This is a genomic window from Shewanella sp. AC91-MNA-CIBAN-0169, from assembly GCF_040310165.1.
In the GTDB taxonomy this organism is placed as follows: Bacteria; Pseudomonadota; Gammaproteobacteria; order Enterobacterales; family Shewanellaceae; genus Shewanella.
The window spans coordinates 1-57,671 of record NZ_JBEOPM010000015.1 but is presented as its reverse complement, the minus strand read 5'-3'; the positions used below and the strand labels follow the sequence as shown (position 1 = coordinate 57,671).

Annotated in this window: 48 protein-coding genes; 22 read left to right on the top strand and 26 right to left on the bottom strand. The window is 40.5% G+C overall.

The window, feature by feature from the left end:
- Nucleotides 1–318 precede the first annotated feature (318 nt).
- From AAEY98_RS13790 to betI, 6 genes are all read right to left on the bottom strand, one after another.
- Nucleotides 319–801: a MarR family winged helix-turn-helix transcriptional regulator gene (locus AAEY98_RS13790; protein WP_101088345.1), complete on the bottom strand. Its 483-nt coding sequence runs from the start codon at nucleotides 799–801 to the stop codon at nucleotides 319–321.
- Between the two features lie 124 nt (nucleotides 802–925).
- Nucleotides 926–1,633, bottom strand: coding sequence for a TorF family putative porin (locus AAEY98_RS13785; RefSeq protein ID WP_101088344.1), 708 nt, complete (start codon nucleotides 1,631–1,633; stop codon nucleotides 926–928).
- A gap of 27 nt (nucleotides 1,634–1,660) precedes the next feature.
- Nucleotides 1,661–2,878, bottom strand: coding sequence for a BCCT family transporter (locus AAEY98_RS13780; protein ID WP_101088343.1), 1,218 nt, complete (start codon nucleotides 2,876–2,878; stop codon nucleotides 1,661–1,663).
- A gap of 235 nt (nucleotides 2,879–3,113) precedes the next feature.
- On the bottom strand, nucleotides 3,114–4,808 hold the full coding sequence (gene betA / locus AAEY98_RS13775; RefSeq protein WP_351017630.1) for a choline dehydrogenase: 1,695 nt from the start codon (nucleotides 4,806–4,808) through the stop codon (nucleotides 3,114–3,116).
- Between the two features lie 13 nt (nucleotides 4,809–4,821).
- Complete coding sequence (betB, locus tag AAEY98_RS13770) at nucleotides 4,822–6,288, bottom strand: betaine-aldehyde dehydrogenase (RefSeq protein WP_351017627.1); 1,467 nt, start codon at nucleotides 6,286–6,288, stop codon at nucleotides 4,822–4,824.
- Nucleotides 6,288–6,884, bottom strand: coding sequence for a transcriptional regulator BetI (gene betI, locus AAEY98_RS13765; protein ID WP_101088340.1), 597 nt, complete (start codon nucleotides 6,882–6,884; stop codon nucleotides 6,288–6,290). The genes betB and betI overlap by 1 nt, the downstream gene beginning before the upstream one ends.
- A gap of 724 nt (nucleotides 6,885–7,608) precedes the next feature.
- Here betI and AAEY98_RS13760 point away from each other — a divergent pair.
- From AAEY98_RS13760 to AAEY98_RS13735, 6 genes are all read left to right on the top strand, one after another.
- Complete coding sequence (locus AAEY98_RS13760; protein ID WP_101088339.1) at nucleotides 7,609–7,815, top strand: hypothetical protein; 207 nt, start codon at nucleotides 7,609–7,611, stop codon at nucleotides 7,813–7,815.
- A gap of 1,057 nt (nucleotides 7,816–8,872) precedes the next feature.
- Nucleotides 8,873–9,748 carry a hypothetical protein gene (locus tag AAEY98_RS13755; protein ID WP_123884678.1) on the top strand — a complete coding sequence of 292 codons (876 nt, stop codon included), beginning with the start codon at nucleotides 8,873–8,875 and terminating at the stop codon, nucleotides 9,746–9,748.
- On the top strand, nucleotides 9,741–10,130 hold the full coding sequence (locus AAEY98_RS13750; RefSeq protein WP_123884677.1) for a hypothetical protein: 390 nt from the start codon (nucleotides 9,741–9,743) through the stop codon (nucleotides 10,128–10,130). The genes AAEY98_RS13755 and AAEY98_RS13750 overlap by 8 nt, the downstream gene beginning before the upstream one ends.
- 542 nt (nucleotides 10,131–10,672) lie before the next feature.
- Nucleotides 10,673–11,998, top strand: a complete 1,326-nt coding sequence (locus tag AAEY98_RS13745; protein WP_351017623.1) for a hypothetical protein — start codon at nucleotides 10,673–10,675, stop codon at nucleotides 11,996–11,998.
- 209 nt (nucleotides 11,999–12,207) lie between these two features.
- A complete protein-coding gene (locus AAEY98_RS13740) occupies nucleotides 12,208–12,786 on the top strand; it encodes a hypothetical protein (protein ID WP_351011899.1) in 579 nt (192 codons plus the stop codon).
- Between the two features lie 107 nt (nucleotides 12,787–12,893).
- Nucleotides 12,894–13,442 (top strand): HD domain-containing protein, encoded by a 549-nt coding sequence (locus AAEY98_RS13735; protein ID WP_182744453.1) that lies wholly within the window; start codon nucleotides 12,894–12,896, stop codon nucleotides 13,440–13,442.
- Between the two features lie 402 nt (nucleotides 13,443–13,844).
- On the opposite strand, the gene AAEY98_RS13730 is transcribed toward AAEY98_RS13735, so the two are convergent.
- The 5 genes from AAEY98_RS13730 to AAEY98_RS13710 form a co-directional block, all read right to left on the bottom strand.
- Nucleotides 13,845–15,914 (bottom strand): M13 family metallopeptidase, encoded by a 2,070-nt coding sequence (locus AAEY98_RS13730; RefSeq protein ID WP_335692340.1) that lies wholly within the window; start codon nucleotides 15,912–15,914, stop codon nucleotides 13,845–13,847.
- 530 nt (nucleotides 15,915–16,444) lie between these two features.
- The gene (locus tag AAEY98_RS13725; RefSeq protein WP_351017619.1) at nucleotides 16,445–17,044 is read right to left on the bottom strand and encodes a PqiC family protein; all 600 of its coding nucleotides are present in this window, start codon (nucleotides 17,042–17,044) and stop codon (nucleotides 16,445–16,447) included.
- A 4-nt stretch (nucleotides 17,045–17,048) separates the two neighbouring features.
- Nucleotides 17,049–18,032 carry an MlaD family protein gene (locus tag AAEY98_RS13720; protein WP_192114874.1) on the bottom strand — a complete coding sequence of 328 codons (984 nt, stop codon included), beginning with the start codon at nucleotides 18,030–18,032 and terminating at the stop codon, nucleotides 17,049–17,051.
- Nucleotides 18,029–18,793 (bottom strand): ABC transporter ATP-binding protein, encoded by a 765-nt coding sequence (locus AAEY98_RS13715; protein WP_351017616.1) that lies wholly within the window; start codon nucleotides 18,791–18,793, stop codon nucleotides 18,029–18,031. The genes AAEY98_RS13720 and AAEY98_RS13715 overlap by 4 nt, the downstream gene beginning before the upstream one ends.
- A gap of 2 nt (nucleotides 18,794–18,795) precedes the next feature.
- Nucleotides 18,796–19,908 (bottom strand): MlaE family ABC transporter permease, encoded by a 1,113-nt coding sequence (locus tag AAEY98_RS13710; protein WP_101088332.1) that lies wholly within the window; start codon nucleotides 19,906–19,908, stop codon nucleotides 18,796–18,798.
- A gap of 411 nt (nucleotides 19,909–20,319) precedes the next feature.
- Here AAEY98_RS13710 and AAEY98_RS13705 point away from each other — a divergent pair, with 411 nt between their 5' ends.
- The 5 genes from AAEY98_RS13705 (at nucleotide 20,320) to AAEY98_RS13685 (ending at nucleotide 23,954) form a co-directional block, all read left to right on the top strand.
- Entirely contained in the window at nucleotides 20,320–20,733 is a 414-nt protein-coding gene (locus tag AAEY98_RS13705; RefSeq protein WP_011637424.1) for a LexA family protein, read from the top strand.
- Nucleotides 20,734–20,739: 6 nt separating this feature from the next.
- Nucleotides 20,740–21,996: a Y-family DNA polymerase gene (locus AAEY98_RS13700; RefSeq protein ID WP_192114876.1), complete on the top strand. Its 1,257-nt coding sequence runs from the start codon at nucleotides 20,740–20,742 to the stop codon at nucleotides 21,994–21,996.
- Between the two features lie 178 nt (nucleotides 21,997–22,174).
- Nucleotides 22,175–22,513 (top strand): hypothetical protein, encoded by a 339-nt coding sequence (locus AAEY98_RS13695; RefSeq protein ID WP_350999970.1) that lies wholly within the window; start codon nucleotides 22,175–22,177, stop codon nucleotides 22,511–22,513.
- Between the two features lie 104 nt (nucleotides 22,514–22,617).
- Nucleotides 22,618–23,052 carry a DUF2057 family protein gene (locus AAEY98_RS13690; RefSeq protein WP_351017612.1) on the top strand — a complete coding sequence of 145 codons (435 nt, stop codon included), beginning with the start codon at nucleotides 22,618–22,620 and terminating at the stop codon, nucleotides 23,050–23,052.
- Nucleotides 23,053–23,390: 338 nt separating this feature from the next.
- Nucleotides 23,391–23,954, top strand: coding sequence for a NifB/NifX family molybdenum-iron cluster-binding protein (locus AAEY98_RS13685; RefSeq protein WP_351017609.1), 564 nt, complete (start codon nucleotides 23,391–23,393; stop codon nucleotides 23,952–23,954).
- A gap of 37 nt (nucleotides 23,955–23,991) precedes the next feature.
- On the opposite strand, the gene AAEY98_RS13680 is transcribed toward AAEY98_RS13685, so the two are convergent.
- Entirely contained in the window at nucleotides 23,992–25,308 is a 1,317-nt protein-coding gene (locus tag AAEY98_RS13680; RefSeq protein WP_182744446.1) for a sigma-54 interaction domain-containing protein, read from the bottom strand.
- Between the two features lie 322 nt (nucleotides 25,309–25,630).
- Here AAEY98_RS13680 and AAEY98_RS13675 point away from each other — a divergent pair, with 322 nt between their 5' ends.
- Both AAEY98_RS13675 and AAEY98_RS13670 read left to right on the top strand, forming a co-directional pair.
- Nucleotides 25,631–26,275, top strand: a complete 645-nt coding sequence (locus AAEY98_RS13675) for a Tll0287-like domain-containing protein (RefSeq protein ID WP_351017606.1) — start codon at nucleotides 25,631–25,633, stop codon at nucleotides 26,273–26,275.
- A 289-nt stretch (nucleotides 26,276–26,564) separates the two neighbouring features.
- Nucleotides 26,565–27,431 (top strand): MBL fold metallo-hydrolase, encoded by an 867-nt coding sequence (locus tag AAEY98_RS13670; protein ID WP_351017603.1) that lies wholly within the window; start codon nucleotides 26,565–26,567, stop codon nucleotides 27,429–27,431.
- A 121-nt stretch (nucleotides 27,432–27,552) separates the two neighbouring features.
- On the opposite strand, the gene AAEY98_RS13665 is transcribed toward AAEY98_RS13670, so the two are convergent.
- Genes AAEY98_RS13665 through AAEY98_RS13650 form a run of 4 tightly spaced genes read right to left on the bottom strand, consistent with a single transcriptional unit; the run spans nucleotide 27,553 to nucleotide 30,307 of the window.
- The gene (locus tag AAEY98_RS13665) at nucleotides 27,553–27,957 is read right to left on the bottom strand and encodes a rhodanese-like domain-containing protein (protein ID WP_101088325.1); all 405 of its coding nucleotides are present in this window, start codon (nucleotides 27,955–27,957) and stop codon (nucleotides 27,553–27,555) included.
- Between the two features lie 15 nt (nucleotides 27,958–27,972).
- Nucleotides 27,973–28,725 (bottom strand): sulfite exporter TauE/SafE family protein, encoded by a 753-nt coding sequence (locus AAEY98_RS13660; protein ID WP_351017600.1) that lies wholly within the window; start codon nucleotides 28,723–28,725, stop codon nucleotides 27,973–27,975.
- A 14-nt stretch (nucleotides 28,726–28,739) separates the two neighbouring features.
- Complete coding sequence (locus AAEY98_RS13655) at nucleotides 28,740–29,609, bottom strand: MBL fold metallo-hydrolase (RefSeq protein ID WP_351017597.1); 870 nt, start codon at nucleotides 29,607–29,609, stop codon at nucleotides 28,740–28,742.
- A gap of 56 nt (nucleotides 29,610–29,665) precedes the next feature.
- On the bottom strand, nucleotides 29,666–30,307 hold the full coding sequence (locus AAEY98_RS13650; RefSeq protein ID WP_351017594.1) for a peroxiredoxin: 642 nt from the start codon (nucleotides 30,305–30,307) through the stop codon (nucleotides 29,666–29,668).
- Nucleotides 30,308–30,813: 506 nt separating this feature from the next.
- On the opposite strand from AAEY98_RS13650, the gene AAEY98_RS13645 reads away from it, so the two are divergent.
- Complete coding sequence (locus AAEY98_RS13645; protein ID WP_192114887.1) at nucleotides 30,814–31,734, top strand: LysR family transcriptional regulator; 921 nt, start codon at nucleotides 30,814–30,816, stop codon at nucleotides 31,732–31,734.
- Nucleotides 31,735–31,929: 195 nt separating this feature from the next.
- Here AAEY98_RS13645 and AAEY98_RS13640 read toward each other — a convergent pair whose 3' ends face one another.
- From AAEY98_RS13640 to AAEY98_RS13625, 4 genes are all read right to left on the bottom strand, one after another.
- Nucleotides 31,930–32,892 carry a YjjW family glycine radical enzyme activase gene (locus AAEY98_RS13640; protein ID WP_351017591.1) on the bottom strand — a complete coding sequence of 321 codons (963 nt, stop codon included), beginning with the start codon at nucleotides 32,890–32,892 and terminating at the stop codon, nucleotides 31,930–31,932.
- Nucleotides 32,885–34,453: a YjjI family glycine radical enzyme gene (locus tag AAEY98_RS13635; protein ID WP_351017588.1), complete on the bottom strand. Its 1,569-nt coding sequence runs from the start codon at nucleotides 34,451–34,453 to the stop codon at nucleotides 32,885–32,887. Before AAEY98_RS13635 ends, AAEY98_RS13640 begins: the two co-directional genes overlap by 8 nt.
- Before the next feature lie 342 nt (nucleotides 34,454–34,795).
- A complete protein-coding gene (locus AAEY98_RS13630; protein ID WP_335692353.1) occupies nucleotides 34,796–35,719 on the bottom strand; it encodes a sensor domain-containing diguanylate cyclase in 924 nt (307 codons plus the stop codon).
- On the bottom strand, nucleotides 35,716–36,522 hold the full coding sequence (locus tag AAEY98_RS13625; RefSeq protein ID WP_351011207.1) for an alpha/beta fold hydrolase: 807 nt from the start codon (nucleotides 36,520–36,522) through the stop codon (nucleotides 35,716–35,718). Before AAEY98_RS13625 ends, AAEY98_RS13630 begins: the two co-directional genes overlap by 4 nt.
- 492 nt (nucleotides 36,523–37,014) lie before the next feature.
- Here AAEY98_RS13625 and AAEY98_RS13620 point away from each other — a divergent pair, with 492 nt between their 5' ends.
- The 3 genes from AAEY98_RS13620 to torR all read left to right on the top strand — a co-directional run bounded on the left by AAEY98_RS13620 (nucleotide 37,015) and on the right by torR (nucleotide 40,411).
- Nucleotides 37,015–38,439, top strand: a complete 1,425-nt coding sequence (locus AAEY98_RS13620) for a LysM peptidoglycan-binding domain-containing protein (RefSeq protein WP_351017584.1) — start codon at nucleotides 37,015–37,017, stop codon at nucleotides 38,437–38,439.
- 315 nt (nucleotides 38,440–38,754) lie between these two features.
- Nucleotides 38,755–39,504 carry a TorF family putative porin gene (locus AAEY98_RS13615; protein WP_162023087.1) on the top strand — a complete coding sequence of 250 codons (750 nt, stop codon included), beginning with the start codon at nucleotides 38,755–38,757 and terminating at the stop codon, nucleotides 39,502–39,504.
- A gap of 181 nt (nucleotides 39,505–39,685) precedes the next feature.
- A complete protein-coding gene (gene torR, locus AAEY98_RS13610; protein ID WP_162024337.1) occupies nucleotides 39,686–40,411 on the top strand; it encodes a two-component system response regulator TorR in 726 nt (241 codons plus the stop codon).
- Here torR and torT read toward each other — a convergent pair.
- The gene (torT, locus tag AAEY98_RS13605; RefSeq protein WP_162023088.1) at nucleotides 40,401–41,474 is read right to left on the bottom strand and encodes a TMAO reductase system periplasmic protein TorT; all 1,074 of its coding nucleotides are present in this window, start codon (nucleotides 41,472–41,474) and stop codon (nucleotides 40,401–40,403) included. The genes torR and torT overlap by 11 nt on opposite strands.
- A gap of 74 nt (nucleotides 41,475–41,548) precedes the next feature.
- On the opposite strand from torT, the gene torS reads away from it, so the two are divergent.
- Nucleotides 41,549–44,602 (top strand): TMAO reductase system sensor histidine kinase/response regulator TorS, encoded by a 3,054-nt coding sequence (gene torS, locus AAEY98_RS13600; RefSeq protein WP_351017581.1) that lies wholly within the window; start codon nucleotides 41,549–41,551, stop codon nucleotides 44,600–44,602.
- Between the two features lie 129 nt (nucleotides 44,603–44,731).
- Here torS and torD read toward each other — a convergent pair whose 3' ends face one another.
- The 5 genes from torD to AAEY98_RS13575 form a co-directional block, all read right to left on the bottom strand.
- The gene (gene torD, locus AAEY98_RS13595; protein WP_502959648.1) at nucleotides 44,732–45,373 is read right to left on the bottom strand and encodes a molecular chaperone TorD; all 642 of its coding nucleotides are present in this window, start codon (nucleotides 45,371–45,373) and stop codon (nucleotides 44,732–44,734) included.
- Nucleotides 45,374–45,473: 100 nt separating this feature from the next.
- Nucleotides 45,474–47,966: a trimethylamine-N-oxide reductase TorA gene (gene torA, locus AAEY98_RS13590; RefSeq protein WP_351017575.1), complete on the bottom strand. Its 2,493-nt coding sequence runs from the start codon at nucleotides 47,964–47,966 to the stop codon at nucleotides 45,474–45,476.
- A 12-nt stretch (nucleotides 47,967–47,978) separates the two neighbouring features.
- Entirely contained in the window at nucleotides 47,979–49,157 is a 1,179-nt protein-coding gene (gene torC / locus AAEY98_RS13585) for a pentaheme c-type cytochrome TorC (RefSeq protein ID WP_350979099.1), read from the bottom strand.
- A gap of 42 nt (nucleotides 49,158–49,199) precedes the next feature.
- Complete coding sequence (locus AAEY98_RS13580) at nucleotides 49,200–49,370, bottom strand: nitrate reductase (protein WP_101088486.1); 171 nt, start codon at nucleotides 49,368–49,370, stop codon at nucleotides 49,200–49,202.
- A 404-nt stretch (nucleotides 49,371–49,774) separates the two neighbouring features.
- On the bottom strand, nucleotides 49,775–50,362 hold the full coding sequence (locus AAEY98_RS13575) for a response regulator transcription factor (RefSeq protein ID WP_351017572.1): 588 nt from the start codon (nucleotides 50,360–50,362) through the stop codon (nucleotides 49,775–49,777).
- A gap of 248 nt (nucleotides 50,363–50,610) precedes the next feature.
- On the opposite strand from AAEY98_RS13575, the gene AAEY98_RS13570 reads away from it, so the two are divergent.
- The 4 genes from AAEY98_RS13570 (at nucleotide 50,611) to nrfD (ending at nucleotide 56,560) form a co-directional block, all read left to right on the top strand.
- Entirely contained in the window at nucleotides 50,611–52,488 is a 1,878-nt protein-coding gene (locus AAEY98_RS13570) for a sensor histidine kinase (protein ID WP_351017569.1), read from the top strand.
- A 250-nt stretch (nucleotides 52,489–52,738) separates the two neighbouring features.
- Nucleotides 52,739–55,021, top strand: coding sequence for a thiosulfate reductase PhsA (phsA, locus tag AAEY98_RS13565; RefSeq protein WP_351017566.1), 2,283 nt, complete (start codon nucleotides 52,739–52,741; stop codon nucleotides 55,019–55,021).
- 28 nt (nucleotides 55,022–55,049) lie between these two features.
- On the top strand, nucleotides 55,050–55,622 hold the full coding sequence (locus AAEY98_RS13560) for a 4Fe-4S dicluster domain-containing protein (protein ID WP_351017563.1): 573 nt from the start codon (nucleotides 55,050–55,052) through the stop codon (nucleotides 55,620–55,622).
- A complete protein-coding gene (gene nrfD, locus AAEY98_RS13555) occupies nucleotides 55,619–56,560 on the top strand; it encodes an NrfD/PsrC family molybdoenzyme membrane anchor subunit (RefSeq protein ID WP_351017560.1) in 942 nt (313 codons plus the stop codon). Before AAEY98_RS13560 ends, nrfD begins: the two co-directional genes overlap by 4 nt.
- The last annotated feature ends 1,111 nt before the right edge of the window (nucleotides 56,561–57,671 follow it).

Below are 57,671 nucleotides of genomic sequence, written 5' to 3'. Positions count from 1 at the left end.
CAACATTAATTGGGGCTTTTTTACGTCTAAAATTTGTGAATTAGATCGAAAGAATAAAATCCCTCGCGCTCTGGTTGATCATCAGGCGTGCCGCTCTTTATTAATAACAATCGTCAGAAAATTTAGCTGAATATTAAGTGTTATTGAATTGGTGGGGAGACTTTACAATAGAGGAGGATGCTGATGATAAGATCTTTGGGTTAGTCACACTTTGGAATCAAATGTTAGCTTGAAGCTAGGCTTGTCTAGGAATGAAACATAACGTGAGAGGCCTGTAACTCTATGAACCATCACGTTATGAATAGAAAAGGGTGGTGACTAAGACTGATCGTCTAGTTGAATTTGGCCTACATATAAAACAGGGGCAGCATCAATTTCATTGGCATCCATCATGGTAGCTATCCGCTCAACGGCAGACAATAATTGACTTTGTTCCCATTCTTCAAGGTTTTGATAACGCATAATAAAATGTTCTTGCAGTGGTTTAGGTGCGCTATTTAATAACGTTTTACCTGCGTCACTTAACGATAAATGAACTTTCCGTTTGTCGGTTTCGCTGCGCGTTCTAATCACCATGCCACGATTTTCTAATCGATCAATAATGGTCGTCACTGTCGCTGCACTCAAATTAATTTCTTGAGCTATTTGTTTGGCCAGTGGAGCGTCAAGTTGATCAATTTTCTGTATGACCATTAATTGTGGTCCAGTTAGACCCGATAGTTTATTTAATTGACGTGAGTGTATATCAATAGCTCTGATCACCCGGCGCAATGAAATTAATAGTTGTTCGTATTTTTCCATAATCCCCTCATAATTCACCATGCACCTTAGCAGAATTCGGCTTATTACTCATGTCCAATATCAAAAAAAGCAGAATAATGTCATAGACATTATTCTGCTTAGCTATTTTATCAGCAATTACAACTTATAGACTGAAAGTACGTGATACCGATAATACTGCGCGGGTATCGCTTAAGTCTGTGTCCATGCTCGTGTCTTCAACGGCAACGTTGAAGTCAAAACCTTCCCAGCTGGTTAAGTACTCTGCGCGATAATGGTTGTAAGACTTGTCACCGTCCCATGCCCATTTGTCTTCGTCTTGCGAAGTAGAGCGGTCAAAACTAACACGGATGTCATGACCTTCTGCAATGGTAAAGGTATGAGCAACCATCATGATGTAATGGTCAGCATCAACACCAAAGTAATCCCATGAATACCAAAAGTTTAATTCACTTTGACCAAGCGATGAAGCATAGCCAAACTTAGTGTAAATCTCTGGGTAGTAATACTCATCAGAGGCATCATCACCATGGTAAGTGTAATATGCAATACCCGCATCTACAGACACTCTGTCTGTTAGTTCAAAATATTTACCTGCGTAAAAATCAAGTTCTAGCCAAGTGTCATCAGCACTGCCAAAGTCAACATTCGATGCCCAAGCTCCAACGTACCAACCGTCATCGGCAGCATAGTCTAGGCTAGCTTGTAAGGCAGGATCATTGTCTGTTTGGCTAACACCATTAAAGGTATAGTCAGAGGTTGCATTAACGGTTGTGCTTAACTCACCAGCCATTACTGAAGTCGGTAAAGCAAATAAGCTTAATAAGGCTAATTTTTTCATTGTGGTGTTCATCATTATTCCTTGGATCATTATTATTGTTTAGTCTGCTAATTCGATTTTAGTAAAATCGATTTTATTTTCTTTTGGAGAACGTTCTATATCAGTCACTTTACGGTAGTGCGATTTTAAAATGTATCCGAAACAACTTAATATCAAGGCAATAGCGAGAGCGCCAACCCATTGAATTTGTAAAAAGTCTAGTTTGAATAACAAGGTTAAGCCACTCAGTACCACTACATTACCGATGATATAAGGTACTTTACCAAAACGTTCAACGGTAAGGTTTAAGTTATCTGTATATAAACGAACCAGTGAATCGAGTGAGTTAATAACAAACATTACCCCTACAATCACCATTGCTAGATTATAAAAACCTGACGTATCAATACCATTCGCGCTGTAGTAGTACAGAACCGTGAACCAAATCGCGATTGGGATTGAAGGGAATACCATCATGGCTATTAATACTTGATAGGTTTTCATTCCACCCACAAAACGAGCGGTAAATTGACCAATCATAATGCTCCATGCAAACCACCAGAATAGGTAAAATTCGTGGTAATCGTTTATTGGAAGTACAAAGTTATGAATGTTGCCAAAATAGTCACCAATTAATGCAAATGTAGTAAAGAACTCACCCACACTAGAATCGTCTGATAAAAATGCGCCCGCCCACATGATGGCGATTAAACCAAAGAACAACCAGGTACTGCCTAAACTAAGATAACGAACATAGCGAATACTGGTGCTTGAATACACTGCGGCGGCAATAACCATAAACACGATTAAGTAGAAGCTGCTGACAACGGTTTCTCCATCACCTAATTGCGGTAAATACCACGGTAAGTTAGTTAATAATAAATAAGCGGTAAAGGCACATGTACCAATGATCACTACGTTATTAATAAACTTTATCAATGGAATTTCAAAATACTTAACTCTTGGTTCAATAACACAAAAGTAGAAGCAGGTTAAAAAGTAAAACGCCCAAATTAAGCAGGCCCAAAAACCAAACTCTATGGCTAACGGATTACTAAATCCATATTCTGGACTGGTTGCCAAATCTGCATAACCAGCAAATTCAGTTAACGGAAACATGATTAAGCCAACATCAAGCCCTGAAGTGAACAAAATGGCAATAAAGGTAAATTTACGCACCGGTGTCACACCAATGCACTGCATGTTACCCCAACGATAAATAACAAATGCGATAGCGGCAAAAGTGAATAAAATGCCTATTGATAACCAGGTCGTCATTATTTAACTCCCGGGTGAATAGTGTGTGCGAACATAATGTTGGCTCCTTGTTGTATGTTTTTTATGCCATAGAACAATTTTTAAAGGCAAAACGCCCTCAAGCCTTAAGTATCGTGATGACGATAGTTAAACCCTGATAGATTGAACTTGGCTAAATAGGCCATTTACAAAAATGTAGGTTGGCCATCAACCTGTTGTCGATGTCTATAAATGAATACACATCGACGAATGGGTGTTAATCAATTTGTCGTTTAGGCGCTTGTAATCGTTGTGATGTTTGCCATTGCTCAGCAATAGTCACTTTTGCCAAACTTGGCGCAAGAGGTTTGTTGCCTAAAATGATGTCGGCAGCGCGCTCGGCGACCATAATAGTCGGGGAGTTTAAGTTACCATTTGGAATGGTCGGGAAAATTGACGAGTCAACCACTCGTAAACCATGAATACCATGAACTTTTGTTTCAGAGTCGACAACAGCCATCTCATCTTCACCCATTTTGCATGAGCAAGAAGGGTGATAAGCGCTTTCTACTGAGCTTCTAACAAAACGATCAATTTCTTCATCTGTCTGTATTGATAAGCCTGGTTGAATTTCTTCACCACGATACTCATCTAAACCCGGTTGATTAATAATTTCACGGGTTAAGCGCACACACGCTCTAAAGCCTTCAATATCATCTTGATGCGATAAATAATTGAACTGAATTTGTGGCGCAACCTTGGCATCATTTGATACAACCGTTACGGCGCCACGGCTTTTAGGTTTATTGTGGCCAATATGAACTTGGAAACCATGGCCAGCAAATGCTTCTTTACCGTCGTAACGCATAGCAGCAGGTAAAAAATGGTACTGTAGATCCGGCCACTCTAAACCCGCTTTTGAGCGGATAAATCCACACGATTCGAAATGGTTAGTTGCGCCCAAACCTGATTTATTAAAAATCCAGCGAGCACCAATAAACAATTTGTTTAACGGGTCAATTTTGCCATTGAGCGAAATAGGCTTTAAGCACTTAAATTGGAAGTAAAACTCTAAGTGGTCTTGCAGATTCTGACCAACACCGGGTAATTGATGTACTTGTTCAATGCCTGCGCTAGCTAACGTGCTTGAATCACCAATACCCGACAGTTGTAAAATATGCGGTGAACCAATAGAACCTGCAGATAAAATCACTTCTTTATTGCAGTTAACATCTATTAGCTCGCCTTTACGTTCGTAACGAACGCCGACAGCCGTTTTGCCTTGCATAATCACTTTATGTACAAGCGCATGAGTGACCACGGTTAAATTCGGACGTTTCATCGCCGGGCGAAGGTACGCATTTGCCGTAGACCAACGCACACCATTTTTAACGGTCATGTGCATTGGGCCAAAGCCTTCTTGCTGACTAGCGTTGTAATCATCAGTGGCTAGATAGCCGGCATCGACACCTGCATCCACAAACGCTTGATATAACGGGTTTTTCATTTCATTACCGTTATTAACCGCTAATGGACCTTTATCACCGCGATAAACATTACCGCCAAAAGACCATGTTTCAGCTTTTTTAAAGTAAGGCAGACAGTGAGCGTAATCCCAGTCTTTTGCACCTTGTTGCTGCCACTCGTCAAAATCACGCGCATGACCACGTACGTAGACCATGCCATTGATTGATGATGAACCGCCTAACACTTTGCCACGCGGGCAATGCATACGGCGATTGTCCAAATGTGGTTCGGCTTCGGTTTCAAACTGCCATGCATACTTTTTAGTATTCATAGGGATAGATAGCGCCGTAGGCATTTGAATAAAAATGCTCTTGTCGCTGCCACCGGTTTCAAGTATCAGGACTTTATTGTCTCGATTTTCCGTTAAGCGGTTGGCTAATACACAACCTGCGCTACCGGCACCAACAATAATATAATCGTATTCATGAGATATTTGCGTAGACATTAATGGGTCACTCCTAAAATGGGCTTTCAAGTGACTGCATACCAACGTAAACAGCTTTTATTTGGGTGTATGCTTTTAATGTTTCAGAGCCATTCTCACGACCAATACCAGACATCTTGTAACCACCAACCGGCATTTCTGCAGGAGAGGCACCATAAGCATTTATCCAACAAATACCGGCTTGCATTTGATGAATAACGCGATGTGCACGGGTAATGTCTTGCGTAAATACACCTGCCGCTAAGCCTAGGTGAGTACTATTGGCACGCTTAACAACTTCATCTTCATCAGTAAAGGTAAATACTGACATCACAGGGCCAAATATTTCTTCTTTCGAAATCGTCATCTCATCAGTGCAATCTGTAAATACCGTCGGTGCAACAAAGAAACCATTCGGTGCATTGTCAGGCGTTAATGCTGTTCCGCCTGTTAATAAGGTGGCACCTTCTTTTTTACCGATTTCAATGTAGTAGAGTACTTTTTGCTGATGGTCGCGTGAAATCAATGCACCAAAATTGGTGTCAGGGTGCATTGGGTCTCCGCAAACGATGTTTTGTTCGGTACGCTCTTTTAAACGTTGGATAAAGCGCGGATAAATATCTTGCTGCACAAACACGCGAGTACCGTTGGTACACACTTCACCTTGAGTATAGAAATTCGCTAACATTGCTGCTGATACCGCATTTTCAACATCGGCATCGTTAAAGATAATCAATGGCGACTTTCCGCCTAGCTCCATAGTCACGTCTTTTAATGAACCCGCAGCAGCGGCCATCACTTTTTTACCGGTTCCGACTTCGCCCGTAAATGACACTTTAGCGATATCTTCATTGGTGGTTAGCCATGCGCCAACTCTACCGTCACCTTGAACAACGTTAAACACGCCATCTGGTACACCTGCTTGAGTGAATATTTCTGCTAAACGCATTGCGCCGCGAGGTGTTTCTTCTGAAGGTTTAAAAATCATTACGTTGCCGCAAGCAAGTGCAGGGGCTGCTTTCCAACAAGCAATTTGTAACGGGTAGTTCCATGCGCCAATACCAGCACAAATACCTAATGGCTCACGGCGAGTATAATAAAAGTCAGCGCCAACAGGCTGTTGATTGCCTTCAATACTTGGGGCGAGTCCGGCAAAGAACTCTATAGAGTCGGCGCCAGTAACGATATCGACAACCGAGGCTTCTTGCCATGGCTTACCGGTATCCAATACTTCACCTGCAGCAAGCTGATCATTTTGCTCACGGAGTAGGGCAACGGCTTTTAATAAAATGCGGCTACGTTCTATCGGCATCATCGCTGACCAAACTGCAAAACCTGCTTTGGCACTCTCTATGGCGGCTTTTTGCACAGACTCGGTTGCTACTTCAACTAAATAGCTGACTTCTCCAGTAGCAGGATTGATCACTTCAAATGTTTCGCCTGTACCGTTTGATTGGTATTTTCCATGGATATAATTTTGATAAATAACTAACGATGACATTATTCTACTCCGTTGTGCACGATCACAGCCTTGATAAAGGCTTTAGATAAAATTTGGGCTTGTTTAAAATCTTCTATTGGGGTGGTACTCAACGCACTGCGTAACCAAAAACCATCAATTACTGCCGCTGTTTGCTTGGCTGCATTAACTGCTGCTGCATTGGGTAATAATTGTTTAAACGAAAAAAGCAGGTTGCTGTATAACCGCTGACTATTAATGTTTTGCAATCTTGCTAACCCAGGATCGTGCATCGCTTGGGACCAGAAGCTTAACCATGTTTTTGTCGCGGCTGTTGAACGTTGTAATTCGGTAAAGTTTGCTTCCACGATCATTGAAAGCCGATCTATTGGGGTTAATGTTTTGCCTGACGTTCTTGTCAGTAATGCTTGCTTCAATTCCTCTAACAGAAATTTCTGCGTGGCTTCAATTAACCCTTGTTTACCACCAAAATAGTGGCTGATGATCCCTGATGACATTCCCGCCAATCCACTAATGGTATTAATAGTAGTGTTTTGTAACCCATGACGTTCGATTGACATTAACGTGGCATCTATCAGCTGTTGTTGTCTGACGTTTTTCATTGTAGGTCTTGACATAAAAGGGGTCCGTTATCTGTATTAAGAGTTGTTAATTGAACGCTCAATTAATAACGATACTAATGATTAGTGCTGTAATTATCAAGTTATAACTTGATATAGATCACAACATTCCAGTGACAAAATAAGATAGGAAACTAATTATAAAAAATAAGACACTGTTCTGTATGGGTTAAATGTTATCTGGCTTTGGTTGATGGTTTGTTGTAAAAAACGAAGAGATTTTACATGAAATCATTACAGCTGCAGTTATTTTTAGGTTTTTGATTGATAAAATATCATTTTAAAATAGGCGTTATGTCCCTAAATAGCCTCATTCGTGCAGATATAGATTGTAGAGCCATGAGCTTGGTATTGATTGAAAAACGGCAGAGTCATTGAGCACATAGCGTGAGCTATATTGATTAAATCTGTTTGTTTTAGCCAATTTCACCAGTATTTTTTTGGAGTGTGTCACTCTACAACCACAGCCTTATTCTCTCTGACTAATGTTAGGTATTAATGTTATTCATATGGGTGATGTATTCTGCTAAGTGTTCAGTGTTCAAGGATTAAGGATTGGTTATTAAGGACTGGGGAGGGCAGTTTGATTAACTCTACTGCCTGAATAATGTCACCAACGATGATCTGGATTTATCATAGAGACGTGATAGAAAAACAATAACCATGCTATAACCTTATTTAAAGGTTCAAATAGCAAGATGATTAGATAAGAGGAACACAGATGGGCAGTGCATCAATGATCATGTGGAGTGTGCTATTTGGCGCTATAGGCATGGGGTATTTTGTTTATGGTAAGCGCCAAAGGGCGATTGTTCCCTTGTGTGTAGGAATGGCATTAATCGTGTTTCCTTATTTTGTTGCCAGCGTGACCACTTTGCTGATTATGGGAATAATCTTAGTTGCGATACCGTATTTTATCCGGCTTTAGTCGCTGTAGGCATTATTGTTTATCTGTTTTAACTATTGCCTAAGTTTATTTGGAATAAATATGGCCTGCGGCCACTAACGTCGTGGCGCTTCACCCACACCAGACTAAGAGGAAACCAACGGCTGTTCCCTCTTTATTCTTTATAAAAGAATTAGCCCAGCCACCCGGCAACATTTTCCCAATTGACTTAAATATTAGATGCGAAAAGATCGCCATGGGGATTTATCCAGCTTTTAACGTCATTTGTAGCCTAACTTCGGCCCATCTTGTATTAAGGAGTGAAAATGCTAACGCTAATTTCTTTAACTGCTTCAAGTTCAGAGTTGAATTTGGCCTTTTTCAAGACAAGAAAGCTAACTTGTTTTTGACCCAAAATGTGTTTGGAATATGGCCTGTGGCCACTAACGTCGTGGCGCTTCACCCACACCAGACCAAAAGGAAATCAACGGCTATTCCCTCTTGGATCACCCAGCCGCCCCGCAACATTTTCGCTATTTACAAAACAAGAGCTGCGAAAAGGTCGCCATGGGGTAGATCCAGCTTTTAACTTTATTTGCAGCCTGCTTCGGCCAACTCTTTATAGTAAAGAATGAAAATGCTAACGCTTCCGATAGGCCATCCTTGGCCAACGAAAGCTAAGCTCACATCCATGTGAGCTTCACGCAATTTTCTTCAACGTCCTAAAGTTCAGAGTTGAATCACACCATTTCCAAGTCAAGAAAACTAACTCGTTTTTGCCCCGAAATGAGTTAACGTTGTTGCTCAATCGAGGTATATTCATTTTGGTTTGCCATAGGTTTTCTCATTTCACATGTTTTGCAATAACAAATCTAGAATGGTGGCCAATAAACTTAGCCACAACAAAGGCAGATAAACTGTTAATAAGTTCGTTGTAGATTCAGAAAGCTAATTTCTCTTAAGTCGTCAAACTGCTTAGACAGGGCTGATGACCATCTGCAAGGATAGTTATGCTAACTTACTGTTTTTCTTTGGCATATAATAAGTACGTGATAATCTATCACCATACAGTTTTATAGATAGTAAATAGGGAACCTTAATGTCTACAGTCTACTCGTTACGAATTAACTATGACACAAGTGCCGATTGCCCAGAGAGAATATTTAAGGCTATGGCACTTTATGTTGAAGGGTTTAATGAGCTTCAGGCTGCATTTCTTCATGGCTACAGTAGTGAATTGAAAATCTCATCTACTTTAAATGAAACTCGCAGTGGGTCACTCATTGCTGATATTGGAAAAACTGTCAGCAAGTGTGTTAACGGAGTTAGCACTGGTAAACTTTTTGATCTAATAGCTAATGGAATCGAAAGAAAAATCTCCTGTGTTGGCAAAGTTGATTCTGAAAGTGATGTTAGACAGTTCGCTGATGAAGTTTACTCTATTGCAGCTAATGACCCTGAAATGCTTAAAATTATCTGTAAAAATGACGGTAACCTTTACCATATTGCTGATGCACTTCATAAGTTAGACAAGGCTCAGAAAAACCTTCATGAAAATGATAAGGTCGAAGTTGGACGGTTTGAAAATATGGTACCTTTAAGTCCAACTTTCTCTTGTCCACGTGATGCTGAAGCAATATTTGAAAACTGTGAAGTTATGCATATAAACAGCGAGATTTTGACTTTAAGACGACCAGCCTATCAAGATGAACTTAACTGGGAATTTGAAAGGAAATCGCATAACGGCCGTAAGATTACAGCGAAAATGTCATGTGTAAAGTGGTTAGATGACTTTAAAAAACGAAGGGTTCAGATATGGCCAGGTGAAGGACTAGAGGTTAAGGCAAAATACACCCAAACCAATAAACCTGGTAAAAAGAAAAAATCATATACCTATGAGATCATAGAAGTGATTAGAGTAGTTCCCGAAGAAGAAATATTAACGCAAGGTGATTTAGGCTTAGCCGATGACTAATAGAAATTATGAACCAGCCAAAAAGGAGGTGATGTTCATCGTGCTGCCACTGCTGATACTATTTATCATAAAGTGGATTGGTGGTGATCTTCTTAGCTTCATAAAACTGACCGACTTTTCACTTGCTACTTCAATAATGTATGGTCAACTAGTAGCAAAATCATTCAACGTGCCAGATAGTAGTAAGAAAAGAGATGAATTTAGTACCTATCAAGTAAAAATATTTAGTTTATGCTTACTTTCCTTGACGATGTACACATCACTTAACTTAATAAAAAGTGTCTCGGATACAGTCTATTGGGTGCAGGGAGTGTTATGTGTTACTTCATTAATATATTACATTCCAGCAGCCACTGTAATCAATGAAATGAGCAAGGAATAGTGAAAAATTTCAGCTTCATCTACGAAAGAAGTTCTTTCTAGTTGACTGAACAGAAAAACCAAGTCACTTATAAACCAGCGCCTAATAGGTTGCTTTTATAAAACCACTGCGGGTAACGCATGTGATGGTCAATGGAGTGAGGGCATCAGTTAGATTCCTTCACTAGCCCTACAAAATCTAATAACTATTACTATCGAATAGTACAATAACTCTATCAAGCTCTTGTCCAAAAATGAGTTGGTTTTAATTAAAAATAGATGACCTTAACTCTGATTTTAAAGCCTGTTTTGGTTGATTTTGAATGTAAGACAGTACGGCGTTCAAATTATTCAAATGATTTAGCCACTACAAGATGGTACATGACCATGGTTCAAAGAAAAGTTAAAATGCTATTATTGGGTACAATTTATCCTCAAGGATATTGGTGTGATGAACGACATTTTATAAATAAAGGCTTCTTGGATTGACGCGCTAACGCGTTCTGTTGTTTTAGGTTTTAGTTCAATATATACGTACAAATATTAATAATATTAGGAAGATAAATGCGTACATCAAAAATAATATATTTCACAATTTTTATACTCGTCATGTTTTCTTCTTGTATTGCAGTTTGGGTATATTATCTTAAAGAGGGCAAAGATTTACTGAGTTTTACAATATCGACAGTTGGTTTCTGCATTGCACTATTAGCTCTATTTATAGCTGTCAGGACGTATACATCAATCGATAGTGTGAACAATATAAGCAAAATGGAAGGTAACATTCTTGATAATGAGCACTATGTAACTTCTCTTCCTGAGTTAATCAATCAATTTAAGTCTAAAGACGAAAAAACACTAGACAAAGAACTATTTGATTCAGTTGAGTATAAGTTGAAAAAAGAATCCGGTACTGCCGTACTTTTTGCCGATACGTTACAGTATATGATTGATCTTATCGTTTTATTTCCTGCTGTTTTTAATGCTTCTGATACGGATAAAAAACTCTATAAAAAACGCATGGACAAGATATTAACAGAGGTAGATAGGCAACGAGACATACTGCATTCGGTAAGCAAGGGAAATTCAATTCAAATAACTGAAACAATAAAGTTATTTAAAGCTGTTGTTTCATATCAGAATTTTGTTGCTGATGGTAATTTTAATATCCATGCAGATCTTCTCCATGTTCGTGGTCCTATACTTCGAAATCCTGTCACAAAAACGATTTATCACAATTACCTTGGTTTATATTACAACAAAAAGGGCATGCACTTGCTTAGAGAGTCCCTGAATATGGGGGATATCGATATTCTCTCACTTAACGGCCTTAGCTTGGTACAGAAAGGTATTGGCTCTATATCTCCGTCAATTATAGAAGATGTGACCATGTATTTAAAATCTGCATGTGACCAGTTTGATAGAGCACTTAATATTTCTAGTGAAGATGTTATGTGGCCAGGATTTATTAATTATAACAAAGCACGTACATTGTATTTTTTGGCTTTGTTATCAAATACTGAAATAAAATGGCTTGAGGTTATGGATGAAGCGATTGAGTTTCGTAGTAGATTAAACCGCCTAATTGACGAAATATTAACAATAGACAGATCCAAAACTGCCAAAATAGAGAATACACATTTAAGGCAATTTTTTCTCTATCAAGAAGAGTTGGCCCGTGTAGTCAAATTAAATTTAATATTTGCAGATAATTCCATGAAACAAAATACGGTACCAGCACTGTATAAAGGGGTTAATTTAACGGATGCATCTAAAGAAACTGCTTCGGACTTATTTATGAAAATACACAGTTTCTCTACGGTAAAAGCTTATCAAGAGAAAATTGTTAACCGACTTGAAAAGTGTTCAAACGATATTACCAGTAACTGATTAATCAATCCGAATGTTTGTCTAGGTCTTTACTCGTCTCTATCATAAAAATGGGTGTCATGATTAATCATTTAAAAGGAAACCAACGGCTGTTCCCTCTTGGATCACCCAGCCGCCCCGCAACTTAGCACAAAGTATGATGCTTGATGCAGCCAGTTGTCATGCAGAATACGCTGATGACATATATTTAAACAAAAAAGGATTATTGTTTGAAATTTATATTTATAGATGCAGAAAATATTGGTCTCAAGGAAGTAGAAGCCGTAAGTGTGTCGATTACTGATAAAGTGTTAGTTTTCTCCAAGAATGATGCGGTTAAAGAAATTTGTGAGAGAAAGCTATTCATATGCAATTCAAACTATCCCACGGGTTCTAATCAAGCTGACTTTTACATTATAGGCAAGTTGGTTGGAATTATTGCATCTTTAACTGAACAGCAACGAGTTGGCTGCCACTTTGTCCTTTATTCACAAGATAATGCTTTGGTTACCGCGTTTTCTTTTCAGTGCAAGCTCCTCAACGTGAGACATAATATTGCCCTTGAATCAAAGAAACAGGTTCTATCTATACCTCCGGTTGTTGAGCCAAAGAAAAATAAGTCACCACAAAGTCTTGAACAAAAAATTTATGAACATTTCAAAATAGAGCAAACAACAGAGAACGTCAGAAAGAAACTTAACCAGTCAAAACCCGATTTCACAAAAGCATTGAATGCATTAATAAAAGCAAAAAAAATAGAACGAGTATCAAAAAACAAGAAAACGTGGATTCGAACAAAACACATATGAATTATCAAAGCAGCTATGTTGGGTGATTTATTATTAAGTTAAGTTTAAACTAGCTAGATGTTGCAATTTTGCACAGCGTTAGCGTTCTGCACTATAAAGGATGAAAAATGAATATTTGGGATCAAGATGCGTATTTAAAGGCATGGAATTTTGCTTCAGCCATTCATATGGGGCAAACGATACCTGGCAGTGAAATACCCTATATTAATCATTTAGGCTTAGTTTGCATGGAAGCAACGGCGGCTATTGCTGCAACTCAAAATATTAAACAACCTAATTTATTCATTGTTTGTGCTTTGCTTCATGATTCCATTGAGGATACAAAAACCACATTTAAAGATATTGAACATGAATTTGGTACAGACGTGGCAAGCGGGGTTCTAGCGCTAAGTAAGAATGAGGAGCTGTCTTCAAAAAAGGAAAAAATGGAAGACAGTATTCGTAGGATTAAAGAACAACCCATTGAAATTTGGATGGTAAAATTATGTGACAGGATTACAAATCTACAACCACCGCCAAAGCATTGGGATACTGACAAAATATTAAAATATAGAGATGAGGCATACTATATTTTGAAACAACTTGGTGAAGCCAATCACTTTCTTGCTGACAGGTTACTCATTAAAATAAATACTTATAGCAAGTACATTAAATAAACTAAACGAAACAACTTTAATCCTCCCAGCGTCCTGTTAAGTTCATCCTGGACGAGTTAACCAGCACTGTATAAAGGGGTTAATTTAACGGATGCATCTAAAGAAACTGCTTCGGACTTATTTATGAAAATACACAGTTTCTCTACGGTAAAAGCTTATCAAGAGAAAATTGTTAACCGACTTGAAAAGTGTTCAAACGATATTACCAGTAACTGATTAATCAATCCGAATGTTTGTCTAGGTCTTCACTCGCCTCTGCTATTAACCATAAGCTTGCTGATATTATTTTAGGAATTGGCATAGATAGTGATACAAAAATGCCCGTCAGTTAACTGACGGGCATTTTTATGTCGGCTGCTTGTTGCTATCGCGGCACGTTATTGCAGCTATTTATGCACTAAATTACCAAATACGTACGCGCTGATCTTCAGGCAAGTACAACTTATCACCTGGTTTAACATCAAAGGCTTTATACCAAGCATCGTGGTTACGCGGGGCGAGGGCACGGTAACGACCTGGTGCATGAGTGCCGGCACGTAACTGAGTTAACATACTTTGCTCGGTACGTTTTTCTTTCCACACTTGAGCCCAAGCTAAAAAGAAACGTTGATCGCCAGTAACGCCATCTATCACCGGGGCTTCTTTACCATTCAAGCTTAATTTGTAAGCATGGTATGCCATTGATAAACCGCCCACATCGCCAATGTTTTCTCCGAGACTGTTACGTCCGTTAACAAAGTTTTCAGGGATTGGTTCATATTGGTTGTATTGCGCAGCGAGCTTATCGGCTTTAGCATCAAAAGCGGCACGATCTTCATCTGTCCACCAGTTACGCTGAACGCCATTGGCGTCTGATTTAGAACCTTGATCATCAAAACCATGGCCCATTTCGTGACCAATTACGGCACCGATACTGCCATAGTTAACTGCTGCATCTGCGTTTGGATCGAAAAATGGCGGTTGTAAAATTGCCGCAGGGAACACAATTTCATTAAACGAGCTGTTGTAATAGGCATTGACCGTTTGCGGTGTCATACCCCAACGATTACGATCCGTTTTTTCCAGTTCTTTCGCTACGCTATCGGCTTGGAAATATTTGCGCAGATTCTTAATATCACCCATTAAATCATTTTTAGTGAGGGTTAAGCCATCAAACTGTTGCCACACATCAGGGTAACCAATTTTAGGGTTAAATGCCGCTAACTTAGCATGGGCATTCACTTTAGTTTCGTCGCCCATCCAATCTAAACCATCAATGCGTTGGCCTAATGCTGTGCGCAGGTTCTTAACTAACTCGGCCATTTTTTGTTTAGACGACTCAGGGAAATAACGCGACACATAGACTTTACCAATAGCGAAACCTAGAGACTGAGTGCCAGACATTTCTTCAACTGCACGTTTCCAGCGTGGACGAGGTTGCTCTTGCCCAGTGAGTTCTTTGCCAAAAAAAGCAAAATTAGTATTAAAAATGTCTTCAGACAATAACCCTGCATTATTACTAATGGTGTGGAATGTTAAATAGTCTTGCCACACAGTGAGCGGTTGTTGGTTAATTAAGCCAATCATAGCCTTAACCGGTTCAGGTTCAGATATGTTGAGTTGTGGTACTTGGTAACCACTCTGTGCGAAATAGATATCCCAATCAAATCCAGGATATTGCTTAACCAATTCTTCACGTTTGAGTTGGTTTAAGGTTAAATCACGGTCACGGCGTTTTTCTCTAGGCCATTGTGCCTGTGCTATTTTTGTTTCAAGGGCAAGAATTGCTTCGGCACGTTTTGCACCGTCGTTTATACCAGCAAAAGCCAGCATTGCAGCGATATGCTCAACATAAGCTTTACGAATTTTAACGAAACGCTCACTGTCTTCGAGGTAATACGAGCGATCTGGCAGGCCTAAACCACCAGCACCGATGGTCATTTCATATTGATTGGGATCTATACGGTTAAACCACATTCCACCCCAAATAGGGGACGATGCACCAGTAAGCCATGCTTCACCGAATACTTTGGTTAAATCTTGAGTTGAGCTAATCGCAGTAATTTGATCTAAGGTGGCTTTAATTGGTGTGATACCTAGTTTATTAATGGTGTCGGTATCCATATAGGCATGATAAAAATCAGCAATTAATTGTTCTTCGGCAGTTAAGTCACTGCGGCTGGCAATATCGTCGATAATTGCTTTCACTTGATTTTCACTGCGCTCAGCTAAGGCATTAAATGCGCCATAACGAGTTTTGTCGGCAGGCATGACAAAGTTGTCGTACCAAGTGCCACTTGAATACATAAAAAAGTCATCGCCAGGTTTAACGGCTTCATTTCGTGCAGCTAAATCCACACCAAAAGTACCTAACTCTGCTTTAGCAGGGGCCGGTGAGGTCACGGCTGCAAGCTTAGTGTTATTTGTATCAGATACGCCGCAACCACTTAATAGTGCTGTGGTTAATCCAATCGCAATTAAGGATTTATTCATTGTTATCGTGTTCCTTGGTCTATTTTTACAGAATTATTTGCCTAGCCATATTGAAAGACTGACAAAAAATGTCAATGTTCGAATTGTTAGCAAATTTAACTAACGCTGAGTTAAGCAATGAAATGCGTGGCTGAATATGTGTTGGTTTGATGTTTATTGGCTGTGTTGTTTATTTGAGAGGCACAGATAAGAGCAGTTGATTATCATCAGCATAATTAACCTAAACTTGGGATAAAGGTGAGTTAGGCTTTGTAATATGAACGCTGCCAGTGTTAAGCCACCTAACTGTGTTGGGTTGCTATTTTTCTTGGGATTGGCATCAGTATTGATAGTGCTACAAGTAGTGCTACAAGTAGTGCTATAGATAGCGTTATTGTTTGAGCTTGTTTGCTCAATACGCTGTAAAACAGCTTAATAGTTAGGTTTATGATTTACTCCACCGCTCACACCATCGCTCATACAACAAAGCTTACACAACATTGCTTACACAACAACTCTGACGCGAGAATGCTGACAGTAGGCTGGAGTGTTTAATCTGAATGTTGTGGTAATGATTTATCAATTTCCTTTGCCAACTGAGCCAATAAGTTGCTGTACGCGCTGACCAACTCCGCTGCCGTCGAACCTGCATTAGTGACCGCGATAAAATTTTGTTTTGCCAATGTTTGGTTTAATGGATTGTTTGTTAGCTCCCAGTTGGCATTGAGCCTGGCATTATTGCCATCTCGGTTGAGGGAAATAACCTTGATTCTAATGCTGTACTGGGGGCTGTTGTCTGCTTGCCAAGGAAATAACACTAGGTTACGACGGTTATCGCTTTGGCTGAGATTGATACTCATGACCCGGCTGATTCCTTGTTCAAGCGGTTCAGCCCAATAACTATTGGCAAATCGTTGCAGGTTACCATCGTCAAGTTGATACATCAGCTGTGTAAAATGTAAGTATTCGGCGACGTCAATTGGCCCTATACCAATGTCATACTCTAACGCAGTACTGCCCGACACTATTTGGTTGGGTATTGCAGTTAACACAAAGTACTGTTTTTCGGGAGAGCTTTGGCAGCCACTCACTAAACTCAATAGCAGTAAACCGATCCCCCAGTTAATGGTCCAAACTCCATATTTCCCCATGACATTATTCTCCTAAAGGTAGGGCTTTTTTACCGCGTATGATGGCCTCAGGTTGTTCATCTAAGGTTTCACTCAAGCTACGTAATGATCGAGCTGTGCGGCGGATTTCTTCCAAGGTATTGGTGAGTTCTATCAACAAGGGCGAGTTTTGGTCGAGTGTGTTACCTGCTTGGTTTGCAAGCTGATTCATGCTTAATAGTGTATTGCGTAATTCAGTTAAACTATGGTTCAGCGACTCAACGAGCTTGGGTTCATCATTATTTAATTGCACCAGTAAATTATCGAGTTTTAACAGTACTTCAAGCCCATTTTTACCTAACGCTGCTTGAGTGTTGTCCAAGTTAATCGCGGTGTTGTTAACGGCTTTGGCTGCATTATCAAAATTATCCAATGCTTGCTGTATTTTTCCGCTGGCAGCAATGTCACTGAGCTGCTGGGCTAAATTGTCGACATTGTTGACTAAACTTTTTAAGTTTAACGATTGCAGATCTTTGGACAACGATTCGAAATCAGTCGCGATGGTCGGCAATTCTAATAATTGGTCTTTTTCGCCATGGAATAACGGCGAGGTGTTGGGAAAGAAATCCAGTTCAACATATAGCAGTCCGGTGAGTAAACTCAGATAATTCAGCTGGGCGCGTAAGCCGTTATCGATGGCGTGTGAAAAAAACTCTTCACCTACTTGGATCCCCTTAATATTGATACGTTTCAACAATAAGTCGGCATGAACTGCAGCCGTGACACCCTGGCTACTGTCGTTAGGGAAATCGATACTGATATCGCTTATTTCACCTATTATGACCCCTTTTAATTTTACCGGTGCGCCTACCTGTAACCCTTGCACTGAACTGTTGAAAAACATCACTACCGGGGCTTTCTCTGCAAATATACGCCCCCCAGAAAAGAACAGTAATGCAATAAACACTAAGATAATAGCGCCAAAAATAAAGGCACCAATCGCGAGCGGAAGTCGTTGGCTTTTACTCATGATATCTCCGATTTTTCGGTACGATTGAGAAATTGACGAACCCTTGGCTGGCTACTGTGTATTTTTAATTCTCGTGGGTCACCACAATCGAGCATAGTATTGGTTTCATTATCCAAAAACACACAGCGAGTGCCGATTGACAATATGCTGGGCAGCTCGTGGGACACGATGATCACGGTAGAGTCTAGCGCCTGGCATATTTGCACGATTAATTGATCTAATCGCATCGAGCTAATAGGGTCTAAACCCGCAGAGGGTTCATCAAAAAATAACAATTGAGGGTCTAATGCCAGCGCCCGCGCTAATCCTGCGCGTTTGTGCATACCGCCACTTAACTCGGCAGGGTAAAACTTCTCGAAGCCCGCTAAGCCAACTAATGCTAGCTTATAGGCAACGGCTTCTGCAATTTGTCGCTCCGAAAGGTCGGTATAGAGCTGCAGGGGTAAAGCCACATTTTCGCCAAGTGACATGCTCGAAAACAATGCGCCTGTTTGGAAGGTAATCCCCCAATTTTTGAGCATTGCTAACTGCTCGGGTTCATCTGCTTCATAAAAGTTTTTGCCTTGATAGAGTACTTCACCCTTTAGTGGCGTGAGTAATCCCACCATCGATTTGAGCAAGGTTGTTTTGCCACAACCACTGCCGCCAATGACAAAAAAGATATCATTCTTGTTAATATCGAAGTTGAGTTTTTTTTGCACCTCGGTACTGCCGTAGCCGACTGATAGATTACGTACACTGATAAAGGCATCATCAACCATGGTTAGATCCCTAATTTATCGTATAAGATATTAAGCGCTGCATCGGAGACAACCAAAAAAACAATGGCCTTAACCACTGCGTGGGTCGTCGCTAAACCAACGGCATTCGAGTCACGTCCGCAAAGCAGTCCTGCCTGACAACCCGCAATCGCAATTAAAAATCCAAAAATTAAACTCTTTATTAAACCAGTGGAAATATCTACCCAATCAATCGCAACCTGGGTTTGCAAAATATATTGGGTATAACTCACGCCCATCCCGTTAGCAACTAACGCACCGCCAATCATGCCTATTACATCCGAATAAATACACATTAGTGGCATAATAAAAATTAATGCTAATAATCGCGGTAAAACCAGAAACTCCATGGTAGGAATACCCATTACTCGCAGCGCATCAATTTCTTCATTAACTTGCATGGTGCCTAACTGCGCCGCATAAGCAGCTCCGGTTCGGCCGGCCATAATAACGCCTGTCATTAAGGCGCCCATTTCACGCACCATTCCGATAGCCACTAAATTAGCCACATATACCTGGGCGCCTAATTGACGCAGCTGTACCGAGCCTAAATAAGCCAAAATCATTCCCACTAGCAGACTAATTAAGGTCACAATCGCAAGCCCTTTAGGCCCAGCTTGTTCGATAAAAAAAACGATATCACTCCGGCGAGTTCTTGCTCTGCCAACCAACCAACGCCCGAGTGCCAAAGTGCAGTTACCGACAAATACTAATCCATCGTGTACTTGTAAGCCTTGATTAATCAATCCTCGACGTAAGGTCGGCCATAGCCCGCCTAGGGCACCCTCATTAGTTGGTTGATAAACCGCAACATCGGTAGCGAGCAGCAGTAGTTGCTGCAACCCTTGAGGTGTTTGTTGAGTGTCTAGTGATAGTTTATGTTGCTCACACCAGCGAGATAATTGTAATAAGGCAATGGCGAGGCTTGAATCCCAATGAGACAACTCTGTGGTGATTAAAGTGACAGATTGGCAATTAGATGGCAGCTCAGCACAAATATCTGCGCCTAGCGGTGCTTGGCCTAATTGCCAATCACCAGCAAGGTTCAGTAAGCAGTTATCATCGTGCATGTCGATATGGAATGTTGCGAGTGTCATGCTAGACCCCCGAGCCAATATGAAATAAGTCTATTCGTTTGTTTAATAAATAGGTTAGCTTGATTTTTGATCCTGTTATCAGTGTAGACCAAGCTCGTTGATTATATTTTGACCTTGGACATATTATTTCATCAATAATGAAGCTATCACTTTGATGTATTGACGCTTTGCTACATTGAAGAAGCATTAGTTATGGACCGATGTTGTTGTGCAGAGGCAATAAAAACGGCGTTAACGATTGAACATAACCGCCGCTTGTCGTGATTTAAAGCAAATAAACTTGCGCTGACAAAATTTAACGCTAATATATACTGTTTATTTATACAGTGTGTTTTTATACAGCGTTTATTGTGTGCTGTTTATTTATACGGTTTGTATTTATACCGTACGTCTCATATTAGAGGTTGTCATATGCGCGTTATTCCCATTGCAGCCAGCGCCGGCATTACCGGTTTTGAATCTCCTGCAGCTGAGTACCTTCAGTTAGGCCTCAGCCTTGATGAGATATTAATCCAGCATCCAAGTTCCACTTTTATCGGCTTAGCCCAAGGTGAGTCGATGCAAGGTGTGGGAATATATGATGGTGACTTATTGATTGTCGATCGTCATGAAACGGCTAGAAATGGCGACGTGATAGTGGCTAATTTTAATGGTGAGTTTGTGTGTAAAATTCTCGACATGCATCGGCGAATGCTGATGTCGTCTAATGAGCAACATTTACCTGTGACCATCTGCGACTATGATGACTTTAGTATTGAAGGCGTGGTTATTCGCTCAATTCGTTGTCATCGTCAAAGCCCACTGCTTATCAGCAAAAAAGGTTAGGTAACAATGTTTGCCTTAGTCGATGCCAATGCTTTTTATTGTAGTGCAGAACAGGTTTTTCGCCCTGACTGGCGCGGCAGACCGATTATTGTACTGAGCAATAACGATGGCTGTATTGTCGCGGCTAATCGGCAAGCAAAAGAGGCGGGTATTGAGAAGTTTTTGCCTTACTTTCAAGCTAAAGCATTATGTGCCCAGCGCAATGTCATTGTGTGTTCATCTAATTATGAATTGTATGCCGATTTATCGGCAAAGATGATGGCAATAATTGGTCGTTTTGCACCAGAGCAACATGTGTACTCCATCGATGAAAGCTTCCTGTCTTTTAAACATTGTTATCCCGCAATCAAATGCCTGCATAGCCAAGGTCAGTTAATTCGCCGTGCCGTTTGGAAAGAAGCCCGCTTGGCTGTTTGTGTGGGCATGGGCCAAACGTTAACCTTAGCTAAAATAGCCAATCACGCCGCTAAAAAAATACCGGGATACCAAGGTGTGTGCGTTATCGACACTGCGCAGCAACGTAATGACATTTTACGCCAGCTTGCCGTTAAAGAGGTGTGGGGGATTGGCAGGCGCATCAGTAAAAAGCTTGAATTGATGAATATTCGCAGCGCATACGATCTCGCCTCTATGCCACCGAGTCTAGCCAGAAAACAATTTAGCATTGAAATTGAACGCACCGTACGAGAACTTAACGGCGAAGTGTGTAAACAATGGGATGAGGCTAGGGCAGATAAAAAACAAATTTTCTCCACTCGTAGTGTGGGTGAACGTATTTGCGATTTTGAATCGCTATTACAGGCATTGAGTAAACATGTTGGCATCGCAGCAAGTAAAGCTCGTCAACAAGGCTCACATTGCAAAACCATGTTGTTATTTGCCAGTAATTCGCCCCACGACGAGCGGCCTGTGAGTTATAAAGTTATTGTCCATTTTCCGTGTCCAACCAATTGCACCATTGAACTCACTAAAGCCATGACAGACGCCGCCCCGAGATTATTTAGCAATGGTGTTCGTTATTACAAAATTGGTGTAGGCCTGGTTGATTTAGCCAGCGAGAAACATTTTCAATTTGATTTATTTAATACCGCGAAGGTCAATTATGCCTTGATGGATACGCTTGACGGCATCAACCAACGATATGGCCGCGATACAGTGTTTCTGGCAGCACAAGGAATAGAACAAAAATGGGCCATGCGCCGTGATTTACTCACACCTCAATATTCAACCCAATGGAAATGCTTACCCAGCATTAAATGCTAAGGTTTTATATTACTAAGGTTTATGACTAAGGTTTATTATAACAGTGGTATTGCTCTGCCATAACACATGCAAGGTTGGGGCATTCAACTATGGCTAAACCTTAAAATGTGATTCAGCTCTGATTATCACTCTAATTAAATTGTTAATGTTGAATCGTACTCATCATATGGCCTACATAATGCGAAATACGCTGTTAAACATAGCAATGATAATTTCACTACTTGGACAATTACTTGTTCCAAGTTTTGCTATGTCTAATGAAATGGCCATGTCGGACATGCAGTCGAGTAGTATGCATCAATCAACGATGATGCAAAGTGACTGTGATACTAACGATGACTGTTGCTTAAACGATATGAGTCAATGCATTAGCCATTGTCATGCGGTCGCGAATGCATTTTTGTTATCAGCAACAAACCTCACCGGTGCTCTACTAACGAGTGCCAAAGTGAGTTCGCCTTTATGGACATCAACGCCCACCATTCTAGTGAGCCAAAATCCGCCTCCGATAGCTTAATTCTTTATGTTTATTAGTTACCCACATTAATTTATAAAGATTTTTGTTGCTTCAACTATAAGCCTCAAAAAACTATAAGCATCAAAAAGTTAACGGAGTTTATTATGAAAAAATTCATTGCGATCACACTATTATCTTTAGCCAGCTCAGCAGCAATGGCTGCCACTATCTCATTACCTGACTATTTAATCTTTACTGCGGTCGATGGCAAATCGGCATCAAATAAAAGTGAAATGGAGGTGTCTCCTGGTCAACATTTAATAGAATTACAGTTTTATGATGTGTTTTCATCAGGAGCAGATGATACGAATTTTATTAAGTCCGATGCGTTATATTGGAGTCTACATCTAACCAAAGATGAAGATATTAAAGTGCGTAGCAAAGAGATTTTCTCTTCAACCAATGCAAAGAAATTTATTGCATCACCGGTGATAACCTTAGACCGCGCCAGCGTAAAAGGTGAAAACGTCAAATTAGTTAATCACGAAGAGTTAATGGCTATTATCATGAAACAACACAGTCAAATGATGCAACAATAGTAAAATTGATAGGGCGCTTACATAGCGCTCTATCGTTATCTACATCCTCGCACGCCTTATGACAGGTAAAATACTTGTCATCATAAATAATGTCACGCGTCACAAAACTCAAACCAGAATCGAAATTATTATTGGCATATGCTAATAATAAGAGTATATATTGCATATGCCAATTACTATTATTCGATTAATTTAAGCAGATAATGCCAAGCCTCCAAAAATAAACGAAGATTCTAGGACGCTCTCGGCAAAAGCTGTTTTAAGCCCAGTGGCATGTCGATAAACCAAGTTGGAACAACTGCGTTTAATCGATTTGTTAAAAATGCACATGAGGAGACATGATGATTACTGCCATACCTATGAAAGACCAACATATTGCCAACCACTTTAGCCGTGCCGATGAGATGCTATTCATTGATGAGCAAGGCCAAGTAAAAGGGCGCTTTGCCAACCCAGCATTAACAGAAGGATGTGAGGGTAAGAAACAATTAGTCAGTATGATACTGGCAAATGGGGCGGATCGCGTCATCGTGCGCAACATTGGCCAACAGCTTTTATCTAAGTTATTAAGCCAACAATTGAGTGTATTTCACGCAAAAAATGGTCGTACTGCAATAGAGTATTTTGCCAGTAGTCATTTAGCGGACTGTGAGCCATTTACCGAGGCAAGTCAGGGGCGACCATCAATCAATAATATTGCTAAGAAAGCCACTGGTGGTTGCTGTAACCATGAGCATAACCATGACCATGATCATCAACACGCTCATGGTGAAGAAGACTGCCATAACCAATCTGACTCGGGGACACATAAACGTTGCTGTGAGTCTAAATCTAAATTGGCGAATGAAACCACAACAATGAAACGTTGCTGCAATAAAAAACATTCACTAATTGCTCATTAATGATCGCTAGGGGTGTTTTATCACAGCGCTGTGGTGGCTAGTTAAGCTTTAAACCATAGCGTTGTAATTTTCGATATAAGGTACGCACACTAATATTAAGCGTTATCGCTAATTCGGCTGGCGATCCTGCATATTGCTCACATACCTGCGAAAGGTACGCACATTCCATGTCATCTAACGTCATCAGTTCGGTGTTAAGTTTTACGGCAATTGTTTCATCCTTAGATGTGTGGCTCGGTTGAACGCTTTCAGGTAAATCACTGCTGTGTATAACATCCTCATTGGCGATAAGTGCCGATTGCTCAATAATATTTTTCAATTCGCGAATATTTCCCGGAAATGCATAACGACCCAAAAGAGTTAATGCATTGCTCGAAAACTTTTTATGTTTGTAATCAGAATATTTTATAAAGTGATTCACCAGCGTCGGAATGTCATCATAACGCTCACGTAACGACGGTAAGTAAATCGGAAATCCTGCAATGCGGTAATACAGGTCGCGCCTAAATTCACCTTTTTCTACTAAATCGAGTAAATTCTTATGGCTGGCACTGACTAGCCTAAAGTCAGAACGTTTCTGTTTTAATCCGCCGACGGCACGATAACACTGGGTTTCAAGTAACCTAAGTAACTTTACTTGCATGTTCATCGGTACATCACCAATTTCATCAAAAAACACCGTTCCACCGTGCGCTATTTCAATCAAGCCTTTTTTGCTGCTTGTCGCCCCTGTAAATGCACCTTTTTCATAGCCAAATAATTCACTTTCGAACAGATTTTCACTTAGCCCAGTGCATTCAATCACCACAAACGGTTTATCATTTCGGTTGCTGGCCTGATGTACCGCTTTAGCAACTAACTCTTTGCCTGAACCAGTTTCACCTTGTAACAGAACCGCGATATTGGATTGAGAGGCTCTATTAATCCTGTTGAGCATCTGCTTAAATGGCGCAGACTGACCGATCATGGTGCCTTTTTTTGATTCTGTCGATGCGTAATCTATGGCATCTAAAATCTCTAGATACCCCAATACCATGCCACTATTATCTTTTATAGGTTTCATTAAAATGTCGCAGTAAGACTTACCTTGCACCGTGCTGTGAATATGCACGGCACTGGCAGCTCGGTTAGTACTCTGGCATTGTAATAACGGGCATTCCTCACCGTGTTTATCGCAAGGTTGGTCACTATTATGAGAGATTTGATGGCATTTACTTTGGCCTAAAATAACGTCGTCATCATAGGTTTCGATATAGGCTTGATTAACCGCATGGATCACATAATCGGGAGTAATAAAAATCGCCGGTTTATCAATAGCGTTTATCATAGATTGTACAACGGTGGTGTTATTCATTGCTTACTCTCGCTTGCGATTCATATTAATCGGCCAACCTTTATAATGACATTAATAGCACGATAAATGTCATTACGATGTCATATTTGTCACTCATTTGTTACTCAACAACCTAGCATGGGCATCCTGTCAATTTCAATAATGTTTAAGCTAATGATTTTAAACGATTAAACCTAACTAGTGTGATATGGCACAAGCTTTGTATTGATTGTGTTATATCGCTTACGACCGAACGGTGCCCTGGCAGTAGTGAACCCATGTACGAAAATTATGCCCTGAAGTTAATGGGAATGACCCGACTTGAAGACGAGGATGACAAATAATGAAATTAACATCAAAGCACAAAAAAACGGTTTTAAATGCACGTAACATCAGTGCGTTATTAGTGATTGCTGGCATGAGCAGCCTTTGCCATGCTGAATCACTAACGCAACAGCAGGTGCTTGAACAACAGGCCAATCAACGCATTGCCGATTTTAGCCAAGCGTTAAAAGGTCAGTTACAAGCCGCAATTAAACAAGGTGGCTTAATCAATGCGGTGTCGGTGTGTAAATCGGTTGCACCTGCCATTGCCGCTGAAAACTCGAAAGAGGGCTGGACACTGACTCGAACCAGTTTACGTGTACGTAATTCAGACAATACGCCAGATGAATGGGAGTTATCGCAATTACAACAATTTGAGCTGGTGAATGCCTCAGCACAACAACCTGCAGATAAGCCAATCGTGGCGAGTGAGTTTATCGTCAATGATGGTAACACTCAGTTTCGTTATATGAAGGCCATACCAGCGCAACAATTATGTTTAGGTTGCCATGGCAGTAATATTGAACCGGAAGTGAGTGCATTGCTGAGCAAAACCTATCCAGATGATAAAGCGGTTAACTTTGCCCTTGGTGATATTCGTGGCGCATTTTCACTGAAAAAGGATATCAAAACAGCTACTCCATCGGTTACTGCTAAGCCATAGCCGAAAGCAATAGTCGAAAGTAATAGTCGAAAAAGTAATTAACAAACTACCACGGGAATAGGGCTTTATCATTAAGCCTTATTCTTCGGATCGTAAATCAAATAATGCTTATTAATTCGCTGTTTGTTGCGACTTAATCCGCAGTTTACATTGATGGTTTAATTTAACATCATGCTGTAATGATTAACCCTCCTCAGTCATTGAATCAATGATGTTGAGAATATTACCAATATTAATCTGAGGCTTTATCTGACAAATACCAGTGTATTGTGTTGGGAGTTAATGTGTCATGAGTAGAATTCGAATCGATCATTTTTATCATCAAGCTAGCCATACTCTAACGTATGTGGTGACCGATATTGCTACCCGTCAATGTGCGATTATTGATCCTGTTTTAGATTTTGACATGGCGTCTGGCACCATAAGCACGAGTTTTGCTGATAGCATCATTGAGCATATCGATGAACATGGATTTGAAGTTGAATGGATTTTAGAAACCCATGCCCACAGCGACCATATTTCTGCGGCCTGTTATATCAAGAAAAAATGTGGTGGAACAACCGGAATTGGCGAGCACATCACCAAAGTTCAACATACCTTTAAGCGATTACTGAATCTTGATGATAGTTTTAAATGTAATGGCGAACAATTTGAACAATTATTTGTGGATGAAGAACTCATTAAACTGGGTCATTTAGATATTCACATTATGCATACACCGGGTCATACACCAACCTGCGTCAGTTATCTCATTGAAGATGTTGTGTTTGTAGGCGACACCTTGTCAACGCCAGAATTAGGCACCGTTAATACTGACTTCCCCAATAGCAGCGTAATAACCTTGTACCATTCAATTCAGCGAATATTGGCATTACCTAATTGCACTAGGGTGTTTGTTGGCCATGATCCACATGCACAGAAACGTACAGATAATGGGTTAGAAACATCGGTGATTGCCCAAAAACGCTATAATAGTGTGGTAGGGGGGAATGTCACCCTAGCAGAGTTTATTAAACGGCATCAACAACGTCATATTGGCCCTGACATACAGCAACTATTATTAGCCGCGATTCAAATGAATATTCGTGCGGGTAACATGCCATTAGCTGACGGTAAGGGTAACTACTACCTTAAAATACCGCTAGATCAGCTCTAAAAATGAATACACAATCAACCATTAGCACAATCAACCATTAGCACGGTTAGCCATTAACAGCATCTGCCATCAGTAAAAAATAAGCCATGAGCCACATAATGTTGGCTCATGTTTGCGTAATTTATATTTTATGAGGCACCAATGGAAAGCCATCTTGTTGCCATTGCATCATGCCACCGGCAACAGACAGAGGTTTGCTAAACCCCATATCCTGTAATGATGCTGCCGCCAGAGCAGAACGGCCACCGGTTCGACAAATAAGATATATGTCTTTGTCAGCTAGTTCATTTAATGCCAATACCCACTCACAGTGATGACTGACTAAAGGATGCTCGTGTATTTTCATCTCTAATACGCCACGAGGAAAATTCACTGCGCCTTCTATATGGCCCGTCGTAAACTCATCATGCTCACGAACATCGATAATGATCACATCAGGGTTAAGCATTGCCGTCAGTAGTTCTTGGGTACTCACTTCAATAATGTGGGTTTTAATCTCACTTATGTATTCTTGGGCAGTTTTCATGTGTACCTCGTGATGTTAAATAATGGATTTAGTTACAATGAATAGCGCCATTAGCACTAAAAACACGGCAAATATTTTTTGTAAAATCGCTTTGGGTAAATATTGATTTATCCATTGGCCAGCAATACTGCCGACAAGTCCGCCTGCAATCATGATGGCAATAATCGACCAATCAAACTCAAACCCTTTACTTGAAAGTAATGAGTAATATTTAGCAAAACCGACCAGTGAGTTCATCGAAATAATCAGTAAGCTGGTACCAATCGCCAGTGACATTTCAATGCCGCCAAGTAACACCAGTGCAGGCACAATTAAAAAACCACCACCTACACCCACAAAACCGGTGACAATCCCAACCGCTAATCCTTGCGACAAGATTTTAGGGATATTTAGTTTGCCAGCTTGGTAGCGGCTAGATTGATTTCGCCACATCATCACCGCGCCAATGAGCATCAAAAGAACAAACACAGTAAGTTGTATGTCACTGTTAAAGAAGCTGCTGAGCCATGCGCCTAAATAGGTGCCTACCATGCCAGGTAAACCAAATAAAAACACATGAGGCCAAGAGACTTTTTTATGCTTAATAAAGCCTATGCTGCTGATTAAACTGATAGCACCCACAATGCACAATGACGAAGCGATAGCTAATTGGGGTTGCATTCCAATAAGGTAAAGCAACACCGGAACAGTAAGGATGGAGCCACCAGACCCTAATACACTCAGCACTAAACCAATTAATAATGCGCCAATGATTGCTTGTATCATCATGATTACTCTTAAGTTTAAAGCTGGTTAATCGGGATTTTTAAATACACAGTGCCGTTGTCTTCAGGGGCAGGCATTTGGCCTGCGCGAATATTGATTTGAATCGATGGCAATATCAGCCTAGGCATCGGCAATGTGGCGTCTCGTTGTTGACGAAGCGTCACAAAAGCAGATTTGGTAATAGTGTTGTTAACATGGATATTGTGTTGTTTCTGTTGGATGACTTGAGTTTTAAATTGATGCCCGCGCCCCTCAGTAGGGTAGTCATGACACACATAGATATCAGTGCTTTCTGGTAGGGTAAATAATGCCTGAATGGAATCGTACAAAGTATTGGCATCCCCACCTGGGAAATCACACCTAGCGGTACCCACATCTGGCATGAAAATGGTGTCTCCAACAAAGGCGGCTTGCTCATTAATAATATAAGCAAGATCAGCCGGAGTGTGACCCGGTGTGTGCATAACACGAATGGTCATATTACCGACTTGTAACTGCTCATTATGTTTAAATAGATGGTCAAATTGGCTGCCGTTAGGCAAAAAGCTAGCGTCTAGGTTAAATACCTTTTTAAAAGTCTGCTGGACTTCGGTGATGTGCTCGCCAATACCAATTTGGCCACCAATTTTGTCACGTAAATAACTGGCAGCAGATAAATGATCGGCATGAGCATGGGTTTCAAGTATCCATTTGACGGTTAACGCTTGGCGATCAATCCAATGTAAAACCCGATTGGCATTTCGTGTGTCTGTTCGACCTGATTTATAATCAAAGTCTAAAACAGGGTCAATAATCACAGCAAACGATGTGGTATTATCAGCAACAACATAAGTGAACGTTTCACTGTCTTCATCTAAAAATTCATGGACACTAAAGGTTGAAATCATCACAAGCTCCTGTTAAATAGTGCACAGGGACTAAGCGTCCCAGTGCTTGCCACGGGTTAAAGCGACTTCTTACTAAAATACCAATCTACGTAATGATAACCCTGGGATAAACGTGCTTTAGCGTCAGCAGTTGTTGCTGGTGGTGGCACAATAACGTCATCGCCAGGTTGCCAGTTTTCTGGGGTAGCAACGCCATTGGCATCACTGGTTTGCAGTGCTTTTACTAATCGAACAAATTCATCTATAGAACGACCATTACTCATTGGGTAATACACCATGGCACGCAGCACACCTTCGGGATCGATAATAAAGGTTGCGCGAACGGCAGCGGTGTCACTCGCACCGGGTTGGATCATGCCGTAGGCTTTAGCCACTTCCATTGATAAGTCGGAAATAATCGGGAAGGTAATTTCAACGCCAAAGTTTTCTTCAATGTTACGTACCCAAGCGATATGGGAATGAACACTGTCGATAGATAAACCGAGTAACTCAGTATTAAGCTTGGCAAATTCTTCTGCACGTTGAGCAAACCCAATAAACTCAGTCGTACACACAGGGGTAAAATCCGCAGGATGAGAGAACAACACTAGCCACTTACCTTTATAGTCAGTAAGTGAGCGCATGCCATGTGTTGTCTTGGTATTAAAGGCCGGAGCGGGTCGGTTTAATTGCGGAAAAGAAACAATAGAATCAGTCATGTTATTACTCCAAAAAAATGGTTAAGTTAATGCAACTCTAATCTGTAAAATAGATTGCAAACATACTTAGTAATAGCAATTGCTAGGCCAATATCTGTTAGATGATAATAAATAACGTAAATAAAATAAGTATCTGATTTTATTAATTAAAAATTTAGATGTGATTAGTTGTTAGATAATTTTTACATTATCCACACAATAAGTTGTATTTAACTCGTGTCATAAATGGCACAAAAGACAAAAATGACCACGTTAATTGTCGCAATAGCAAAACCGATCAAGCGATACAGGTGTTAGCAGTAAGGTTTCTGAAGTGAGTAATTAACAAATCTGTGCATAAAGCCGCATTATATGGATTAGAAATAGAGCTGATTGCGGAACAAAAATTTATTTAACGATAGCAATGTGAAGCGGGTCTTGATTATGCTTGTGAAGCCTATACCGTAATATCATTTAGGTTTATATTTTCGTAATCAAATATATGACTTATAAAGAGTAATTCGTAAATGGAATTGGCCAAGCTTTCACGTATCAGTATGAAACACTTGATCACTTTGCATGTGATGCTTGATACCCTCAGTGTCACAGCCTGTGCTGAACGGTTATGTTTAAGCCCATCGTCGGTGAGTAAAACCTTAAGTCAGCTAAGAGAAAGTTTGCATGATGAATTATTCTATCGTCATGGCAATTCACTCATCGCCACTGCATTAGCACGACGACTAGGCCCAAGTGTGAAGCAGATGATTAATGATATGAATCAGATCATGAACCAGGATGTGTTCAAGCCACAACATTATCAAGGTAGCTTTTCACTGGCGATGCGCGAAAGCACATTTGAGTTATTAGCCGCCACATTAACGGCTCATATTCTCAACTTAGCGCCCAATATCCATATCGATATTTACAATAAAGACAACATCGGCTTTGAGGGCTTAGTAAAAGGCTCGTTGGATTTTATTCTTTTGCCACATGACTTAAGCCAACCAACCAATGTCGATGAAGACTTAGTCTGGGAAACCTTAATCAACGATGAAATGGTCTGCCTAATGAGTGCTAGCCATCCACTGGCGTCACAGCAGACTATTAGCCTTGATGACTACTTAAATTTCAGCCACATCGGCATAACAGATACTGATTTGAGCACACCTTTTTTTGATATTTTACTGGCACAACAATCTAAAAAACGGGCGATACCGATTTCGGTACCTGACTTTGGCAGCGCAGCGTTAATGTGCCATCACAGTGAACTGCTATTTACCTGTTCGCGCCACTGGGCCTCAATAGCCAAGCAAGCCCAAGGATTATTGATTAAACCGTTACCGATCGATTATGGCAAAGTTGCTTATAGCCTTGTGTGGCATCGGCAAAGTATGAACGATCCTGCTCATCGTTGGCTGTATGAACAAATATTGCTGTGCAGTCGTTAAGCGCACCAATACGATTTTATGTATTGATTAAATGGTACTTTATCAATGAATTGATTTGGTATTAAGTTGCAGCAAAGCCATCCTAGCCATATGTTCAACCTCAGTTGCATATAGACGTTACCTAAAGAAGTTACCAATAGAAGTTACCTATGGACGCTAAATGTAGGTGTTAAATATAGGTACTAAATATAGCGATTAGATATACAGCGACGGCAAGACGATATTGGTGACTCCTCGCTGAGTAAGTTGATTTGCTAAACGTGCTATATCCGCTTGAGTACATTGTGGCCATGTAGAGCCTACGCCTATAACACCATGATGATGAAACGCATTTAACTTCACCCGAGTCTCTGTGGGGAGGTTAGATAAATACCCGCCTAGGGCGTCAATATCATGCTCATAATCAGTGATGCCGGGAATGTGTAACAGTCTTACTTCATACAGTTTATTGTGCTGAGCCAGTAACTCAATTGACGTAAACACCGAATGGTTATCACGCCCAGTGATGTAATGATGGGTATCTTGTTGCCATGCTTTTAAATCAACCATTGCGCCATCTAAAAATGGCAGTAGCTTATCCCAACCTGTTGAGCTCAAACTGCCATTGGTGTCGAGCATACAACTGAGATGCGATAAATGTTCTGAGGACTTTATCGCACTAAAAAGCTCAATAATAAAAGGCAATTGTAAGCTCGCTTCACCACCACTGAGTGTAATTCCATTGATAAAATGACGTTGTCCGTAGATAACCTCTAGCATTTGTTCAACGGTGTAATGAGACGTTTTAGGCGTCGATTGTCTAGAGCATCCCGCAAGGCAAGTATCGCATTGGCTGCATTTGGTGCTGTCCCAGACAATATGGGGCTTACTTGGCGAACTACATGGAGAATGATTAACTGGTATTAGATCTCCATGTAACGACATTTCTTGTGACCGCATTTGGGGTAACGGCATAGCTTGTGAATGAATAAGACTAAGTGCCTGTTCAGGGCAACTATCAATGCAGTCACCACAAGCATCACACAAACTGATGGTGTGAGGATTATGACAATTTTTGCATTGATAGTTGCAGCCTTGCAAAAATATCACCAAACGACTGCCAGGCCCGTCGACACAGGAAAATGGCAATATTTGACTGACAACGGCATGTTTACTCATGAATAAAAGGAGCTTGTTCGTGAGCAATTACCCGAGCTTGGCGTTGAAGTATCCCCGTATTGATTGCGGCTTCTGCTGCTAACCCTGTGGTGTTGGTGCGTGAACCGCATTGCTTAAAAGTCTCAATGTCTGAGCGTTTAACCATATAACCAGTAACACGGACTAAATCGTTATTAGTAACATTGGCACTAAACTCTCTAAAACCTGAACTAAGGGCGCCTTTACAGAGTTGGAACATCGCTTGAGGATTAGCTTTAACGGTTTCATCTATGGTTAAAATATCGCTTATCCCAGCAGTATAATATTGATGATGTTTAGCTAGTGCTTGAATATGACTAATAGGGTCTGGTTCTGAGCCATAGGGAATACGCACGCCAGGGGTGACATTTTTATCCAAACTAATGCCACTTTGAGAATGCAATAAGGCGCGACCGTTATAACCGTAAGTGACTGGTGTCGACTTTACTATGTTGTCTAAAGCTGCAGATATTCCGAGTCCAAGTTCATTTGCATCTGGGTTATGGCCGTAGCCTGTATTGGGTTTGCTTGCGACATTGGTAGTTGTAATCTCAGCAGCATTAGGTAGTAAGGCTTGTAAAATATTGACCGCTTCAGCCATACCATAAATACCGAACATAGGTGCAAAGCGAGATTCATCGATCAACTGTTCCTTAACTAAAAAACTGTCAAAGAAATGAGATTGTTGGTGTAAAAATGCAGAACGAGCTTCAATAAGCTCGAATGCGAGTTGGCTGTAATATGGCAGCGTTTGGGCAAAAAAATCATCAATACTGTTAGCGTTTAGAGCGACTTCTTTGAGGTTAACCCGCACCAAGGTATTGGCGCCGCCAGCTAACGGTAATGCGTTATAACAACTGACAATCCCAAAGCCACGAGTATCGAAGGCGTCGGCATGTAGCGGATAGTTGGCAATGTGAGGTTTACCGCATTGACAAATATTGCTGGTGGCCTGAAATAATAAATCATCTGGCGTTACGGCAGGGTCATACATAAAGGTTAAATTGGGCGCAATTTGTTGTAATTCTGCATCTATTCTCAAAATGGTTCGGCAAATAATGTTATCAGTTGGGCCAATATTCACATGCATAAACGCATCGGGTAACGTGCGGTCGAGTAATATCCAAAAACGCTTGAGCTTACGATAGATGGCTTCAGCATCAAGCCCCTGTGTAAAAGGCATTAATAACGCATCTAATTGGCCTAAGTAAACCGGGATATTGGTCACCGATGGCACATGAAAATAAAGAATGGTTAATGCATTTAAGGCGTCATCAAAGTCTTCGGCGGGCGACAGCTCCAAATACTCAGATCCTTGCTGCAGGTATTTGGCATAATCTGGCAACACATAACGCGGTTTAAATGGCGCATGACCTTCAAACATATCGCAGATAATACCTTGTTTCATTGCATTATTTACCTGCTCAGACACCGCCACATAAGGCAGACTATTTTCAGCTTCTAATGCTAAATAGTTGGATTTTTGCTTAGGAGAAAGGTGAGGGTGGGAGACATTTTTCTCAATGTTATCTTGTAATGTCATGATGAAACTCACTTCTTATAGACTAATGCTTGATAACAACTAATCTACTCAAAGGCAGGATGTTTAAACAGTGAAAATAGCCGACGTTGGCATTGATAAAATCGAAATCCGATGATGAAGATCACATCCCAAATGACAGAACATATTGGCTAGTGAGTCATGAACCCTATAAACAAAGAGTGGCAGAAAAATCGTAATCGATAAAGAGGAACGTTATTAGATTATTACATTACTAATGTTATTACGTTGCTGGGCGTTGGGCGGTTAAACCAGAAATGATGTGAAATATGGCTAACGCTTTTTAAGTAGGTTGTTACTGGCTTTGTAGCAAAACTAACAGGCTTAATCCAAACAATAAACTTCAGTTCTATTTCTTCCAAGTGCTTTGGCTTTATACATAGCCTTATCCGCTTGAGTAAATAAATCTGTAAACAGTGTTTTATCATCACAAATACTGACCCCAATACTGACGGTTAGCACGCCGTCACCCACTTTAATTTGCGTGATGCTATCTTGGAGCCGGTTACAAAATAATAAAGTATCACTTTTGTTGGAGTCTGGTAGCAAGATCAAAAATTCTTCGCCGCCAAAGCGAGAGACAAGATCGGTTTGTCGACAAAAGCCCTTCAAAATATGCCCGAGTTCTTTCAGTACTCGATCGCCTTCTAAATGACCAAAACTGTCATTAATAATTTTAAAATGATCGACATCTAACACTAATAAACCAACAGATTGTTCCGATCTAGCAGCCTGTTCAAGCGCTAACGTACAACGATATTTCATTTCTCTTCTATTTAATAGCTGCGTTAACTCGTCAGTTGAAGCAAGCAATTTTAATTTTTCAGCTTGCTCCTCAAGTTTTTTTCTTGTTTTTATTAACTCATCATAAAGTTGGTCTCTCTTGGAGGCATTGAAAAAACTCCAATAAATACAGCCGTCATCGCTTAAACGAGCATTCACTGTTATCGGAATTCGTAGCCCGTCAGCATTAAAAATAATCAACTGCATTTCTTCACAAATTTGTTCGTGTAAAAGTGTTGGAATTAAATAACTTTGAAAAAATATGCGGGAAGATTGGGTAAAGATAATATCCGCATTTTTGCCTATCAGTTGCTCTGGATTCCACAATAGTTCGTCGGTAAAGTATGAGTTTACATAAATAATAATGTTGGCTGCATTGGTGACTAACGCACCACACTGGAAACTATCTGGGGAGTGCTCAAATGTTTTATTACTTTCGATTTTACTATTTTTTGTCGTGATCATTTTGCGAATTTCATTATCGATTTTAAAATTTCTTCAGGATGAGTCATATGCAAGCAATGACCATGAGCAGCGATAATGTTAAGTTCGCTATGGGGTATTTCGCTCGCAATAAACTCACCAACAGATGTTGCTGCCAGGGCATCATTTTCACTTTGTAAAATTAAACACGGTTGTTTAATCTCTTTTAGTAGATAACGATAATCAGATAAAAAAGTCGCTTCAGCAAAGTTCTTCGCAATAACCGGGTCGGTAGAACAAAAACTGCCTGATAATTCACCAATTAGCTCATCAGAATTGGTTGTTCCCATTACTAACGGAGCTAAATAATTAGCCCAGCCAATATAATTTTTGTCCATTAGATTTAACAACTCGAGTAAGTCTTCTTTATCGAAACCGCCAAAATATTCAGGAGGAAAATTTAAAAAACAGGGTGAAGGACATACCATTACCAGCTTAGAAAATAGCTCAGGTTTTTGAATTGCAGCAATTGCACCAATAATACTGCTCACGGAATGCCCTATGAAAATAGCGTCAGTTAAGTGCAAAGCGTCACATACTTCGATGATGTCTTCTGCATATCCTTCAAGTTGACCATAACGTTTTCTACTGTATTGAGAGATATCAGAAGCACCTGAACCAACATAATCAAATAGCACAATAGTAAAATGCTTCATCAGTTCAGGGGTTACAAAACGCCACATATTTTGATCGCAACCAAACCCATGTGCGAGAACTAAGGTTTTGCTACCATTACCGATTAATTTAACATTATTTCTAACAAGAACAGCATTTGAATGAGACATGATTTTTCCATTTTTACCAGGTGACCAATGATGACTACCTGCTGGATTTATTGGCTAAACAGTAGAAGTTTAACGGGTAAAAGTAAAATACCAACACTATGAAAATCAAAATGAACTTTTTAATCGCCTGATCATAGTTTTTTAGGTAAACATAAATTATTAACCAGCTCGTTATGAATCACAACCAAGAGAACATAATATCTTATGTAGGCAAACCTGATTGAATCCCATTAGTTACAACAATGTTAACGTCACTGTTGAAGTATACACAATGAACACTGCTATAACTATATATCCCTAAAAGGGCGTAACGTTAGCTAGTGTCGTCTGATAACGGTTTAATAAAAGCAGTTAGCACCGTGAGTTGATTAAACAGACGTTTTTAAACAGATGGATAGAACAATAAAACTAAATTACAATGTACGACTTTTGCTTTAAAAACTCACGCTATAACAAGAAAATAACGGCGTACTATCTGAGGAACACCTTTAATTGAGAGCATCAATCTTCCTTATTGCGGCAGGTTTTATCCTGTTGAGTGGTTGCCAAACTGTTGTTGTAGAAGATGCCAAAGCAGAAAAAAGTCTTGGTGGTGTAAATAAACCAACATCATTAAAGGTTCCTAAGTTGTTAGCTAGACGGAATTATCAAGACAGCGGTGATGTATGGGAACGCATTCGATATTCAATGGATATGCCCATTCCAGATCAACAATTAGTTAACCAATATCGTGATTGGTATATTAATAATCCACAGCATCTCGAGCAGATTTCACAGCGCGCCAAGCCGTTTTTATATTTAATCGTCCAAGAGTTTGAACATCGAGATTTACCTATCGAACTGGCCTTACTCCCTATAGTAGAAAGTTCGTTTAATCCTGTTGCTTATTCCAGTGCCGACGCATCAGGCCTGTGGCAATTTACCTCACCCATGGCCAGCCATTTTGGACTAGAGATGAATTGGTGGTATGACGGCAGAAAAGATGTGCCTGCTGCAACCACCGCTGCATTAGATATGCTCGAATACTTGTATAAAAAAACCGACAACTGGTTATATGCACTAGCCGCATACAATGCTGGTGAAGGTCGTTTACGTGAGGCTATTAGATATAATGAAGCAAGAGGGCTGAGCACCGACTTTTGGTCTTTACCATTACCTAAGGAAACTCGGCAATACGTACCACAATTGCTGGCAATAGCAGATGTGATTAAACATTCTGAAAGCTACGGCATCAGTCTTAAATCCATTCCTAATAAACCACTAGTTGAAGTAATTGATGTCGGAAGCCAAATTGACATCGCAGTTGCTGCCGATCTAGCCAATATATCCATTGCTCGGTTACAAAAATTGAATCCAGGGTTTAATCGCTGGGCAACATCACCCGATGGACCGCATCAGTTGATAGTGCCAGTGAGTAAAGTCAGTGAGTTTAAACAAGCTCTTGCGGATACTGATATTAGCGCTAGAGTAAAATGGTTTAAATATCAGATTAGAGCTGGCGATAATATTAGTGTCATTGCAAAACGTCACCTTACAACGGTGTCAGAAATAAAAGCGATGAATGACATTAATGGCGATAAGATCGTTGCGGGTCAATTTTTGTATATGCCACAAGCTGCATCGGGCATGACACCCTTAGTCGAACTGGCTACAACACAAAACGCCCAAGTCTCTACACCAAAGCAAGCTGCACCAAGCAAACAGCCAAGGATTATTACAACATCTAATCAGTCAACAGTTCAAAGCGATCACACGGTAAAATATGGCGACACACTGTGGAGTATTGCCAAAGTGTATAAGGTCAGTGTGGACCAAATTATCGCTTGGAACAAAATGACAGACAAAGACAAATTAACGGTAGGTAAAACCCTGCAGTTTTATCATCAACCCTTCAAACAACAGCAGAGCCAGTTGTAAGCCTGTTGTTTAAAAACTCATAAGCACAATAGCTCAAATGTTGTAAAAGTTGAGCGTTACATAACTCTGAGTATTTACCGATTTAACCTAGTGAAGCACATCGAAATCCAGCTGTGCATATGGACACTTTTGATTATAAAAATCGATCATTCATGTTTAATAGAGTGATACACAATGCTTGAGGTCATGTTAAATCTTAGTGTTCATATTTTTTCATATTTGTTTCCGATCAGTTCATATCCAACTCAATAGCTATTCACAAGTTTTGAATATAGTCACTCTATCAATAAGAACATATATTTTAGGGTGATGAATATGAATATTAGAAAAACTCAATTAGCTCAGTCAATTTTATTAGGCAGTCTACTTTTATCGGCGACCTCTTTTGCCAACGCTGCAGACGATGATGTCTTCGGTGGAGCCATAAGTGGTAAATTAACCTTTGCTTCAGATTATGTTTTCCGTGGCGAATCAGAAACAATGGATGCAGAAGTACCAGTGGTACAAGGTACCCTAGGTTGGGGCAATGATCTGGGTTGGTATGCTGGTGTATTTGCATCCAATATCAAATTTGCAGACCCCAATTTAGAAATTGTTACTGCACCTTATATTGGTAAAGCAGGCGAGTTTGGCAATAGTGGTATCAGTTACGACGTCATGGTTTTTTCTTACCTGTATCCAGGTGCCTCATATTCAAATTATACCGAACTGTGGATTAAAGTCGGTAAGCAATTTGGTCATGCAAATGTGCAGTTAGAAGTGACTCCAACAATCGATGATTGGTTTGGTGTAGAGGGCTGGCAAGGTGTTAACTATGCCGTTCATCCGAGCTATCAGTTTGACAATGGTTTATACGTATCAGCAAGTATCGGCTACCAAGATTTAGATGGTCATGGTGCAGAAGGTTGGGGGCACTGGAATTTGGGTGTGAGTAAAGCCTATGCCGGAATCAATTTTGATGTTCGTTATCATGGCAGTACCATGGATAGCGATCATAAGGTCTATGGCACTCAAACAAAAATCTTTGATGACCGAGTGGTTGTTGGCGTCAGCAAAAGTTTCTAAATTGATAATATAATCTTTTTTATTATTGGACCTGATTCTACGCATTCCCATTGTGTGACTCAGGTCCTTTTTTATAAACTATTTTGCTAGCTGTCACTCATTCCTGACAAATCTTTATAGGAAAATATGAAAAGTTATGAATAATAACGGCCATTATTAGCAACACTATCTGGATAGGATGATGGCACATACTGGTTTAACAAATACGGTACTCGTCGTTGACGATGAAGCCGTGATCCGCGCTCGATTAAAAGGTTATTTTGAGCGTGAAGGATATCGTGTACTTGAAGCTGGAGACGGCGAACAGATGTGGCAACAGTTTACAAATCAACATATCGATTTGGTGATGTTAGATATTAACTTACCCGGTACCGATGGTTTGAGCTTGGCGCGTGAACTAAGAAGTCGTTCGGACGTTGGCATTATATTAGTCACTGGTCGTGATGAAACCATTGATAAAATCGTTGGCCTTGAGATGGGTGCTGATGATTATGTGACTAAGCCATTTGAATTAAGAGAACTATTGGTAAGAGTTAAAAATTTGTTGTGGCGAATTTCATTAGTTAAAAAAGCACAACAAGAAGTTGTAGAACAATTTGAACAGTGTGACGATATCATTGCCTTCGATAAATATATTCTTGAGTTAAACAGCCGAAAACTGAGTCGTGGTGACGAGGTGATAAAGCTGACTAAAGCAGAGTTCGAATTACTTACCGCCTTTGCATTGCATCCACAGCAAGTACTATCACGTGAGCGGCTAATGCAGCAAACAAGCCACCGTAATGAAGATGTAAATGATAGAACCATTGATGTCATTATTCGCCGTTTGCGAAATAAACTACAGGCAGACCTGTTTGTAACGGTTCACGGAGAAGGCTATTTGTTTGCGACAAAGGTTAAAGATTAGTTTTTGTCGTCACACGATAAATGGGGTAAAAGTCTGCAGGGGCTAAGCTGTTGTTAAACATATTGAGTTGCACAGTTCCTTGTTCTAACGCCTGTATTTGTGGGCCAATATCCCCAAATGAGTGTGCCCCCTCCAGTAGTTTTACCGCAATATCTATTGCCAATTTACCTTGTAACACCACTTGATCATCACTACTGAAAGCCACTTTATTGCGATAAAGTCCGCGCAAGGTCGCTGGCGATAAATAGCTGCTCACAAGTTTTACTTGGCCAGTTAATCGTTTATGTTGCAATGTTCCTATTGCTGCTTCAATAGCAACGGCACTGCCTAGAATATAACTAGGAACATGATCATTAAGTAGATTATGAAGTTGGTCACGATAAAGGTCACGATTATTATCGGTATGACGAATTGACGAAACCACAATAGGACTATCGGCAATAGCATCTTGAATACCGAGCTCAACCCAATCGCTGCCGCCAACACTTTCTGGGCCGGTGAGTAGAGCGAGTGTTACTGGAGACGATGGCGGTAAATTTTTTACAGCTTTGGCGATAAAGTGGCCAGCTTTCCAGCCCATTTGATACCAATTGACGCCTACACGAGTTGTTATAATGGGGTTATCGAGTCTATTCACTAACGCTATGATGGGTTTATTAATTAGCCCCGGATATTGATCAAGTAAATTGGGGGCCACAGCACCGAGTAAGATGGCATCGAACGGTTGATTAAGGCAGTATTCAAGTTGTTTTAGTTGTTGCTCTTTTCTGTAATAGCTACCAGCTTCAAATAATTCTAAATTAATCCCTAATTGGCTGGCTTTTGACACCAAACCATAATCAATGCCGATCCAATAAGCGTCTTTAAGGTGAGGTACTAAGGCACAGATTCGCCAAGCCTTTTTGGCCGAGGTCAGTTGATTATATTGTATTGATTTTACTGTTTGAATTTTGGCATTAAAGGGCGTGCGCTGCTGTAATGTCCAGCTAGAATCGGATGTTGCTTCAGCAAGTAATGGTATTGTCCCTAAGCAAGCTATGAGCAAATAAATAAGTCGGCGCATTATATTGTCTCGATTAAGGTTTCTAAACAGAACACTAAAAAATTTTCGTAATTATAACATTTTAAGGAATGACTGTGAGCACTTTATCACTATCAGGCAAGAGCTTAGTGGGTCGCCTTATGTTGGCATTCTGTCTGCTCGGATTGTTATTGTTAATGTTAGTTAGCCTTGGCAGCATTTCGCTTTATTGGGTAAAGCTGGCTGACCAGTATCTATATGAAGAGGCGTTACCTGCATCTGAGGCTGCAAGGCAATTGATGCAGTCTTCTAATGGCTTGCTCGACAATGCCCAAGCGCTTGAACGAGTGGAAGAAGAGGCTCAACGCGCTTTCCTTGGGCGTAAGTTATCACTCGAAAGCACTAATTTGCTTTCTGCTATTGAACGACTCAATTCGTTAAATCTACAAAATCATGGTGTTAATAAAGATCAGCATTTAGCTTTATTAGCTGGCGAAATTATCCATGACTTATCGGTATTCGGCCGCCAAGTGGGTAAACGTTTAGTGTTGGCGGCGCAATTGATTAATAAAGGAGCCGCACTGGCGGAAGCGGCCAGTAACAGTGGTGTTTTACTTGAAGCAGAACAAGCCGTGGTCGATTCAACCATTTTGGCCAAGTTGAGTTTAGCTTACCCTCAAGTGGTTGGCGCTGAACAAAGTGCCAAACTTTTGGACTCCATCATAGAGCAAGACTTGGATGTCCGTGAACGTTTAAATCGAGCTTTGGGATTGATCCATCACATTGAGTTAGTAGGGCAGTTATTACAGTCTCCAGACCAACAACTCGGATTAAATAACGTACTCAACAGTATGGCTCGAGTACTGTCTCCAACGACTTATACCATTAATTCTACTCGCGATAACTCACAAAGCGGCAACGAAATACCGAGCCCTTACACAGGTTCAGGAACGAGTGGGCAAATTGATTTAATGCCTCTAGAATTACTTAAAGGCTTAATTCGAGATCCGGTTAGGGCAACAGAGCTTGAGCACCAATTGATAATGTTAAGGGAGGTGAATGTTGGCTTAAGTTTGCAGCAGCAATATGCGCAATTGCTAACAAAACAAAATGCGCAACTGTTAACGCTGACGGATAAATTAGGCCAACTGAATAAGTCAGTCGATAGTGCAATGAAAGCACAACAGCTACAGGCAGAACATGCCCGAAGTAATTTTTTACAGCAATTACTGTGGGCTAAGTCAGGGCTGTGGGCGACAGGTATTTTGATGTTAATCATTATGCTGTTGGTGGTTTATCGGGTTATTTATAAAGGCATCGCTTTACGCCTAAGTGAAGCAACTGCTGCATTATCTCAATTAAGTCAGGGCAATACCGAAGTGCTACTGGATCCTCACGGAGACGATGAACTCACCGCGATGGCTTCTGCCATTGAAGCTTTTAAACAAAAAACCGCGCACAATCAAGCACTGCAATCTGAATTACAACAAACGGCATCAGAATTATTTGCCCATAAAGCCTCACTTGAAAGTACCGTGCAGGCACGTACACTCGAACTGGCTGAAACCAACCGTCAACTAGACGCTGAAGCAAAAGGGCATTCGACGGCTAGAGTGATGGCAGAACAAGCTAACAAGGCAAAATCGCTATTTTTAGCGACCATGAGCCATGAAATCCGTACTCCGCTAAATGGTCTTTTAGGCACCCTGACTTTACTGAGTCACTCGCCATTACCTCCAGCACAAAAACAAATGTTGGCATTATCGCAATACAGCGGCACCTTACTGCAAAATGTACTTAATGATATTTTGGACTTTTCCCGTTTGGAGCAAGGTAAATTAACTAACGAACCACGGGCTGTTGCGCTTAATGAGCTGCTCGATGAAGTGATGGCAATCATGTTAGCTGGTGCGGGATTGTCAGGTATCTCGTTATATTTAGTTCGCGGTAATTTACCTAAATGGATAACGGTAGATGGCCCCAAATTGCGCCAAGTGTTGTTTAATTTGCTCGGCAATGCCATTAAATTCACTCCAGCAGGAGAGGTTACATTACGGGTAAATGTGGTCGAGAAACAATTAACCTTTGAAGTGGCAGATACTGGCGTTGGTATCAGTGAAAAGGCCATGGATCAATTGTTTATCGCCTATGGTGTACAGCCTAATCAAGGCAGAACCAGAGGCACAGGACTTGGGCTCGCTATTTGTAAAGAATTAGTCTCGTTAATGAATGAGGCTAACACTGCCAATGATTCTATTCGGGTGAGTAGTAAAGTGGGTGAGGGTTCCAGCTTTGGTTTTAGTTTACCATTACACATTTGTGAACAAACGTATGAGGTTATCAGTGCAGAGTTACCTAAAGTTGATTCTAAATGTGTACTCGTTATCGAAGACAACAAAGTCAATTCCATGGTGGCCCAAGGGTTTTTAGCACATCTTGGACATCATTCCGTACTGGCTGATAGTTGTGCTCAAGCAAGAGCGTTGTTTAACGTCGATAGTGCGTTGAAGTTTGACGGCATTATGCTTGATATTCAATTAGGCGATGGCTCTGGTATTGAGTTATTACTTGAGTTGAAGCGTATTGCTAACGCAGCCCAAAAAGACATCAGCATAGCCGCATTTACGGCACAAATTCAACATGATGACATAAACGAGTATCAAACAGCAGGCTTCGATGACGTATTAGCCAAACCGCTTAATATGAAGTTTTTAGCCAATTGGATTGGTGATGCGAGTGACAAGTCAGCAATCAACAGCGACAACACGAATAAGTTAATCAAGATGGATAAACACAAAGGCTTTACACAAACGACCATAGATCAAAAATTTTCAGTTTGTAATGAAGACAATCAGCCTTTACTCGATGAAAAGCAAATTAATGAAGACTTACAATATCTTGGTACAGAAGCTGTTAAAGAGATGTTAGCGTTATTTAAAGTCAGTAGTACACAACACATCAATGCACTGGCAGCTTTACCTACAGATAGGCCAAAAGCGTTACACGCACTTAAAGGCAGTAGTGCCAGTATTGGCTTTATTCAGTTGAGTCAGTTGTGCAAACAATTAGAAAAAGATGGCATTAGTGATGATTCATATTTGTTGCTTAAGCAAGTATTGCAAGCATCAATTAACGCACTTGAGTTGAAATTTCTATCTAAGTTGTTGTAAATTAGGGATATAAAATATAGTTGAGTGTGTATAATCCTCACTCTATTTATCCTGATCTCAAACATTACATATAAAAATACCGAGCTTACTCGGTGTTTTTATATGGGGGTTAATTATATAGATATCCTGTTACTGAGCACCTTTTAGTCCTTCACAATCGCTTTCAACCCAAGCCAGAGTGAGGTGAGCAATGGCTGAATAAAACTGACCAGTATCCACAGAGGTAAGCCTATCTACAAAACGGGGTAACCAAGCGTGGAGATATTGCCTAATAAAGCTGAGCTGAGTGCTATCGTCACAAGCACACGCTTGGTGAGCGACATAAGCCAAAATAACGGCAATATGGTCAGACGGTTCAGGAAATTCACTTTGAACCGTTAATTGGCTTTGTTTTAGATATGTTTGCATTTGCTGATGCTGTTCACCAAATAAAAGTACATCGTCCTTGGCAACTGCATTATCGTTAAGATATAAACTGGCATAAGGGCTGGCGCTATGCTTTGTACCTACTAAAAATAGGCCACAATAATCGGCAGCAAGCTCTAATAAAGCATGATCAGTATTGACGCTGTTAAGGGTTGAATTAAGCACTGAGTTTATGGTTTCAATGTCTTGACTCAATAACGGGTCACTGGCCAATTGAGCAAAGAATGCCTGAGCCTGACTTGCAGTGAGCTCTTGTAATAGCTGTTGATCTAGCTCTTTTGCAAACAGTGATGAGAGCAGCTTATACACCATCGAACGACCCTGGTTCATTGGCGTGTTATACAATATCTTGTCATTCATCTATGTTATCTCCTGAGCCTATTATGGCCGTTAACTTAAGCGCCAAGAATTAAATCGCTTGGCGCACAGTGATAATGCTTACACGTTATAGCTGCGTTTCTATTGGGCCACTAAAAGAACTGACGTCAGGTAACTTACCTTGATACTTCTCGAAATCGACCAAGCAAGTGTATGCGGAGCAAGCCTGGGCAAGCTTTGATGTACCAATATCTTGCGTTAACGTATTAGGGTCACCATAGCTGCACAACGCCCCAATTTCACTACCCCCTTGTTTAGACCCATCTTTACCGACTGGGCCATACCAAGCCCCTTCATGAATTCGGATAACCCCACTAGGGAAGCTGTCGGATACCACTGCACCCGCTAACAGTTGACCTCGGTCGTTAAACACACGAACAACATCTCCATCTTTAATGCCGCGCTGTTTTGCATCGGTAGGATTCAAGTACACGGGTTCACGACCTTGTACCGTATAGGTTTCCCGATATTGCTGCGACTCACACATTTGTGAATGTAAGCGTTTATCTGGGTGGCAAGATTGCATCCACATTGGGTATTTATCTGAACCAGGACCACCATGGCTGCGCTCTGACTTTTCTATCCAAGTAGGATGGCCAGGACAGTCATCGTAATTGAATTGGGCGATTTTACGGCTGAAAATTTCAATCAAGCCCGATGGTGTACCCAATGGATTCATTTCAGGATCATCCCTAAAGTCGGCATGGCGAGTCCAAGGTAGGCCTTCACCAAAATGTACATAACCTTGTTTCCAGAACGTGTCGAAATTTGGCATATCGAACTTACCGGCATTATCGGCTTTACAGTCGTTATAAAGTTTCTTAATCCAGTCAAATTCAGACATGCCACGGGTATATTCTGTCTCTTTACCCATTATTTTGGCAAAGCGGGTAAAGATATCAAAATCAGACAAGCTATCAAATAATGGTTCAACCATTTTTTGCATCGCTAAAACACCACGGTTAGCGTAGCTGCCATAAACGTCAATGTCATTACGTTCAAATGTAGTACAAGCGGGTAAAACGATGTCAGAGAAACGGCACGTTGCTGTCCAGTTAATGTCGACAGTGACCACACATTCAAGCTTTTGAAATGCTTGCTTCATCTTATTTCTATCTTGGTGATGACTCCATGGATTATTACCTGAAAATACCATCATCTTAATATCAGGATAAGTGACCTTAGCCCCGTTGGCATCGATGGTTTTACCCGGTTCTAAAATGGCATCAATCCAACGTGCAATCGGAATGGTGCTACTCGCGCCTTTAAAATCATTACTGTCGAATAATGGCTTTTGGCCTTCATCAAGATTACGAGGAAACGCGCCCGGTGCAGCTGCGCCCGATGAAGGAACGCCAATACTTGAGTAATGATGGCCATAGCTGATACCACCACCAGGTAAACCAATTTGGCCAATCATAGTGGCAAGTACAGCTGCCATCCAATAAGGTTGTTCACCGTGTTGTTGACGTTGAATACACCAACCCATCATGATTTGAGTACGACCTTTGGTCATCACTTTAGCTAAATCACGTATAATTTCAGGGCTAACACCAGTAATTTTACTGGCCCACTCTGGTGTTTTAGCTACGCTATCTGACTCGCCTAAAATATAAGGCACGAATCTGTCAAACCCTAAGCTGTAGCCCTCAATAAATTTTTCATCGTGTAACTTACTGGTGATCATTTCATGGGCAATACCCAGCATTAACGCAACGTCAGTTTGTGGGTTGACGTAAAGTTGCTCACAGCCTAAGTATTTTTGGGTTTTAGTGACTACAGGGTCGATACTGATCACTCGGATCTTACCTTGTTTTACTTTTTCTTTAAGCTCCGCTAGATAAGCGAACGATTCATGGGTTTCGGCATTCCAACCCACTTGCAGGTTTTTATAGGGATCATTTGACCACAAAATGATGGTTTTAGATTGCTCAAGGATTAACGGCCATGAAGTACCTTGGGCATAAACTTCAGTTGAACCTAAAATATAAGGCAAAATAGTCTGGCCAGCACCCGTTGAGTAGTCACCAATTTTTTTGACAAAATTACCGTGCATACCAACAGCACGTTGCATGTGACTGGTACTTGAATGCAGTTGTCCAGTGGCGCGCCAGCCAGTTTGACCCGCGTGCAGTCCTGATGGGCCATATTGAGTTTGAACCTCATCAAGTGAATCTTTAAACAGGGTCAATGCTTTGTCCCAAGTGACACGGACAAAGCGAAAATCACCGCGTTGACTGGTGTCGCTTTTATGACCTTTCAATAAAAAATCTAGGCGTACCATAGGGTAGCGAACCCGTGATGGGTTGTAGACTAAGCCTTTAACGCCATTGATCATATCGGTAGGGTATTTGTCCAACTCAAATGGAATCACCTGGTCAATCACGCCATTCTTACGTTTCATTTTGAATGCACCAAAGTGCGAACCGGTAGTTAACCAGTCGTCACTTGCTTTAGTGCTTGCAGCTGCAAGGGCATTGAATGGCGCCAACACTGATGTACTGCTTAGTCCAACATAAGAAGTCGCCACTAAGCCTTTAAGAAAATGTCTTCTGTTCATGATGATGTCCTATTAATGCGCCGACTTATTGAAAGTAGATGAATGCTCTTGTAAGTACTTTTGTACAAGCGCTTGAGTGTCTTGGTCCATGTTGACGAATGCAATCATGCCTTTAAACATTCCAGGCCAACTGTTAGCGTCAAAGTGTGCTTCTGCTGGTTGGGTATGACACACGCTACAACTGCTGGTATAAGTGGTGCGGGCATAATCCCAAAGTGGCTGTAAATCACTTACTAGGTAGTCTGCATCGGTCCAAATTTTGGCTTCAACACGTTGCCATGTTAATCCGGTCATTGGGTCTTCTTTTTGTTCAAAGACATTCATTACACCTTCTTCTAGCGCAGCATCTTTTGATAACTGAGCCGACAGAATGTTAAGACCAAAATCGAAATAGATAACACGACCAGCACCAATTTTTTTACGCCAACCTTTAATACCAACTTGTACACGACTGCCATTGGTTTCAAGTACCGTCACTTTAGTGGCAATGTTTAACGTACCAGCTTCAACATCTGTTTTTTGATTAAAATAAAGGGGTTTAGTCAAGGCGGTAAAATACTGAGCACCAACCACAAGACCGATTTCGCCAGATCCGACTTGTGCAATGAGTTCTGGTGCACGGGAAGTGCCCATGTCAGGAAGTTTGTGAGCAATACCTTTATGGCAATCAACACAGCTCTGGTCTATCTCTGCTGCACGCTTCATTTGTTTTTGCGCCAACTTTGACATGTCATCCCATTTCATCGAGTCATAGTTATGGCAGTTTTTACACGCTAAAGAGTTATCACGGTCGAAGCGTTTCCACTCACGGCTAGCCATCTCTAGACGTTTTGATTCAAATTTTTCCTCAGTATTAACGGTTTGCATCAACCAGCCCCACATATCATGTGATGCTTCAATCTTGCGACCAATTTTACGACTCCAGTTATGCGGCACGTGACAATCAGGGCAAGTGGCCCGAACGCCAGAGTGATTAGACCAATGCACAGTTTGCTGTAGCTCTTGGTAGGGCTTGCTTTCCATACTGTGACAGCTAATACAGAACTCTTCAGTGTTGGTCATTTCCAGTGCGGTATTGAAACCACCCCAGAATATAATCCCCATTAAAAAAGCTGATAGGCTAATTGTGCCTAAAGTAAGATATTTGGCAGGCTGATTTAGCGTCCGCCAGGTATTAATAAACCATTTCATAACAGCATCCTTTATAAGATTGACTCATAATTTGTTTGAGGATTAGTGCGCAACAACGCCACCAAATGCTTGGATCATCCAAATGACAAAACCGTACGCACTAATGCTGGTTACGGTGATAATGGGAAAAAATAAAAAAATGATAAATCCAAGAGCTTTCAGCTCCTTAGACTTAACATTACTTTTGGGGTCTACTACGTTTTTTGTTGTCATAGCTTGCTCACTTAAAAAATTACCTTTGCTGATGACAGCTATATTAGATAACAATTGTTAATGGCACTCAGACCGTGGATGAATGAACGTAGACAATATATGAAAGATTATGAACAGACTGATTGAGGGGTAGCTTGCTGTGAGGATTTAACAATAAACTGCTTTATAAAATCAAGTTCAGAGAGTTTTCAATCGAGGGTCACGAAAAGATGTAGTACCTAACAATATAAAGTGAAGTGCCCAAAGCAGGCTTAATAGCCGTTTGCACCATTCAAGAGTGGGATTCATATCCAGGAAGGTATTTATACAAAAGATAACACAAAAAATTTCGTTGCAATTAGCGTGAAATTATCGGGGCTACGGGCAGTGCAAAAACAATTTAACACAGCATAAGTTAATAAAAACTAGGCTAATAAAGGGCTGAACTTTGCCAATTCAGCAGCATTATGTACAGCTAGTTTCTTAATGATTTTAGAACGATGTACCTCAATCGTGCGCAGAGAAAGGTATAATTTGTCGGCCATTTGTTTGTTTGTTTTGCCTTCTATTAATAGATGTAATACTTGGATTTCACGTTCTGTTAAGGTGTTATATCGTTGTTTTAGAAGAATAGATTCAAACATTTTATGGCTATACGTAAAGGCTTTTTCTATAGCAACAACCAGTTCTTTCCCGTTAACGGGTTTTTGAAAAAAATCACAAGCACCTTGTCTAAATGCATTTACCGCCATCGGCAGATCACCGTGACCCGTTAAAAAGATGATACCTAATGGACTGTTAGCGGCAATTAATTTTTGTTGTAGTTCTTGGCCAGTAATTTCTGGCATTTTGCTGTCCACAATAAGACAACCTGGCTGGGTAATATCTATGGTATTAATAAACGAAATAGCAGAATTGAATACCTGTAAGTTGTATTCATATTGCAAAAGCATAAATTGCATTGAATCAAGAATTGCTAGGTCATCATCCACCATATAAATATCTTTAATCATATGTAGTATCAATTTATTAAATGTTAATACAGTGTAATCATTGTTGATTGTGGATCAAGTTGTTCGGTTGCTTTTGTGCTGCATGCATCTTTTTTGTTTATCAAGTTGCACTACACTGAGTTTAGTACATAAAATCATTACCTTGTTACGTTAATTAAGTATTTTCTAAACAGAGTATTGTATTAACTAATTGTTCTATCGATTAATTGTGTTATCAACTGAGTGTTGATTTAACTGAGTGTTGTCAGATGGCTAAAAGGTTACGGATACGATTTGACACTTTGCTGATTGGTGCGCTTTCATTAATTTGTGCTGGATATTTAACTCAAGCAAGTGCGCAGCCTGTAACACCGGATGCGACCATTGAAAAACCCATTACGACTCAAGCCAATGCTGAAGTACATTACCGAGTTGCAGTGCTTGCAAATTATGGTGTGGCTAAAAGTATTGAACGCTGGCAGCCATTAATGGACTATTTAAGCCAAAATGTTGCCAATGCTAGCTTTGAGGTTGTGCCGTTAGACTTCAACAATATGAATCAAAAGCTAATCAGTGGCGACATACAGTTTGTTGTCACCAACCCTGGCCATTACTTTAATATGAGTGGCGACTATCCCATTTCCTGGTTAGCCACCATGAAGAGCAATCAACATAATGGCAGCACCTTTGCGATTGGTGCAGCTATAATCGTTCGTAAAGACAGCCATTTGTTTAGCGTAGACGATCTTGCAGGGCATTCACTGGTGGCCAGTGATCCTAACGCATTAGGAGGATACCAAGCTGCGATAGGGCTCATCCATTCACTGGACTATTCGACCAGTAACTTCTTTTCCAAAGTGACGTTTCTCGGTTTTCCGCTTGAACCGCTTATTTATCAAGTCCGCGATGGCACAGCAGATATTGCCATTACGCCATTTTGTACTTTAGAACAGATGGTCGCAGAGGGGTATATCAAGGTTAGCGATTATCGAGTGATAAATGATATCACTCCAGCCGATTATGAATGTGCCGTAAGCACTCCTTTGTATCCTAATTGGTCCTTTGCATCGTCGGATGCAGTGCCGTTAATGGTAAGAACAGAGATCACTCGATCTTTACTGTCGATAAGTATGGATCATCCAGCGTCCATCGTCGGACAAAACCGAGGTTGGGCTGCACCGATTAGCCAGTTTCAAGTGGTTAAACTATTTAACGATCTAAACTTAAATGCGGATGATAGCCCTGTTTACCTACAAGTCTGGCAATGGATAAAGCTCAATCAAAAATGGGGCTTTAGTTTATTGGGTTTATTTGTTATCGCGACCATATATCACCTTTGGCTCGAATATAAATTTAGACAAAAGAGCGAGTTCTTAATCAATACAGAGCGCCAATTGAAAAATAAAGCATTGCAGCTTGAGCGCATGCAAAGCGCAGCAATTTTAGGTGAAATAGGAGCAGGTTTAGCTCACGAGCTCAACCAACCCATTGCGGCAATTACACAATATAGTGAAGGCGGTATGATTGAGCAGGCAAAAAATATTGGTACAAACTCAGTACAATACCAATTACTTGAAAAAATACACCAGCAGTCAATGCGTGCCGGAGAAATTGTTCATAGGATCAGAGAATTGTTGCAACGAAAAGGTACAGCAAGTACTGAGTTTGACGTACAAGAGCAATTAATGGTTTGCCTAGACTTACTAGAGCATGAGTTCGATAAAGAAAAAATCCACATTCAAACTCAATTGACTACCACTGTAATTAAGCTACAAGGTGATAAAGTTGGTTTTTGTCAGGTGTTAATTAATGTGCTAAAAAATGCCATTGATGCGCTGTCCGAAAAAGAATTTTCGCTTAATAGCCATAAACGCATACTGATTGATTTACACATTGTTGATCAAACTTTACAGCTGAAAATTTATGATAATGGTATTGGGTTAACGTGTGCCAACGATGATTTTAAAACAAGTTTCTTTTCTACCAAAGCCAATGGCTTAGGGCTCGGGTTGGCTATTTGTAGTGATGTTATTGCTATTTTTGGTGGCCAGATAAACTTATCAAAATGTAAAGATGACCCAAGCTCACCATGGCGACAAGGATGTCGGGTTCTCATTGTTATCCCATTAAATGCTTTGACCGATTAATCAATCAAATACTCTTCTTTACTGAAATGCCAACCTGTCTTTTTTGCTTATCTCATTTTATTGAGATGTTAAACCGTGACATCAATCAAATCATGCCCCTCAATGTGGTTTACCACAATACCCTTAAAATACTTATGGGTTAACACTGTGTTTAGCGATGGAGCTTATTGTTGTGTTTATCTAATAAGCCCCATTAAACCTAAGTTAACCGTAATAACTTCGTGCTTAGTTGAAGATGAAGGGGGCAATCATGATTCAGTTAAATCGGCGACATTTTTTAATGGGGGCAGGTGCTACAAGTGCAACCTGTGCTCTGGCAAGTATGCTACCTGGCTCGTTAGCCGCGTTAGAGAAACAGCCTTTAAAAGGTGTCTCTTCTGAAGTAGCCAGTATTTGTGAAATGTGTTCAACGCGCTGTCCTATTAAGGCGCGCATTGTAGATGGCAAAAACGTATTCATTACGGGTAATAAAGAAGCAAAATCGTTTGGTGGCAAAGTCTGTGCCCGAGGTGGGGCGGGTCATAGTCTTTTATATGACTCACAGCGTATCGTTAATCCATTAAAAAGAACTGGTGAGCGTGGAGAAGGCAAATGGGCTGAGATCAGTTGGGATGAAGCTTATCAATATATTGCCGAAAAACTAACGGATATTAAGCAACAGTTCGGTGCAGAAACTGTCGCTTTTTCGTCTAAATCAGGTTCGTTAGATGGCCATTTATTTCATTTGGCAGCTACTTTTGGTTCACCTAATACTTTCACACATGCTTCGACTTGTCCTGGTGCCTATGAAATAGCTGCAAAGGCTATGTTTGGTACCAAAATGAAGCGTGATTTGAGCAATTCAAAATACATCATTAACTTCGGTCATAATATTTATGAAGGCATAAACATGTCTGAGACTCGAGGCATGATGCAAGCACAAATGGATAAAGGCGCCAAGTTAGTCGTATTTGAACCTCGTTTTTCAGTTGTTGCCGACAAAGCTGATGAATGGCATGCCATTCGTCCAGGCACTGACGTGTCAGTTGCGCTAGCGTTATGTCATGTTTTAATTTATGACCATTTATACGACCATGATTTTATCGAAAAATATGTTGTTGGTTTTGAAGAATTTGCTGCAGAGGTAAAAAAATATACCCCAGAGTGGGCAGAAACTATTTCAGATGTTTCTGCCAGTGCCATTCGAAGAATTGCTCATGAATTTGCAAGCAAAGCGCCACATGCTGTTGTTGACTTCGGTCATCGTGCCACCTTTACTCCCGAAGAGTTCGATATGCGTCGTGCAATATATGCTGTCAATATTTTGATTGGTAATATTGAACGCAAAGGTGGCATATACATGGGCCAGAAAGCACCTGGATACAATAAATTTGCCGGTGAGAAAGTTGCCCCAGAATTAGTGACGCCTGGTGTTGAAGGCATGCCTAAAATCTCTGCTATTCGTATTGACCAAGTAGATAAACAATACAAGTTGATGTGGTCTTCAGGTGGTATTTATCAAACCATAATAGATGCAACTTTAGAGGCTAAGCCTTATCAGCTAAAAGCATGGGTGATGAGCCGTACTAACCCAATGCAAACCTTAACAGACCGGGCGAAAGTAGAGCAAACGCTTAAAGCATTAGATTTAGTGGTGTGCTGTGACCTGTATATCAGTGAAACAGCAGCGTATGCTGACATTATTTTACCAGAGTCAACCTACCTTGAACGTGATGAAGAAATTGCTGATAAGTCAGGTAAAAATCCTGCTTATTATGTGCGTCAACGTGTAGTTGAAACCATCGGTAACACCCGTCCTAGTTGGCAAATATTCAAAGATCTTGGTAAGGCGTTAGGGCTGGACAAGTATTATCCTTGGGACAACATAGAAACGTTGCAATTAATGCAGGTTAATCGTGATCACGCCTTGTTAGAACACATTAAAAAAATAGGCTTCGTAAGCTACGGCAAGCCTTTGATGCTACGTGAACCTGAAATGGTTGACGAGTTCGTTAAGACTTATCCCAACGCAAGAAACGTAGATGCCGATGGAACGTATGCTACAGCTATGCACTTCAAAACACCCAGTGGGAAAATTGAATTAACCTCACCACAAGTCGAAGATATGGCTCCAGGACGAGGCGTGATTAAGCATCGTCATGTCCAACTAAAGCAAGCCGATGAATTATATTTTATTCAAGGCAAAGTTGCCGTACACACCAACGGCGCCACCCATAATATTCCTATGCTCTCCAACCTTATGTCTAACAACGCAGTTTGGATCCATCCATTAACCGCCGGACGATTAAATATCCATAGTGGCGATGCAATTCAATTAACCAGCAGTGTTGGCACCGAAGAAGGAACCGCTTTGGTCACCCCGGGGATTCGTCAAGATACTGTGTTTGCATACATGGGCTTTGGCTCCAAAAACAAAGAACTGGTGCGAGCAACAGGAAAAGGTATCCATTGCGGCAACCTACTTCCTAATGCCATCGCTCCCATCTGTGGCATGAATTTACACACCACGGGTGTCAAGTTGGTAAAAATTTAGCCGGTAACTAATTGATTTGGAGTCTCCTATGAGCAAACGATATGTCATGGTGCATGATGAAAACAAATGCATCGGCTGCCAAGCTTGCAATATAGCTTGTCGTAGTGAAAACGAAGTCCCTGAAGGGGTAACACGCCTGCAAGTTAGGGTGGAAGGTCCTTTTGGTGAAGCACCAAACTTACATTTTAAATATCACCGCGTGTCCTGTCAGCAATGCGAAGACGCACCTTGTGTCAGTGTTTGCCCTACAGGTGCCGCTTACATAGACGAAAATGGCTTAGTGTCTATTCATAACGATAAGTGCGTTGGCTGTATGTATTGTGTTGCGGCATGTCCATACAAAGTGCGCTTTATGAATCCCATAACCAAGGCAGCAGACAAATGTAATTTTTGTAAAGACACGCGCCTAGCCAGAGATGAACAACCCGCTTGCGTTACAGCATGCCCAACAGATGCATTGTATTTTGGCGATGCTAACGACAGTAAAAGTGAGGTTGCTCAATTACTGAATACAAAAATAACCTATCAAGACAAAACGCATTTAGGTACCAAACCACGAGTGTACCGTGTTCCGACTAAACGAGGAGGGATAGAGTCATGAACAATATATGGGGCGACATGGCGCAATATGATCCAGTGACATGGAACTGGGTTATCGCCGTTTATTTATTTATGGCCGGTTTATCGGCAGGTAGCGTACTCATTGGTATTGGTATGCGTTGGTACAGTAAAGGGGGCAATATTGAAACTTCGATATTAAAAGCCTCTGCCATTATCGGGCCAGTAGCCATAAGCTTAGGTTTGGCCTGTTTAGTGTTTGATTTAACCAAACCATTTCATTTCTGGCTCATCTTAGTCAATTATAATTTTACATCTGTAATGGCGATTGGTGTGTTGGCCTTATTGGCTTATTCACCGTTAGGTATTGCTTATGCATTGATTGTATTGCGAGATGATTTACCAAAGTGGAAGTTAGGATTTTTAGCCCCAATAGGGCATATGCTATTGCCAATGCGTAAAGTAATTGAAATCCTACTGTTTGTACTTGCTATAGGAGTTGGTGCGTATACTGGCTTTTTAATCTCGGCCATGAATGCCTACCCAATGCTCAATACTGCAGTATTACCTGCATTGTTCTTAGCGTCTGGTTTATCAGCGGGAGCTGCGGGTAACTTAATCGTTGCGTTAACCTGTTTTAATAGCGGCCCCCATGATAACGATGTGGCAAAAATGCACAGCCTGGATTTACCGGTAATCGTGTCAGAAATGATGTTTTTAGTGATGCTGTTTAGTACTCTTTATTTCACAGGAGGCGCAGCTGCTGAAGCATTAGCATCATTAAGTACCGACATTTGGGCTAGCGTGTTTTGGATAGGCGTAGTCGGAATCGGGTTTATCGTTCCCATTCTGTCGATGTTTTTACCTGCCAATGCTCGTCACACTAAAGCCATCATGATATCAGTTGCCTGCTGCAGTTTGACGGGTGTTTTAGCATTACGACACTTCATCATCTATGCTGGACAAAGTTATATAAGTTAACCAAGAAATAAGTAGATAAGTCATCTTTTGCCCTCCAGTAGACTTAGGTTGATTGGAGGGTAAAAACTACGCAATAGGCTGCAGTATTAGGTTGTAACAGCAGTCAATATTGGTTAATTAACTTAAGACACAACACTAAAGTCGACCGTATTCACAATTAAATCCATAAATTAGAAACGATAATCGTAGATTATTCAGATTTACCGCTAACGTATACTTGAAGTTATTATTTAAGCTGCTATATTGGCTTTATGAAAACATCAATATTCACATTTTATTCAATTATTTTTTTAGGGAGCTTCGCCCTAAAATTCCCCGATTAAGCGGGCGTATCATTGCGCCCATCTGTTTTTACAGAATATACAATTAAAATTAACATTTAAAAAACAGCTTGCATTTATATATTAAGGCTTAGATTTCGTTAAACTATTTTTAATCAATAGGAGTAACCCAATCTTTGCTTTATCTATATGTAAATAATTATTTGTTTTTAAAATTCTGCAATTAATTTAATTTTAATACTATAAAAATAAACCCAAAAAGTTCTAAACGGAGGGTGGTGGATTATTTATTTCAAAAATGAGTTTATTGCATTAAATAAACGTTATTAATTTTTTATTTATAAGGTAATGATATGTCTAAGCATGAAATGAAAAAACCATTGTTGTCGCTAAAAGAAAAGCGTAAGTTAAAAAAAGAATCAAATGTTACAGAGGTAGCCAAGATTAGAAAGAAAAAAGGCTAGTAAACTGGATACGAAATACTTTACCTCCTTTAATTAACTGAACACTTTGTACATAAATGTCAGTAATAACAGCTTTTTGGGGGGCGAGGAACAATAACGTAGAATGTTTTTATAAATAGGCTGAAGATGATTTTTATGTTCAGCCTATTTTATTTTTTTAACATACAGAATCTTTTTACATTAACGTTATAGACAGTTAGGCTTTGGTAACTATCTGTTATTGTTTATTAATTTAGTTTCTAGTAGTGATTTTTAAAATGGATAATGATGTTAACTTTCTCTATGAAAACGGCGTTTTTCAAGACAGTTGTCGCCTAAATTGTTAAGCAGCTTCTTTATGTTGCTCTGGATTTAACGCCACAGCGC

Coding starts and splice junctions, on each gene's coding strand:
- AAEY98_RS13790 (WP_101088345.1), bottom strand. CDS start 801: ATGGAAAAATACGAACAACTATTAATTTCATTGCGCCGGGTGATCAGA.
- AAEY98_RS13785 (WP_101088344.1), bottom strand. CDS start 1,633: ATGAACACCACAATGAAAAAATTAGCCTTATTAAGCTTATTTGCTTTA.
- AAEY98_RS13780 (WP_101088343.1), bottom strand. CDS start 2,878: ATGACGACCTGGTTATCAATAGGCATTTTATTCACTTTTGCCGCTATC.
- betA (WP_351017630.1), bottom strand. CDS start 4,808: ATGTCTACGCAAATATCTCATGAATACGATTATATTATTGTTGGTGCC.
- betB (WP_351017627.1), bottom strand. CDS start 6,288: ATGTCATCGTTAGTTATTTATCAAAATTATATCCATGGAAAATACCAA.
- betI (WP_101088340.1), bottom strand. CDS start 6,884: ATGTCAAGACCTACAATGAAAAACGTCAGACAACAACAGCTGATAGAT.
- AAEY98_RS13760 (WP_101088339.1), top strand. CDS start 7,609: ATGGGCAGTGCATCAATGATCATGTGGAGTGTGCTATTTGGCGCTATA.
- AAEY98_RS13755 (WP_123884678.1), top strand. CDS start 8,873: ATGTCTACAGTCTACTCGTTACGAATTAACTATGACACAAGTGCCGAT.
- AAEY98_RS13750 (WP_123884677.1), top strand. CDS start 9,741: ATGACTAATAGAAATTATGAACCAGCCAAAAAGGAGGTGATGTTCATC.
- AAEY98_RS13745 (WP_351017623.1), top strand. CDS start 10,673: ATGCGTACATCAAAAATAATATATTTCACAATTTTTATACTCGTCATG.
- AAEY98_RS13735 (WP_182744453.1), top strand. CDS start 12,894: ATGAATATTTGGGATCAAGATGCGTATTTAAAGGCATGGAATTTTGCT.
- AAEY98_RS13730 (WP_335692340.1), bottom strand. CDS start 15,914: ATGAATAAATCCTTAATTGCGATTGGATTAACCACAGCACTATTAAGT.
- AAEY98_RS13725 (WP_351017619.1), bottom strand. CDS start 17,044: ATGGGGAAATATGGAGTTTGGACCATTAACTGGGGGATCGGTTTACTG.
- AAEY98_RS13720 (WP_192114874.1), bottom strand. CDS start 18,032: ATGAGTAAAAGCCAACGACTTCCGCTCGCGATTGGTGCCTTTATTTTT.
- AAEY98_RS13715 (WP_351017616.1), bottom strand. CDS start 18,793: ATGGTTGATGATGCCTTTATCAGTGTACGTAATCTATCAGTCGGCTAC.
- AAEY98_RS13710 (WP_101088332.1), bottom strand. CDS start 19,908: ATGACACTCGCAACATTCCATATCGACATGCACGATGATAACTGCTTA.
- AAEY98_RS13705 (WP_011637424.1), top strand. CDS start 20,320: ATGCGCGTTATTCCCATTGCAGCCAGCGCCGGCATTACCGGTTTTGAA.
- AAEY98_RS13700 (WP_192114876.1), top strand. CDS start 20,740: ATGTTTGCCTTAGTCGATGCCAATGCTTTTTATTGTAGTGCAGAACAG.
- AAEY98_RS13695 (WP_350999970.1), top strand. CDS start 22,175: ATGCGAAATACGCTGTTAAACATAGCAATGATAATTTCACTACTTGGA.
- AAEY98_RS13690 (WP_351017612.1), top strand. CDS start 22,618: ATGAAAAAATTCATTGCGATCACACTATTATCTTTAGCCAGCTCAGCA.
- AAEY98_RS13685 (WP_351017609.1), top strand. CDS start 23,391: ATGATGATTACTGCCATACCTATGAAAGACCAACATATTGCCAACCAC.
- AAEY98_RS13680 (WP_182744446.1), bottom strand. CDS start 25,308: ATGAATAACACCACCGTTGTACAATCTATGATAAACGCTATTGATAAA.
- AAEY98_RS13675 (WP_351017606.1), top strand. CDS start 25,631: ATGAAATTAACATCAAAGCACAAAAAAACGGTTTTAAATGCACGTAAC.
- AAEY98_RS13670 (WP_351017603.1), top strand. CDS start 26,565: ATGAGTAGAATTCGAATCGATCATTTTTATCATCAAGCTAGCCATACT.
- AAEY98_RS13665 (WP_101088325.1), bottom strand. CDS start 27,957: ATGAAAACTGCCCAAGAATACATAAGTGAGATTAAAACCCACATTATT.
- AAEY98_RS13660 (WP_351017600.1), bottom strand. CDS start 28,725: ATGATGATACAAGCAATCATTGGCGCATTATTAATTGGTTTAGTGCTG.
- AAEY98_RS13655 (WP_351017597.1), bottom strand. CDS start 29,609: ATGATTTCAACCTTTAGTGTCCATGAATTTTTAGATGAAGACAGTGAA.
- AAEY98_RS13650 (WP_351017594.1), bottom strand. CDS start 30,307: ATGACTGATTCTATTGTTTCTTTTCCGCAATTAAACCGACCCGCTCCG.
- AAEY98_RS13645 (WP_192114887.1), top strand. CDS start 30,814: ATGGAATTGGCCAAGCTTTCACGTATCAGTATGAAACACTTGATCACT.
- AAEY98_RS13640 (WP_351017591.1), bottom strand. CDS start 32,892: ATGAGTAAACATGCCGTTGTCAGTCAAATATTGCCATTTTCCTGTGTC.
- AAEY98_RS13635 (WP_351017588.1), bottom strand. CDS start 34,453: ATGACATTACAAGATAACATTGAGAAAAATGTCTCCCACCCTCACCTT.
- AAEY98_RS13630 (WP_335692353.1), bottom strand. CDS start 35,719: ATGATCACGACAAAAAATAGTAAAATCGAAAGTAATAAAACATTTGAG.
- AAEY98_RS13625 (WP_351011207.1), bottom strand. CDS start 36,522: ATGTCTCATTCAAATGCTGTTCTTGTTAGAAATAATGTTAAATTAATC.
- AAEY98_RS13615 (WP_162023087.1), top strand. CDS start 38,755: ATGAATATTAGAAAAACTCAATTAGCTCAGTCAATTTTATTAGGCAGT.
- torR (WP_162024337.1), top strand. CDS start 39,686: ATGGCACATACTGGTTTAACAAATACGGTACTCGTCGTTGACGATGAA.
- torT (WP_162023088.1), bottom strand. CDS start 41,474: ATGCGCCGACTTATTTATTTGCTCATAGCTTGCTTAGGGACAATACCA.
- torA (WP_351017575.1), bottom strand. CDS start 47,966: ATGAACAGAAGACATTTTCTTAAAGGCTTAGTGGCGACTTCTTATGTT.
- torC (WP_350979099.1), bottom strand. CDS start 49,157: ATGAAATGGTTTATTAATACCTGGCGGACGCTAAATCAGCCTGCCAAA.
- AAEY98_RS13580 (WP_101088486.1), bottom strand. CDS start 49,370: ATGACAACAAAAAACGTAGTAGACCCCAAAAGTAATGTTAAGTCTAAG.
- AAEY98_RS13575 (WP_351017572.1), bottom strand. CDS start 50,362: ATGATTAAAGATATTTATATGGTGGATGATGACCTAGCAATTCTTGAT.
- AAEY98_RS13570 (WP_351017569.1), top strand. CDS start 50,611: ATGGCTAAAAGGTTACGGATACGATTTGACACTTTGCTGATTGGTGCG.
- phsA (WP_351017566.1), top strand. CDS start 52,739: ATGATTCAGTTAAATCGGCGACATTTTTTAATGGGGGCAGGTGCTACA.
- AAEY98_RS13560 (WP_351017563.1), top strand. CDS start 55,050: ATGAGCAAACGATATGTCATGGTGCATGATGAAAACAAATGCATCGGC.
- nrfD (WP_351017560.1), top strand. CDS start 55,619: ATGAACAATATATGGGGCGACATGGCGCAATATGATCCAGTGACATGG.